Below are 57,671 nucleotides of genomic sequence, written 5' to 3'. Positions count from 1 at the left end.
CTGGGTTTATTAACGCATCATCAGCTATAGAAGCTTGAGAGATAACTAGTAGCATCAATAATTTTTTCATAATACCTCCTTAAGATGAAGGTATTATGCAGAGAAGCGCTAAATCATTTGGATGGATTTAGAATGACAATATGCTAGCAGCTTAGCATTGATAGGAGCTCAAGCTCTCTTAGAGCCTTTCGATTTAAAGCCATTGTGAGGAAAAACGTTACGAATGCGTTGTTGGGTGCTTTTAGGCACCTGCTTCGAAAACTTTAAGTTATAACCTGAGCGCTTTGCATATACCTTAAGCTCTCCATCAAAGCTCTGTTTACGGCCGATCTCTTGTAAATTATGTTTGAAGCTTGGCGGCATATGCCCCTTGAATTGAGCAATCTGTCCTTTTTCAAACGTCACTTTGAGTACAGGCCTATCAATTGCAACGAGCCAGAATACGAGTACTGCCCCGATAAGAATCACATACATCATAACAGCCGCCTTAAATCACTATTTATCGTCAGATAATAACGCGCTCAAATCTTCTTTGAGGCTGGTTACCGTTTTACTTGCTTGTTCACTTCTTGATGCTTCACTGACTAAGTATTCAATTGCATCAGACAGAGTACAGCCTAGCTCGTTTGCTCTTTGTGATAGCTTTTCCCAAACGCGATAATCTAAATCAATCGATTTTTTCTTGGTATGAACTTGTTCAGCATTGAAATGACGCTTACGTTTCGCGCGAATAGCCTGCTTTAGCTTGTTGTCGAGCTCCAAAGACATGTGATCTTCTATCCACTCAAGAACGCCTGTAGGTTGATGTTCTAGCTTCAGCAGATTCTGTACAGCAACATCTGCTTCACTTGAATCAATATGACGGGTAATGGATTCACCTTCCTTCCATTTTTTTACCAGATAGTTCCATTTCCAACCACATTCCAAATTCTCAAGCTGCTGATATTTCATGTCAAATCCCAAACGTTAAACCTAGTGACAGCGTAACCCAAATTACCTAAATAGACAATTGAACAATTAAAAGAATAGACCAAGATCATACTTATATTGCTTGGTTTCTTGCGTTTAAACAGATACTTCTATTAGGCATTGTCGTTTTTCTATATACTCCCAGTCTCTTTACCATATTTAGTAGATTCAATGACTCAAGTAGACTGGCGACATGTAACGCCACAATATGATGAATACACACATCAGTTAGAGCAATACCCTAACCTATCGCCTTTTTCATTTATGCAGATTCAGCATAGATTCCGTGATGCCTTAACTCGCTTTGTACGCTTGTCTAGTCTATCTCGTGTGTTACTTGTCAATGCGCCTGATAATGCCATTTATCGCCAACTCATCATTGAATCGCTCAACCACTCCATTTCTGAAGACAATCACCCTGTAGTCAAAACTGAGTCATTAAATGCAGCAGCGTTATTTGACCAAATTGAATCAAAAGATGGACAAGTGATAGCGACCACACAAGGCTTGCTTTCTAAAGCAGACAATGGATTTCTCATTGTCTCTGCAAATCTCATCCTTGCGAACCCGGGAAGCTGGCTACTACTCAAATCAGCTTTACTCGGTGATGAGATTGAGCCAATCAGAAGTAACCCGGATCACCTATGTGCGCCGCAATCACCTCGCACATATAACATTAAGCTCATTATTGTTGGTGACCGTGGCCAAATGGGTGATCTTGATTATTTGGACAGCGATATCCGTAATGGCTTTTGTCTATTTAGTGAGATTGAACAAGATCTAAAATTAGACCAAGTGAGTCTGGTTGAATATTTAGGCTATCTAAAATGGCTACAACAACGCTATCAGTTACCAGAGCTTAATGTAGAAGCCGTTACAGCCTTACTTTGCGCAGGTGCAAGAGAAGCTGAAGACCAAACTTACACGCCTCTATGCCCTATCTGGCACAACACATTACTGAGCGAAGCAGCAATAGAGTCCAATAACACCGATATCGATAGCGTTCATATTGAACAAGCGCTATCACACAAATATCAACGTGAGTCGTACCTTCCTGAGCGTGCTTTAGATGACATCCTCGATGGACAAGTCATCATCGAAACTCGAGGTGAACAAGTTGGTCAAGTTAATGGTTTAACCGTTATTGATGTCCCTGGACATCCTATCTCTTACGGTGAACCCGCTCGTATTTCCTGTGTGATTCACTTTGGCGATGGTGATATCTCCGATGTAGAGAGAAAAGCTGAACTTGGCGGTAATTTACACGCCAAAGGCATGATGATCATGCAAGCTTTTGTGAGTGCGTCATTGAACCTTGAAGATCCTCTACCATACTCAGCTTCGGTTGTATTCGAACAGTCTTATTGTGAAGTAGATGGCGATAGTGCATCGTTAGCAGAGCTATGTTCATTAGTAAGTGCCCTTTCTGAATATCCGATCAATCAGCAGATTGCTGTAACAGGTGCCGTTGATCAATTCGGCCAAGTACAAGCTGTCGGTGGACTGAATGAAAAGATCGAAGGTTTTTACCATGTATGCAAACATCAGGGTCTCACAGGTGAACAAGGCGTAATCCTACCTCATACAAATTTAAAGCATTTGGCGCTTCAGCCAGATGTAGTCGAAAGCATTAAAAATGGGCAATTTCATATCTGGTCTGTATCGAATGTAGATGAAGCCATTCCTCTTATTATGAACAAACCATTTAGAGACGAAGAGCAAGAAAGCGTTCTCAGCAAAATCGCGGAACGTATTGAAAACTTTGAAAGACATGAACATCCGCCAGGAATTGTGGAACGCATCAAAAACTGGTTTGTCTAGTACTGATCGGACTTGTTTAGCGTACACCTGTTCACTAATATGCACCTATCAAAAATTGGAGTAAATTGATAATGCAAAACAAACGTGATTCTTACACTCGCGAAGAGCTTCTAGCATCAAGCCAAGGCGAACTATGGCCACAAGGCCCTCAACTTCCAGCACCAAACATGTTGATGATGGATCGCATCACTAAGATGTCAGAAACTGAGGGTGATTTTGGTAAAGGTCTAATCCTTGCTGAGTTAGATATTACTCCAGACCTATGGTTCTTTGATTGTCACTTCCCAGGTGACCCTGTAATGCCTGGTTGTCTAGGTCTAGACGCTATGTGGCAACTTGTTGGTTTCTTCCTAGGTTGGGTTGGCGGCGAAGGTAAAGGCCGTGCTCTAGGTGTTGGTGAAGTGAAATTTACTGGTCAAATTCTACCAACAGCGAAAAAAGTAACGTACGAGATCCACATGAAACGCGTTGTAAACCGCAAGCTAGTAATGGGCTTAGCTGATGGTCGCGTTCTTGTAGATGGCAAAGAAATCTACGTAGCAAAAGACCTTAAAGTTGGCCTTTTCCAAGATACGTCTTCTTTCTAAAAGAATTCTAAAGATAAAGCTGCTTATTGCAGCTTTTCTTTTGTGGTAAAATATTTAGTTATAGTGCACTATATGACCAATTGTATGTTGTAACAAAGTAATCAATCCCCTCCACCAGCTTCTAGTTCTATAAAATAACAAGGCCCCGAAATCGGAGCCTTTGAAATCCTTGACATTTGTCCTATTACTTATAGAGACCTGCTTGTTTGTCATCTTTGGCATCACGCCAACCACCTAACCAATACGACCGAGAATCCATTTGGCTATATGGGCAAGCTTCTTGCGACCTTCCATTTAAACCAGCCTTGTAGCCTTGGGATTGTGCTCGTTCTAGGCGATCACGCTTTTGTCTCTTCATAGTGCAGTCCTCATACGGGTGTCCATTTCTAAACATATAATGATTACAACATCGTGGAGTTTTTGTAACTCCAACTTTAAGAATTAACCAAGATCCTACTTTTCTCAAGACGAAAAAAAGCCCAAGTTCAGAATTGTGAACTTGGGCTCAAGAGCTAAAATTATTTAAATTTTCTGCGGAACCCGAGGAAACCAAGCAGTGTCAAAGCGAAAACACCGAGGCCAGCACCTTGACGTTCAACATTTTGAGAGTCGGTACCACGAGCTTGAATATCATCCGTTGTTGCACCAGAGATTGGAACTAGCTTAACCGCTACGACTTCCTCTACAGCATCTGATGAAGCGTTTCCACAGTAAGAGTTGTGTGAGGTAGTATCATACTGTTGAGGTACACCACTAACTGTACACTTGATTGCAGTTGCAGAGATCACACCAGCATCATTAATATCTGATGCATCGATAATACGGAAGAAGTTATTTTGTGCTGAGAAATCTTGCCCATCTGCATTGGCACCATTCGTAAGATCGTCTAACCACCAAGCCTTACTATCAAATAATGCAATTCTTGAAGCATCAGTACCATCTGCTTGATACGGATAAATGAAGCCGCGATGACGACGTTCACTACCATCTACTTCACGAGTTGTGTCAGCATCAACTTGACCTACAAATTCATTGTACTTATTAACCGACTTAGCTTCGCTTCCTGCACCGGTAAAGAAAATGCCACCAGTTAAAAACGTAGCGGTAGGAGTTGCATTTGAGGCATTTTCTACGACAAATGCTTTGTTCGCTGCACTACCATTTTCTGGTACATAACCATTACGCTTAGCATGTCCAACCGCAAATAGGTTCTTATTGATATCAGACACAACTGAGTTACTAAATATAGCATCATCACTCGATGAGCCTGACTTAACTTCAGCTCCAGACACCGATGTTGTTGTCCAAGTTACAGCAGAAAGATCGATTGACGTTGAGAAATCTAGATCATTACTTACAAAAACACTTGCGTTTAAATCTTGAAGATCGCCGCTCCCATCAACGGAATCATACCCAACACCGTAAAGCTTGTTACCAACCTCAACTAAACCACGCATACTACCCTGAGCAAAGTAATCACCGGTTTGTGATGGGTAACTATCGTTGTTACTCCATGGAATTTGATTATTGCTCGAAGCATTCCATAGCGCAGCCTTGGAGCTAAAAGTAGTACTTGATGTACTTGTGCCTGCACCTTTTTCAGAAATACTACCAAAGTTCAATATAGTACCTTCTGAAAGAGTTAATGCTCCCCAAGCTCGCGACTCAGAGTCTGATGTCAACGCAACAGTCGTGATGGCTTTATTTCGAACACTATCATCACCGTTGCTGTCACCTTCAGAAGCAACGCCAAGGGGCTGAGCTGTAGTATCTAAAGCGTTGATCACTGAATTGTATTGATTAATACTTGACGCTGCACCCTCAATAAACGCTTGTGCATTGACCTTAGTTAGGTCATTGATTTCCTTACTCCAAGTATTCCAACGTTGTACCGCCCAACTTTCACAAGTTGAGTATCTCAATTCACGATAACAGTAGTTCTCAAAGTCATTAAACTCTTGGATATACTGAAACGCAGCATCCATTGCAAAAGGAACTTCTTCTCGATAGCTAACGCCTTCTACGGTATTACGCGTTTCACCGGCTAGCTTAAACGAATCTGTCGCACAGTTTGTCGCGTTAGAGTCAAAGCAGCCCATAGTAAGTTCCGTAGCACCGTTCATCGCACTACCAGGTTGAATAGCAACACCGAATGTTTCAGTTGCGTCTGTAATCGCTGCAGGCTTCTCTACCTCAACGACTTGGTATAAGGCAGCGTTAGCGTTGGTTGCAGCCAATACTAGGGCTGCAATTGTCGTTAACTTAAAATTCGTACTACTCATTATTACTTCTTAACTTTCCTGTTGTAGTGCCTCGAGCTCTTCCCAACGCTCAAAAGCAACTTCTAGCTCCTGCTCTGCAGCAGAAAGCTTATCTAAAACTGGTTGTGTCTGCTCTACAGGATTTGAAAAGAAGTTCGGTTCATTCACTTCTTCCTGAAGAGTTTCAATTTGGGCTTCCAATTCCTCTAAACGCATAGGTAACGCTTCAAGCTCTCGCTGTAGCTTATACGATAACTTCTTAGGTTTAGCCTTAGCTGGCGCAGTTTTGGGAGTTTCCTCAACTACTTTTGCTTTCTTTGATGGCTTTTCAACCTGACGTGACTGAAGAACTTGAGATCGTTGTTGTTGAGCATCGTGATAGCCACCCACAAATTCTTCAATAACGCCGTTACCTTCGAAGATCCAGCTCGTCATGACCGTGTTATCCACAAACTGACGGTCGTGGCTCACTAAAAGAAGCGTCCCCTGATAGTTGGCAAGCAAATCCTCTAAAAGTTCCAAAGTTTCGATATCTAAATCGTTAGTTGGTTCATCGAGAATCAACAAGTTGTTCGATTTGAGGAAAATGCGAGCAAGTAGTAATCGGTTTTTCTCACCACCAGACAAAGCTTTAACCGGCGTACGCGCACGCTTAGGCGAGAACAGGAAGTCTTGAAGATAGCTTAATGCGTGACGCTCACGACCGCCAACCATAACTTCTTGCTTACCGTCAGCTAGGTTATCAATCACCGACTTCTCTGGGTCTAGAATCTCACGGTATTGGTCAAAGTAAGCTACTTCAAGTTTAGTACCGCAATGTAAGCGACCTGAGTCCGGCTTAAGTTGATCCAATAGCAGCTTCAGAACTGTACTCTTACCACAGCCATTTGGTCCAATAAGAGCGATACGGTCACCGCGCATGATATTGAAACTAAAGTCTTTAACAATGTCTTTGCCTTCAAAGCCAAAGTTAAGGTTCTCTGCTTCGAATACAATCTTGCCAGAACGCTGTGCATCATCGATTTGAATAACCGCTTTACCCTGCACTTCACGGCGATTCTTGCGCTCTTCACGGAGCTTTTTAAGTGCACGTACGCGCCCTTCGTTACGAGTACGACGAGCCTTGATCCCTTGACGAATCCATACTTCTTCTTGAGCAAGCTTTTTATCGAACTCCGCGTTTTGCATCTCTTCAACGCGAAGCGCTTCTTCTTTCTCCACAAGGTAGTTGTCATAATCACCAGGGAACGAACTTAACTGGCCGCGATCAAGATCAACGATACGCGTCGCCATTGACTTGATGAATGCACGGTCGTGAGAGATAAAGATGATAGAACCACGGAAGTCTTTTAAGAAACCTTCTAGCCACTCAATCGTTGTTACGTCTAGGTGGTTAGTCGGCTCATCAAGAAGTAGTACATCAGGGTCACATACAAGCGCACGAGCCAAAGCCGCTTTACGCTGCCAGCCACCTGACAAATCGGTTAACTTAGTGTTTGGAGAAAGTTTAAGAGCACCAAGAACGTTATTCACTCGATCATCAAAGCGCCATGCATTCGCATGATCCAGCTCTTCTTGAACTCGAGCTAAACGGTTAATGTTCTTCTCACTTGGATCTTCCGCGATAAGATCCAATAGATCGTGGTAGATCTTTAGCTTCTTACCTATTTCCGCTAAGCCACCAGACACATACTCATAAACAGTACCCTCTTCATTACGTGGTGGATCTTGCTCTAGACGCGATACAACGACATCTTGTGTCACTTGCATCTTACCGTCATCCATAATGATCTCACCGGCAAGAACCTTCATTAAGGTCGACTTACCCGCGCCATTACGGCCTACTAAACAAACTCGTTCGTTTTCTTGCAGAGCGAAATCTGCGCGATCTAATAATGGGTGATCACCAAATGCCAGCTGACCATTATGAATTGTAAGTAATGCCATTCTTTCTTAACCAATCGTTTAATTCTAACAAGCCAAATGGCCAGTTGAGTTCTGAGCAAATTTCTTGGTCAGAACTTTCAAATTTTAGCACCGGAATAGTGACCCCGTAACGGGAAAATAGCGCATCGTCGAATGCAATATCAACAACTTGCACATGTTGGCTAATGTTTAACTGTTCCGTAAGTTCAAATGCCATCTCACACAGATGGCACCCTTCAGTACTGTATAGTGTCAGCACTTATCTGTCCTTATTCGTGCACTATCCGTTACTTATGAGTAATAACCCAGCAGTTATGGATATGCTTATTGCGAGCGAAATCTAGTGGCAGTGTTTTACCAGAGATGTTCTGAGCTTTAAGCCCTAGCGCCTCTAAGCCTTCTAGATCCATTTTGAAGTGACGCTTGTTGTTTGAGAACACAATTGTACCTTCTTCACGCAGGATACGTTTCAGGTTCTCCATTAACTGAATATGGTCACGTTGTACGTCAAATGTCTGTTCCATACGCTTAGAGTTAGAGAATGTCGGTGGATCGATAAAGATAAGATCGTAGTTACCGTTCTCTTTCGCTAGCCACTGTAGGCAGTCAGCTTGAACAAATTGATGCTGGCGACCTACTCGGCCGTTAAGCTCCATGTTCTCTTTCGCCCACTCTAAGTAGGTGTTAGACATGTCAACCGTCTTCGTCGTACGAGCACCACCTACTGCAGCATGAACCGTTGCAGAACCCGTGTAAGCAAACAGGTTCAAGAAATCTTTTCCTGCCGCCATTTCACCGATACGACGACGTGTTAGTTTGTGATCCAAGAAAAGACCAGTATCTAAGTAGTCGTGAAGGTTGACGATAAGCTTCACACCGTATTCATTCACTTCTAAGTTTGACGAATCTTGAGATAGCTTTTGATACTGAGAAGAGCCCTTTTGCTTCTGACGAACTTTAAGCACCACATTGTTTGCTTCTACGCCAGTCACTTGAATCGCAGCACGGATGATGTCCGTTAGGCGACGTTTCGCTTTCTCTTCTGGAACATTCTTAGGCGCTGCGTATTCCTGAATGACTAAATGACCTGGGTATACATCAATCGCCACATTATATTCAGGAAGGTCTGCGTCGTAGATACGGTAACAATCAAGCTGTTCTTTCTTGGCCCATTTACCAATCTTGCCAATGTTCTTTTTCAAACGGTTAGCAAAGTCTGGGGCAATTTGCTGTTCTTGCTGCTCAGAAGGACGTTCTGACATTGGACGATCAGAGATTGAGTAATTCTTTTGGTGACACGGTAACGCACCATTGTTCAATTTGAACTGTTTATCAGCACGCATGCGAAGGCAACTTAGTAGCTCATCTGAACTAGAGAAGATTGACGCGTTACAGCCACCAAACTCTGATTTCAGTTGAGCGCCGAATGCTGTATAAAGTGCGATTAGGCCTGGTTCTGTGCCAAGACGTTCTCCATAAGGTGGGTTGGATACAATAACACCATTATCAAACTCTGCAGGACGCTTCACTAGTGCTGCATCACCTAGCTCAAACTCAATCAAATCTTCAACGCCAGCGCGACGCGCATTATCACGAGCTGTTTTCAGTACACGGGCATCATTGTCGTAACCATAGAACTTACACTCTACCTTTTTTAGACCTCGACGAGCTTGAACATTCGCTTCTGATTTGATTTCCGCCCATAGCTCAGCATCAAAGTCTTCAAGAGCTTGAAAGCCCCACTTCTGACGTTTAACGCCTGGTGCCATGTTTGCCGCCATCATTGCCGCTTCAATGACTAACGTACCCGAACCACACATTGGATCTAAGAATGGTTTTGTCGCATCCCAACCACTACGTAGCAGGATCGCGGCAGCTAGTGTTTCACGTAAAGGTGCGCGACCAGATTCTGGACGATAGCCACGTTGGTGAAGACCGCTGCCGACCATATCAACACCCAAGATCGCTTTATCACGATGCAGACGAACGTGAATGCGGATATCTGGATTTTCTTTGCTGATATTCGGACGAGGTAGAGATTTCTTTTCAAAGCAATCAACAACCGCATCTTTAACCTTCATCGCACCATATTGGCTATTGCGAATCTCGCGGTTTGTACCGTTAAAATCCACCACAAAACGCTTAGAGCTATGGAATTGATTTACCCAGTTTACCGCAGTCGTAGAAAGGTACAGGTCCATGTCGTCTTGACAGGTGAACTCAGAAAGCACACGTACAAATCTTGAAGCCAAGCGACTCCACAAACAACAACGATAAATCTGCTCATTCGTCGCTTTGAATTTAACACCTGCCTGAACAGGTTTTGCGTTTGTAATCCCTAGTTGGGTTAGTTCTTCAACTAATAAATTCTCAAGGCCGTTTGAGGTAACCGCTAGATATTGATTCATAGTGTTCTTTTATTGATAAAAATGAGCTCGATTATACCTTATTTGAGTCAATAAGCGTCACTCTAAACACATCTTTTCATTGATTCTACCTCCTAATTGCTCAGCAATTGCTCGTAAAGCTAAGCACTCGCTAACTCGCAAGAGCAATCTGTGCCGAACGTTCAAAAAACAACCCAAAAGAAAAGTTTATGCAGCGAATATTCAATCCATCATAAGGTTTTGAATTTTTATTCCCCTAGAAATTGGTATATACCAATAACGATTACCCAGTGAAATTGAGTTACAAAATAACTTAAACAGGGAACTTTACACCCCTATTTAGGGAAAATGCCCCAGAGGCATGTTGAAATTAAGTTGAAAAAACAGGCTTTGGTTGTGCAAAAAAGCAGCTCATAGACAAATTATCTATGAGTGGTTTGATGGGAACTGTGAATTTTGGGTATAAAAAAATCGACCCTAAGGCCGATTTTCTTGAGTGTGAGAGTGTTATTTTTGACTAACCTACCATCGCTATATGACGGTGGTGATGCAATATAGCGTTTGCGTCCACCATTCTATCGTGCATCACTTTGATGGAATCACCAAATTGAAGCGCTTTTGATGAGGTCAAGTTGAACTCGTCAAGGTCTACCGAGGCGCACAAGCTCGCGTTCTCTCCAACCTCTAGCACAATAAAGTAACCCAAACTGTACTGATTGTTCATTCGAACGATATCACCCTCTTCTGGGCATTCATGGCCTTGAATCTGTGATTCAAAAAACCAACTTTTCGGCTGAACGGGTTTATGAAAGCGCTTGGCAGCGACGCAGTAAAGCGCAAGCTCTGCTTGACGAGGTTCAGATAGGTCTAATCCGGAGATCTGTTCTTTGAAGGTCTGATAAGAAGAAGCGTCGTCAACCGTGAATTCATTCTCTTTGAATGCACAATCCACCAGCTTATTGCGGACGAGGTTAGTCTTGAAAATCATATCCTCTCCGAGGTTTAGCATTAATGAACATTGCTGTTCATCGTAGTACCAACTCCATGTATCACTAGGTTTAAGCATCATTTCGTCTCACACTGTTGAAGCATTCCATTAGGTAAAACGCAAAATTACCCTTCAATGCAGTAATTTTACTGAGCAATAGGCAAAAAAAAAGAGGAAATGAAATTCCTCTTTTCTCTAAAACTCAGCGAGTTACAGTGTATCTTTTAGTGATACGTATCAAGTTTTGTTTTTATGAGCATTATTACGATTATAAATTCTTAACAATATCACTCACAAGGCTCGGGCCTTTGTAGATAAAGCCAGAGTAAACTTGAACAAGCTTAGCGCCCGCCATCATTTTCTCTTTTGCTGCAACATAAGAATCAACGCCACCTACCCCAATGATAGGAAGCTTATCACCTAGTTCTTCATGAAGCTTGCGTACAACTTCAGTGCTGCGAGACTGAACAGGACGACCGCTCAAGCCACCCGCTTCATCAGCATGCTTCATGCCTTCAACGATTGAGCGATCCAGTGTTGTGTTGGTCGCGATCACGCCGTCGATCTTATTTTTGATCAACGATTCGCAAATCTGGCTAATTTCATCATCACTCAGATCCGGTGCGATCTTAAGTGCAAGTGGGACATACTTACCGTGTTTTTGCTCTAGTTCTGATTGCTTAGTTTTTAGCTCAGCTAGAAGCTCATCCAGCGCTTCACCATATTGAAGAGAGCGAAGTCCCGGTGTATTTGGTGAGGAGATGTTTACAGCAATGTAGCCAGCGTACTGATAAACCTTTTCCATACAGATTAGGTAATCTTCAGCGCCCTTCTCAATCGGTGTGTCTTTGTTCTTACCAATGTTGATACCAAGAATGCCATCGTAGTTAGCTCTCTTAACGTTCTCGACTAGGTTATCTACACCCAGGTTATTGAAACCCATACGGTTGATAATACCTTCCGCTTCTACAAGACGGAAAAGACGAGGTTTGTCATTACCCGCTTGAGGGCGAGGAGTAACAGTACCTACTTCAACAAAGCCAAAGCCCATTGCGCCGAATGCATCAATACACTCACCGTTCTTATCTAAACCAGCTGCAAGACCAACTGGGTTTTTGAACGTTAGCCCCATCACCTCTACAGGTCGATGCGGTAGCTGTTGACGGTAAAGCAGATCGACAGGAGTGCCAGTGAAACGCTTGAAGTTTTGAATTGCAAGATCATGTGCCTTTTCGGCATCAAGTTGGAAAAAGCCAGTTCTGGCTAGACGGTAAAGCATTGTGCCTCCGATAGAAAAAAGCCCCGTGTAAACGGGGCGATATTATTTACTTATTTACCCAACAATTCAATCTATTACTACAAGTAAGGGTAAGATAATTCGAATTCTTAACGAAGTGTATCATGAATTAAGCAAACGTTATCGTCTATCTGCTTGGAACATAAACTAATTAACAAGATTGACCTATTTCGACACAAAAAAATGGCAGCCCCACTCGGCTGCCATTTCGTATCGATATTGACGCTATCTAAACCTTATTGGTCTTTCGACATACAATTTAGATTAAGAAGCATAAGTTCACGTAGTGCTACTGAGAACTTAGCAAATTCATGAACTGAGCCAACTTTAAACTCATTCAGAATACTTTCCCAGCGATGCAGTGATACAGCATTGCTTTCCATCCAGTCGTCCAGGGCTTTGATAACATCCAAGTCTGATGCACAGCCACAAGTTAAAACCTGACCAGTTAGTTGACGCTGCTGCCAATCCAGATCTTCGCGGAATGCCGCACGAGCCAGTGCTTGCCAGTTGTTATCTACTGCTTGGCTGTTGATCTGTTTCAAGAACCAGTGCAGCGACAAACGATCACCAAGGTTAAAGTACAACTTCGAAGCTTGCTCAACCGTTTTACCCGTTTCGCGAGCTACTGTGGATATATCCAGTGCTGAGTATAGGCTAGACAGACGCGCTACCGAGTTCGCAAGTTCTTCTTCAACACCTTGTTCAATCCAAACCTTAGCAACAGAGTTATGCTCTTCTACCTCTGCAGCCACTAGAGTTTCATCCAGAACCTTCGTAATTGCATTTACATCTTCGCGGTAGAGCTCAATCAATGCTGTCACAGACTGTTTGCCTGGGCGATTTCTTAATAACCAGCGGCTAATACGACGCATCGCTCGACGTACATTGAAGATTAGATCGTATTGAGCATCAGACGAGGCAACGTTATCTAGCGCACGAATACGCTTAAGTACATCACCAAAGCCGTAGATCTCGCGTGATGCAGTGTAAGCATTCGCGATGTCAACGATGTCTGCGCCCGTCTCTTCTTGTAAACGAGTCACGAAGTTACAACCCATTTCGTTAACCATTTGGTTAGCTAGTGCTGTTGCAATGATCTCAGCACGTAGAGGATGGTTATCCATGTGCTGTACATAGTTACGGCGTAACTCTGTTGGGAAGTACTGGATCAGTTGCTGAGCATGGAACTCATCGTTCGCAATCTCATCACAAACAAGATCTTCTTTCAGTACCATCTTCGCATACGCAATCAGAACTGATAGCTCTGGACGCGTTAGTGCATTGCCCTGCTTCTCACGCTCAAGTAGTGTCTCATCATCTGGGATGTACTCTAGACCACGATCGAGGTAACCCGCTTTCTCCATAGTGTGAATAAAGCGAATCTGCTCTTTCACTAGGCTTACACCTTGGTGCTCGGTTACAGAGATAGATTCAGCTTGGCAGTATGCGTCATCAAGTACAATCTCGCCGACTTCGTCTTCCATCGACTCAAGTACTTGGTTACGTTGCTTAACCGTTAGATCGCCGTTTGATACTAGGCCGTTCAGGAAGATCTTAATGTTTACTTCGTTATCCGAACAGTCAACACCACCAACGTTATCAACAAAGTCAGTATTTACACGACCACCAGCTAGACCATATTCGATACGACCCAGTTGTGTCATACCTAAGTTACCACCTTCACCAACAACTTTTGCTTGTAGGTCACAACCATCGATACGTAATACATCGTTTGCGCGGTCACCAACATCAGTGTGAGTCTCATTTGAAGACTTCACATAAGTACCGATACCACCGTTCCAAAGTAGATCGACCTTCATAGATAGGATCATCTTGATCAAATCATTTGGTGCTAGCGATGCTTTCTTGGTGCCAAGCATCTTTTGGATTTCAGGTGTAAGAGTGATTGACTTGGAACGGCGCGAGAAAATACCACCACCCTTAGAAATCAAATCTTTATTATAATCTTCCCAGCTAGAACGAGGCAGATTGAACAGGCGATTACGCTCTTCCCAGCTGCTAGCAGATTCTGGATTCGGGTCGATGAAGATGTGCATGTGGTTAAACGCAGCTTGCAGACGAATGTGCTTAGATAGCAGCATACCGTTACCAAATACGTCACCCGCCATATCACCCACACCAATTGCTGTGAAGTCTGTGGTTTGACAGTCGATGCCCATTTCACGGAAGTGACGCTTAACCGATTCCCAACCGCCTTTCGCGGTGATACCCATCGCTTTGTGGTCATAACCATTAGAACCACCAGAAGCAAATGCATCGCCTAGCCAGAAGTTGTATTCAGCAGATACTGAGTTTGCGAGATCCGAGAATGTCGCAGTACCTTTATCCGCTGCTACAACTAAGTACGGATCATCTTCGTCATGACGAACAACATTCTTAGGTGGGATAACTTCACCTTCAATGATGTTATCGGATACATCCAGTAGTGCACGAATGAAACGTTTGTAACAGCGTTGACCTTCAGCAAAGATCTCATCGCGGCCAGTCATCGTGTGCTGACGCTTACATACGAAACCACCTTTCGCGCCAACTGGAACGATTACGGTGTTCTTAACTTGTTGCGCTTTAACTAGGCCAAGAATCTCTGTACGGAAATCTTCTTGACGATCTGACCAACGAAGACCACCACGAGCCACCTTGCCACCACGTAGGTGAACACCTTCAATGTCTGGTGCGTAAACGAAGATCTCAAATGCCGGTACTGGTGCCGGGATATCAGGGATCTCGCTTGGCTTCATCTTAAGTGCTAGCCATGGTTTTGCTTGCTTGTTCTCGTCTACTTGGTAGTAGTTAGTACGAAGCGTTGCACTGATCATTTCCATGTAGCGACGAATGATACGATCGTCATCCAAGCTCTCTACATGATCTAACTGCTCAGTGATTGTGTTGATAAGATCTTGTTGACCTTTCGCGCTGCCCTTGTGTTTAGGATCAAAACGCTTAGCAAACAGCTTAACCAGACCTTTTGCCAGTTCAGGGTAATGCGACAGAGTTTCTTCAATGTACTGCTGACTGAATGGGAAGCCAACCTGACGCATGTAACGAGCATATGCACGCAGGATTGAGATTTCACGACCTGATAGACCCGCACCCAGTACTAGACGGTTAAAGCCATCACTTTCTAGCTCACCCGCCCAAATGGCAGCGAACGCTTGTTGGAAAAGATCACGCGCTTCACGAAGATCAATGGTCTCTTCGCTCTTATGTAGCATTGAGAAATCAAGGATCCAGTAAGTAACACCGTTAGTCTTACGAACTTCATAAGGAGATTCACCAATGACTCGAAGACCTAGGTTTTCCAACATAGGCATAACGTCTGAAAGGTGAATTGGCTCATCACTGTGGTAGAAAAGCTTTAGTCGAACTGCTTTCGAGTCCGCAGCCTCTTCTTGTGGACGGTAGAACAACATGCCCAGTTTGTTTTCTTCAGTCAGAGCTTCCAAGCGCTCAATGTCTGCAACCGCAGAACCAGGCATCATGTCTTCTTTGTATGAACGTGGGAATGCGCGCATGTACTCTTTCGACAGAGGAAGTCCTTTGCTCTCACCAAAGTTCGCAATGATTGACTCCGATAGGCGGTCATCCCAAGTCGATGATACTTCCATTAAATTCTGCTCGATTGTCTTAACGTCAACGTCCATGTTGTTATTATCAACACGAACAATGTAATGCGTTCTAGCCAGTGGGCTTTCAGAGAAATAAGTCGTGAACTCCACTTCTTGCTCACAGCCAAAGTACTGCTTAAGAATACGTTGAGTTTGACGACGTAATTCAGTGTTGTATCTGTCTTTAGTCACATACACCATACAGCTGAAGAAACGGCCAAACGGGTCTTTACGAACAAACAGACGCAGCAGATCGCGATCTTGCATCTGTACTACACCCGTGCCTACTTCTAACAGTTCTTCTTCACGAGCCTGAAGAAGTTCGTCGCGTGGGTAGTTTTCAAGAATATTGTGCAGAGCCTTGTAAGAGTATGAACCTTCACGGTAACCACTTGCTTCCAGAATACGCTCTACCTTCTCGCGCACGAGTGGGATCGTTTCTACTGTGTGGTTATAAACTGCAGATGTGTATAGACCTGTGAAACGATGCTCACCGATCACTTTACCATTCTCATCAAACTTCTTAATGCCGATGTAATCGGTATATGCCGGACGGTGGATGCGTGACGCTGTATTACCTTTCGTTAAAATAAGAACATAAGGCTTCTTCGCTTCTAGTCTTGCTGAATCAGAGAATTCAGACAGTTTTACATCACGAACACGATTTGAGTTCGCGAATAAACCAAGGCCTTGCTCTTCCGTTGGTTTTAAAACTGTATCACCATCAACAGATACTAAGTCGTACTCTTTATACCCCATGAAAGTGAAGTTGTGCTCACCTAGCCAACGCAAAAACGCAACCGTCTCTTCGAAACGTTTTTCGTCAACTGGAATAGAATCTTTTTGCGCTTCAACTTGGTCTGTGACGGTTTGTAGTCGCTCAACCATTTTCATCCAGTCGTTAACAACCAGACCAGTATCGCGGAAGATCGCCAGTAACTCTTCCTTAAGTTGAGTCATCTCAGCTTTACTGCTTAAACGGTCAACCTCAATGTGGAATAGCGACTGGAAAACACCTTCGTTAGCGCTAACACCGACGACACCGCCTTTGTCTGAACGAAGAATTTGAGTTGGGTTGTGGAGCATTAAGTGAGAAGAGAGATCAAGGCGTGTTAGTGCCATTTTTACCGAGTCGACAAGAAATGGGCTATCTGGCACCACTATTTCAACAATCGTATGCGTTGATTGCCAACCCTGACGACTTACCGTCGGGTTGAATACTCGCACAGAGATATCGTCGGCTTTCTTCTCATTGATGTGATGCCATAAGCTAACTACAGCACCATATAAATCGGATTCGTTTCTCTGGATTAGGTCGTCGTGAGAAACATTACTAAACATGTGTTGAGCAAGTTGAGTTACTAGAGGTCGATGAGCAAGGTCTAGTTTGTCTTGAATCAGTTTGTACACTTTTTCAAGCAAAACTGGAACCACAGTTTCACGTGCGGTCATAGTCACACTCCACAATTAGAATTGTATTTTATTATTAGGGGGATCACTCAGCTCACTCAAAAACAGGGCCCTAAACCTCTGGTTTCACAAGCGAGTTAAGCAAAGGTAATGCATCCATTTATTGTAAAAGCATTATTGAAAAATAGTTAATAATTTTCGGGCTGGTAGGAGGTGAAATGTTTGATTATGTGATTAAGATTCCTTTTAACTCTCTAGTTATGGCGAGGCTTACAGAGCTTCTAACTTAATAAACTTATTATTTTGGTCAGTTGTTAGTCTAAACAGCCCTTTCACCCCCATTTGTGTAAGAAACGGTCTGAATCGAGTTGCAGGTAATTGAAGCCTTAAACCTGTCGTTGTAACAACATGTACGTTACTTGCGGCGCCGGAATAATTCGCCAAAAACTGCTGGTAAGTAATATTAAGTCTGAAATGGTAGCTGTTCACATAGCACCTGTACAAAAAAACAGTATCCCGAAAAATCGGCACTTTTGATGAAAAAGCCAGCAACACACTAGCATTACTGGCTTAAATTTAAACATTATCTGACTATATCGCTTATCGCTGTATAGTTAGAAGATAATCTCGCTAAAGTTAGAAGAGAATAATAACTTTGATTACGCCTCAAGCGCTTTCGTCACTTTCTCAAACAGGTCTTTCGCAAGGTTGTCCATTGATTTCAACGTCTCTAGTTGCGCTTTGATCAACGCTTGACGCTCTTCGTCGTACTTACGGAACTTAAGTAGTGGGTCAATCAGTCGAGAGGCCACTTGCGGGTTGGTGCTGTTTAGCTCACGCAGGATCTCACCTGCAAACTCATAGCCTTTACCTGACTTGTCATGGAACTGAACTGGGTTCATGTTCAGAAATGAACCAACCAAGTTACGTGTGCGATTCGGGTTCTTCAAACTAAATGCTTGATGAGACATCGATTCCTTGATCACTTCTAGAGCATCACTGCTTGGGTTGGTACCTTGTAGTGCAAACCATTTGTCCATGACCAAACCATCGTGTTTCCACTTATCACTGTAATCAGCCATTAGCGTTTCACGACATGCAAGTTGAGCATTGTTTGCTGCACCCATTGCTGCCATCGTATCGGTCATATTGTTTGCAGATTCGTACATCTCAACAGCAAGATCGTTACCAAGCTCTGTATGTGCTAGATAGCTCAAGCAGACTTTACGCAACGTACGCTTACCGATTGAATCATGATCGATGGTGTACTCTTTCAGCGCATGACTATGGTATACCGCTGCTAATTCATCTTGCAGTTCAGCAGCCAGTGTCACTTTCATTGATTTAAGTACAGCCGCGATTGCATCGATATCAACACGCTCATACCAACCTGACACTTCATTGTGGCTTGGTAGAGAAAGCATCTCTGCAATAAATGCTGGCTCTAGTGTTTCGCTTAGTAATACCCCACGGAACGCATCAATCACCGATGAAGCAAGCTCGAACTCTTTACCCTGTTGTACATTAGCTACATTGTTACGGATGTACTTCGCTAGTAGCATCTGACCTGCATCCCAACGAGAGAATTCATTGCGAGCATAAACCATCAAGAAGATAAGTTCTTCATCTGAATAATCATACTCCAGTTTCACAGGCGCAGAGAACTCACGCAGTAGTGATGGAATTGGTTGTTCTTGAACGTTATCGAAAACGAAGGTTTGCTCCGCCTCTTTTACATCTAACACATTACCGACTTGCTCACCGTTACATTGTAACTCAATCACATCACCGTTTGATGTGTAGAGTTCGATGTCGAAAGGAATATGTAGCGCTTGTTTTTCAGATTGCTCATGTGTTGGTTCAGTGCGTTGACGTGTCGTCAGCGTATATTGTTTGGCTTCTGCATCGTAGTGACTTTCTACAGATAAAGTCGGCGTACCCGATTGACTGTACCATAAGCGGAACTGAGTCAGATCAACACCAGATGCATCTTCCATAGCTGCCACAAAATCTTCACAAGTCGCTGCTGTGCCGTCATGACGCTCAAAGTAAAGCTTCATACCTTTTTGGAAACCTTCTTCACCCAGCAGAGTATGAATCATACGAATCACTTCGCTACCCTTTTCGTAAACCGTCAAAGTGTAGAAGTTATTCATTTCAATCACTTTCTCAGGACGAATTGGGTGAGACATTGGGCTCGCATCTTCTGCAAACTGAGGGCCACGAATAATACGAACGTTGTTGATACGATTGACAGCTCTTGAACCTAGATCAGAAGAGAACTCTTGGTCGCGGAATACGGTTAGACCTTCTTTCAGACTTAATTGAAACCAGTCGCGACAAGTAACGCGGTTACCAGTCCAGTTGTGGAAGTACTCATGGCCAATTACCGCTTCGATACCTAGGTAATCGCTATCCGTTGCTGTCTGGTCATTAGCCAAAACAAACTTAGAATTAAATACATTGAGGCCTTTGTTCTCCATCGCGCCCATGTTGAAGAAATCAACCGCTACGATCATGTAGATATCTAGGTCGTATTCTAAGTCGAAACGCTCTTCATCCCACTTCATAGAGTTAACTAACGACACCATCGCGTGATTTGCGCGATCTAGATTGCCTTTATCAACAAAAATTTCTAAATCAACGTTGCGACCAGATTGAGTGGTGTATTTGTCACGCAGTACATCAAAGTCACCGGCAACCAATGCGAACAGGTATGCTGGTTTTGGATGTGGGTCTTCCCACTTAACCCAATGACGACCATTGTCTGCATCGCCTTCGTCGATACGATTACCATTACTTAATAGGAATGGATTCTCAGCTTTATCAGCAATCACTGTCGTTGTGAACTTTGCCAGGACATCAGGACGGTCCATGTAATAAGTAATACGACGGAAACCTTCCGCTTCACACTGAGTACAGAATGCGCCGCCCGACTTATATAAGCCCTCTAGTGCACTATTACCTTCAGGGTTCACTTCCGTCACGATCGTTAATTCGAACTCTTGAGGGAGTTGTGTCAGTGATAGCTGTGTTTCTGTTTGCTCGTAATGAGTCCACTCCGCGCCATTGACCGAAACTGATACCAACTTCAAGCCTTCACCATCCAGTACCAGAGTCGAGCTTTCCTTTTCTTGCTTTACCTTAGAAACAGCTGTCACGATAGAAGCTGTGTCATATAGGTCAAATGTTAGGTCTATCTCAGAGATACTATGAGAAGGTGATTGATAATCTTTACGATACTTGGCTTGAGGGGTATGTGCCATGACTTGTTCCTTTTGATCGTTATGCGTAAATTTGAAATAACTGTATATATCTAAAGGCAGTTTGGTCAGAACTCAAGGGCTAGATGAACAAAAAGAGGCATTTGGTATAAATGCCTCTTATATTTGCTAGTTTTTTAACCAGATTTGTTATTTAACACTGGTAAAGGGGGCTGGATTACTATTTTCCATCAAACGGAAATAACTCCACATTTTAACAATTTCTTTAGAAACAGAGCGTTAACGAATTCTGTTGAGCACAGCGTACATATCACTCTCTTCACCTTCGAGTGTTAAAACGTCACTATTGAGGGTATAGCGTGTACCGTGCTCACCATCTTCATAAAGCAGAACTAATTGGTCGCCTTCTGTGTAATAAACACCGCGCTGCACGATCTCATCACCTGTTTCATCAGAGACTCTGAACATGAAAACGAAATCCGGTTGTAGAACTAAATCCATCTTCTGAATATTACTTGCTCTCAAATCACTACCTGATAATTCAGCACTCGACCAAATCCCTGCCAGTGCATTGGGTAGAGCTTTGGTAAACAAAACACCGTTGAGATTCAGCATATTGTGATTACTGCTGTATGAGTAAACCTGTGGTTCTGCCGTGTTTAGGCCGAGAATAATCGTGTCACCATTGGCGTTATACATCCCTTCCCAATGATCAACGCTAAAGTCTTTCTTTTGAATATCGATACTGAATGTGTAATTGGAATCAAGGGTAAGTTTAATTGCTCTGAAGTCTTCAGTACCGTCTTCAGGGTTTGGGTTAAGTAGGTACCAATCACCCAGCAAAAGTGGAAGATCGAAGTGCGACAGATTACTGTCACTCTTAGCTGGTTGAGTTGGCTCAGTAGGTGTCGGTGCAGCACCTTCTCCGGCTGTAGCGATAAATGATAGACAAGATAGTGTCAGAAGTATCCATTTCATACGCGCCCCCTTATGTTTCTTTAAGCTTAGGCACGTTATTCATATAAAGCGAAAAATATGATCCAAATCACTAAATTTTACTTACGAAGTAACATTTTTGTCATCCCAAAGGGAAAAGATGCATGTTTGTGGCAACCATAGATAATAAAAAAGCGAGCACAAGGCTCGCTTTTTTTCGCTCAACAAGAGTTACTTATTGATCATATCTAGCATGATCGCAACTGACTCATCCAAGTAAGCGTCAGGGGCTTCGTAGTCTTTAGGCACATCATCCAATGTCTTAAAGGGTTCTTCACCGTTAGCTTTTTGACGCAGGTTGATACGTTCTAAACGAAGTGCTTCTGCTGTGTCAGTCTCTTCTTGTCGCATTTTCTCGTTTAGAGAAAGCGTATTATCGTCTTTATCGGCTTTATATTTTTCAATATCTTGAGCGATAAATCCGAACTCCATATCTTTAGCAATACGAGCTTGGTGTTGTGTTGTCAACTTTGCAATTTGTTCATCGTTACGCTGTAACACAGAGTATTTTGCTTTGTCGATACTATCCCAAGGCAGCGCATTGTCCTCTACACTCTCACCTGTTTCTGCAGGATCGACTGGCGTTGGATAAGCAATATCTGGAACTACACCTTTATTTTGTGTACTACCGCCATTGATTCGATAGAACTTCTGAATGGTGTACTGAACATAACCTAGCTCTTTATCGAATAAATCGTAGATATGATTCAGTGAACGGTGCTGTTGTACCGTGCCTTTACCAAATGAATTCTCACCTAAGATGATCGCGCGTCCGTAATCTTGCATTGCCGCCGCAAAGATTTCCGAAGCTGAAGCACTGTATCGGTTGATCAAAACCGTCAACGGACCTTGATAGCTGATTTCGCCATCAGTATCGCTGTTCACTTTGACACGACCATAGCTGTCACGAACTTGAACTACTGGACCTTCTTTAATAAACAGGCCAGAAAGTGCCGTTGCCTCAGTCAGTGCACCACCACCGTTGTTACGAAGGTCAACAATGATGCCGTCAACATCTTGTTTCTTAAGCTCAGTAATCAGCTTATCAGTATCTTTTGAAAGGCCAACATAGAAACTCGGTACTTCAAGTACACCAATCTTCTTGCCGTCTTTCTCAATCACTTCAGACTTAACAGCCCTGTCTTCGAGACGAATCTTATCGCGTACAATTGTGACAACGTGACTTTTTGCATCTTTACCGTCAGGCAAGATCTGAAGCTTAACCTTAGTCCCTTTTGGACCTTTGATTAATTGAACAACGTCATCAAGTCGCCAGCCAATAACATCTACGATCTCTTCGCCATCTTGCCCGACACCAACTATACGGTCACCCTCACCTAACTGCTTGCTGTTAGATGCAGGACCACCAGCCACTAATGAACGAATAACCGTGTAGTCATCCGTCATTTGCAATACTGCTCCAATTCCTTCCAATGAAAGATTCATTTCAGATTGGAACTGCTCTGCATTACGTGGTGATAAGTAGCTAGTATGCGGATCAACTTCACGAGCAAATGCATTCATGTAGATCTGGAAAGCATCTTCGTTATGCGATTGCGTGATTCGCTTCATCGCATTGTTATAACGCTTTTCCAAAACTTCTTGAATTTCAGGCCACTCTTTTCCAGTCAGCTTAAGATTTAACGCATCGTATTTAACACGTTTGCGCCAAAGTTCATTCACTTCTGCGGTATCTCTAGGCCAAGCTGCTTCACTGCGGTCGAGTTCAATGCTTTCATCTACATCAAACTTAATCTCTTCATCAAGCAAAGACAGCGCATATTGAAAACGCTCAAAACGCTTTTGCATTGATAGATTGTAAACATCAAAAGCAATCTGGTTATTACCGGCTTTTAGTTGATCATCAAGCTGAATGGCTTTTGAAGTAAAAGAGTCGATATCCGCCTGAGTGAAGATATTGCGGTTGTAATCGAGCATCTCTAGGTAACGATTAAAAATAGCTTGAGAGAAATCGTCGTTGAGATTGAAGTGTTTATAGTGAGAACGTGTGAAACGAGAAGTGACACGTTTACTCGCGGTTTCATGTTGGACTTCAGGAGCGAGTAGAGGTAAATCATCCTGATCGAGTTTGGCTTCGAGAGCCTGAGCTGAAGCTGCTAGCCAAAAGCTAGCAGCAATCAGTGTCAATTTTGAACGGCATTTCATGCGTAGGAGTATCTCCTTTAAGCGCGCAAGTGCTCCGCTTTAACAACCATTTGTAGGCCGTTTGCTAACTGAACACGTACATCTTCCTTATTGATTTCAACAATGGTCGCAGCCATGTTTCCTTTACCCATGTTCACATTCACTTCTTTGCCAGTAACGAATTCGTCAGCATTTAGAGCGCGTGTTTCAACAGGCTTTTCTACTTTTGGAGCTTTTGGTGCTTGACGACGAGGCTGTTGAGCTTTCTTCGCCTTTGGTTTTGCTTTGTTCTCTTCGCGAGCTTTTTGCGCTTGCTCTTTACGACGAGCTTGTACTTTCGCTTTGCTTTCTGCAAGAGTCGCTTTAGCGTGCTCTACGTGCTCTTCTTCTAGAACACCACATGCGTTGCCATCTAGGTCAACACGCTCTGCACCAGCTTTTACGCCGTGCAGGTAACGCCATGATGAAGTGTACTGTCTTAACGCTGCACGTAGCTGAGTCTTGCTTACTTTCTCGTCTTCATTTAGACGTTCAGCAAGATCTTGAAAAATACCAATTTTAAGTGGTTTAGCTTCACCTTCTAAAGTAAAGCATTTAGGGAAACATTCAGCAATATATGCGATAACTTCTTTGCTGTTTTTTAACTTTTCAGTGTTTTCCATGAGGGTTCCTGGTTTTTGCGGTTTTTCCGCGAGCATTAAGAAAATATTTTTACGTATTATAGAGAGATGCTTGGGAAAAACCACAGTAAGAGAATAATTTATGCCTTGTTCGTATGCGAATTAAGCAGCTTTTCCACTTCTGCCATGAAAAATGTCAGTCCTTCCTCGTCAATTTCACTAAATCGACCAACATTTGGGCTATCGATATCAAGTACACCAGCAATTTCACCATTAATAGAGAATGGGATTACGATCTCTGAGTTACTAGCGGCATCACAAGCAATGTGACCTTCGAACTCATGTACGTCGTATATACGTTGTACAGAGTTTGTTGCTACTGCCGTTCCACATACTCCGCGGCCAATTGGAATACGAACACACGCAGGCTTACCTTGAAATGGGCCAAGAACCAACTCATCGCCTTTCATTAAGTAAAAGCCAGCCCAGTTAAGATCGTCAAGTTCCATCGCCAGTAATGCACTGATATTTGACAAATTTGCGATCATATCGGTTTCTGATTCGATTAAAGCGACGGCTTGTTTGGTTAAGCGATGGTAATGTTCTATTTTCATATTAACTTCCAATTAAATTGAGACTTCCATTATTAAGAGAACGCAGTAGAATGCGGCCACCAACCCAAATAGGACTTATTCTCATTAAAATGACCAATTCAGATGACACTATTAGCCGCGCTTGGCTTATAACTCAAGTAAAAAAACACAAGTCCAAACTGGTGTTTGCCAACATTATTGCCATTATCGCCACACTTATCAGCGTCCCTATCCCACTCTTAATGCCTTTAATGGTTGATGAAGTCTTACTCGACAAGCCTGCATCTGGCCTAGATATGATGAATCATCTATTGCCAGCTTCAATGCAAACGCCTACCGGTTACATTGCACTGACACTCCTATTGGTCATTGTGATGCGCACAGTTAGTCAAGGACTGAACATTCTTCAAGGTCGACAATTTACTCTTGTATCCAAAACGATCACTTATCAGATGCGCAGTAAGATGATCGACAAGCTTGGTCGCATCAGTATCAGACAATACGAAACCAAAGGCAGCGGTGGCATCAATGCTCACTTAATCACTGACATAGAGACCATCGATAAATTTATTGGTTCAACACTGTCTAAATTCCTTATTAGTTTTCTCACCGTCCTAGGCACATCCATTGTCTTACTGTGGTTGGAATGGCGCTTAGGCCTGTTCATTTTATTGGTTAACCCTGTTGTTATCTATTTCTCGCGAAAGCTTGGTAGTAAGGTCAAACACCTTAAGAAACATGAAAACCAGTCATTTGAGCGCTTCCAGAACCGTTTGGTCGAAACTCTCGATGGCATTTATCAATTAAGAGCGGCCAATAAGGAACGTATTTTCCTCGACGAACTAAAGCAGCAAGCTGATCAAGTTCGAATTGATGCCGACAAATACGCTTGGCAATCGGAAGCAGCAGGTCGATTATCGTTCCTTCTGTTTTTGCTCGGCTTTGAACTGTTTAGAGCTGTCGCGATGTTGATGGTCTTGTTTAGCGATCTGACCATCGGCCAAATCTTTGCGGTATTTGGTTACCTATGGTTTATGTTAGGCCCTGTACAAGAACTACTTGGTATTCAGTTCTCTTGGTACAGCGCTAAGGCCGCACTGAAGCGTATTAATGACTTACTGACACTTGAAGAAGAGCACCGCCCTGTCAGTAAAGTGAACCCATTTTCTGAAAATAAAGAAGTGTCTGTTGATATTGAAAATGTTACATTCTCTTACACTTTAGAAAACACTGTTTTAAACCGGCTTTCACTCTCAATTCCAGCGGGTAAGAAAGTCGCACTGGTAGGTGCCAGTGGCGGTGGTAAATCTACACTCATCCAACTGCTGATTGGGGTTTATCGCGCAGATTCAGGCCATATAAAATACAATGGCGAGACGACGGATGACATCAGCTTTGATGTAATTCGAAATCAAATAGCCGTTGTTTTACAACAGCCTATACTCTTCAACGATACATTAAGGCATAATCTGACCCTTGGAGCAGATTACGACGAAATGTCGTTATGGCGTGCGCTAGATATCGCCCAGATGCAAGACGTTATTGCGCAATTAAGTGATGGGCTAGATACACAAATCGGCAAGAATGGGGTTCGCCTATCCGGTGGACAAAGACAGCGCTTGGCAATTGCTCGAATGGTGTTGAGTAATCCTAAGTTTGTTATTCTCGACGAAGCGACGTCTGCGCTCGATACTGCAACCGAAGCCGCTCTGCATAAAGCGTTAAGTGAATTTTTGAAAGATCGCACAACATTGATTGTTGCGCACCGACTTTCAGCGGTAAAACAAGCTGATCTCATCTATGTATTAGAAGATGGGCAGGTAACACAAACGGGTACACATGGTGAATTGGTTGAACAACAAGGACTGTATCAAACACTCTATGGGAGTGTGCAATCTCACGCCTAATATTTGTTCACCAACAGATAAGGGCAAGTTCACAGCTTGCCCAATACACCATCACTCGTTTTTAACCCACAGCAATCAAATTAATGAATGGAGGTCTTATGGCCTCCACTTCTAAAACACCAACTCAAACCGTTCCATTATCCGAACGTCATCAGAACGAACCACAAAATGTGCGCCTTTGCCAAGGGTGCGAGTTACCGGTAGACAAAACCGATGTTCCTAGCGGCAAATCAGCATACTGCCCTCGTTGCGGCACTCAGCTTTATCGAGGCGGATCCCCGAGCTTATCAGGCAATCTAGCGATAGCTGTCACCTGTCTACTGTTGTTCATTCCATCGCACTTTTTCGATTACATTAGTATTCGTCTGATTGGTGTGATGATCCCCGCGACGCTCCCTTCTGGTGTATTTACGTTGATGGCGGAAGGTTTCCCGCTCCTTGGGCTATTAATTCTATTTTGTAGTTCAATTGCGCCATTTCTTGTATGTAGCTCAGTATTGCTCGCTCACCTTGCTTTAGACATGAAGTGGTTTACGCCATTTCGTTATTCACTAGCCATCGTCCAAACTCTCAAACATTGGATGATGCTAGATGTATTCTTGGTCAGTGTTGCGGTCTCTTGTTTTAAGCTCCAAGACTATTCCGATATTTTTGTCGGTCCGGGGCTTATCGGCCTGCTGCTTCTACAGCTGTTTAGTGTCCTTCTAGTGAGCCGAATTAGTGTTCGCCGATATTGGGAAGCATGGAAAGCAGAGGCTACATTTAATTTTGATACTTCTAAAAGTGTCCATTGTCATAATTGTCACCTCTCTCAACCAGAGGGAGAAAATTGTGTGCGTTGTCATCACCAGCTTTATCATCGCAAACCCTATTCGATTCAAAAGACATGGTGTCTACTGATTGCTGCATCTGTTGCAATCATACCTGCCAACGTCATCCCTATTTCAATACTGATTACCAACGGCCAACGCCTCGAAGATACAATAATCTCTGGTGTCGCCTCATTGGTAAACAGCGAAATGTACGGCATTGCCGCGATCATTTTTATCGCCAGTATCGTCGTGCCTGTCGCTAAGATTTTAGGGCTTGCCTACATTCTTATATGTATTCAAGTGAAAAGGACGCTCTACCGCCGTCAGCGTATGACGATCTATTTCATCGTAAAGTGGATTGGCAAATGGTCTGTAATGGATCTATTTGTTATCTCAATCATGATGACATTAGTCGACCGCGGTCAAATTCTTAATTTTACACCAGGATATGGTGCTGTGGCTTTTGGCGTTGTAGTGGTACTTACCATGCTCGCCGCTGAAAGCTTAGATCCTAGGCTTATTTGGGATAACCACACCTCTAATGATGGGTCAGTGAATGAACAACAATAACCAATCACAAACGTCGTACTCACCTGATATCAGGAAAAACAAAGGTATTTCACCTCTGTGGATTCTTCCGATACTGACCGTCGCACTAGCCGGCTGGTTGGTGATGAAGTCAATTCATGATGCAGGGCAGCGTGTACAGATCTACTTCTCAGATGCGGCAGGTTTAATCGCTGGTAGAACTACCATTCGATACCAAGGCCTCGAAGTCGGTATGGTACGAGATATTACACTCTCTGAAGATCTTGAGAGCATCTACGTTGACGCAGACATCTACCCAGAGGCGAAAAAACTCCTTAGTAAAGGCACGCGATTTTGGTTAGTAAAACCAACCGCGAGCCTGTCTGGAATATCAGGGCTGGATGCCTTGGTGTCTGGTAATTACATTGCGATTCATCCAAGTGAAACCGAGCAAGAGCCAGAAACAGTATTCACCGCTTTAGAGTCTTCACCTTCAGACCTGCTCGCTTCGCAAGGCTTAAACATCATGTTGACCGCGAAAGACCTCGGTGGTGTGTCGGTGGGCTCTCAAATCGTTTACCGCAAAATCCCAATTGGTGAGGTTTACAACTATCAACTTAATGAAAGCGGTAAATCGGTAACGATTCAAGCAGCAATTAAAGATGAATACAGCCACATCATCACCGACCAAAGCCGCTTCTGGAACGTTAGTGGCTTAGGAGCAAGTATTGGTTTTTCTGGCGTCGACGTGCGTTTAGAGAGTCTCAGTGCCCTACTTGGAGGTTCAATTGCGGTTGATTCACCAGGGGAAGGTCAGCCTGTCGAAATGAATACCAAGTTCAAGCTCTACCCAGATCTAAAGACGGCTGGACGTGGTATCTCGGTCAAGATTGCCGTGCCTGATGACAACAACATCAGCGCAACGGGTGCGCCAATTATGTACCGCGGTATCGAAATTGGTCAGGTTACCGACCTTTCACTGAGTAAAGGTCGCGAAAATGTGGTTGCCTCTGCTGCAATTCAACCTGCGTTCAGCGATTTCTTAAACTCAGGCAGTAAATTCATCTTAGAAGAAGCCAAGCTATCTTTAACGGGTGTAGAGAACATTGGCAACTTGGTCACGGGGAATTTCCTTACACTAGTACCGGGAGAAGGTGACAAAGCGCGTCAATTTACCGCGATTCGTAAACACGAATACAACCAACAACAAGAAAAGTCTGTTGCAATTCGCCTGACATCAAACAACTCATTTGGTCTAGATGTTGGGACGAACCTGCTCTACAAAGGCATTGCAGTTGGCTCGATCATTGAAGTGGGTCTTGTTGACGGAGTCGGTACTGGAAGTGATAGGCACGAAGTTTACATGGACGCGCTAATCGACAACCAATACGCGCATCTTATCAAGAGCAATAACCGTTTCTTCGTGACGGGCAGCGCCACTGCAGAGCTCACGGAATCCGGCTTGAGTGTCACAGTTCCACCAGCCAAACAACTGTTGACTGGCTCTATCAGCTTTGTAAGTGAAGGCCAAGCTAAAGTACAACCAAACTATCAACTGTTCCAAAGCAAATCATTGGCTGAATTGGCAAAGCTTAATCACAGTGGTTCTAAGTCGATCACTTTGTTTGCCAATGAGCTACCGCCTATCTCGAAAGGCAGCCCAATTCTTTATAGAAATCTTGAGGTGGGTACCGTTTCCGACTTCCAACTATCTGACGGCGGCGTGAAGATCAAAGCCAAGGTTGAAAATCGCTACACGCATTTAATTACAGCTCAAACAGTCTTTTGGAATCGTTCAGGTGTTGAAGTCGATGCCTCTTTAGCCGGTGTGAATATCACTGCAGCTCCAATGAAAACTCTGATTCAAGGTGGTATTGCCTTTGACTCTTTGCCTGGCATCGATAATAAGGTTGGTTCTTCTTGGAAGCTCTATGAAAATGCTAAGACAGCTCGTAAGTTTGGCCGTGCGATTCAGTTAGTCGCTGGTGGTGATATCGAGGTGGCAAAAGGAACACCGATTAAATACCAAGGTGTGACCGTTGGTGAAGTGACGCTCGTCGTTCCTAACTTCAACCGCAAGGGTATTGAGATCACCGCTCGAATCCTGCCGGAGTATGTCGACAAAATTGCGGTACAGAGTAGTCATTTCTGGTTGGCGAGCCCTGAGATTGGGCTGAGCGGTATTAAAAACGTTTCGGCGCTGCTGTCTAAGCACATTAGTGTTGAGCCTGGCTCAGGCAAGCACACTAATCAGTTTGTGTTAGACGATGCACCGATTGCATCTCAAGGAAAAGTGTTTGTGCTTCAGAGCGAATCTCGTGGCTCTGTGACCAAAGGCACCCCTATTCTATTCCGCGAATTAGAGATTGGCTCTGTGATTGATGTTCGCCTGGGTGAATTCGCTGATCGTATTATCTCAACGATTCGCATTGACTCTGAATATGCCTACTTAGTTCGCGCCAATAGCGTGTTCTGGAACGTATCAGGTGTCGACGTCTCTATTGGCCTGTCTGGTGCGAATATCAAAGCTGGTACGGTTGAAAGCTTACTGCGCGGTGGTATCACTTTTGCTACACCTCCAACAGATAAACTCCAACCACAAGCAGCAGAAGATCAATCTTTCTACCTTTACCCGCAAGCGGAAGATGACTGGAAAATGTGGCGTACCGCTATTCCGAAGCCTTAGTCAACCAAAAGGTTCAAAGCGAACAATAATTAAACGTAAATGCAGCCAATTGGCTGCATTTTTATTATCTGGGTCAATTGTGGTTTAGCACTCAACCTTTTTGCTTTAAACTTGTCGCATTCAAGTCACAGCCGAGATAAACCCTTGCACGCTAACGTCTATATCCCCAAAGAGTTTCTTACTCACATCGAAACCTTTATGCCGAGTCATCTGGACATGGCTTCATTTATCGAGTCATGCCAAAAACCACTACGCAAAAGCATTCGAGTCAACACACTCAAGATCAGTGTTGAAGACTTCTTAGCGCGTGCAAAAGACAAAGGCTGGGAACTAGAAGCGGTGCCATGGTGTGACACTGGATTTTGGATCACAGCAGATGAGAGTGTAGTCCCACTTGGAAATACATCTGAGCATATGTCTGGTCTTTTCTACATTCAAGAAGCCAGCTCTATGATGCCGCCTTCAGCACTGTTCTTTGGAAATGAAGAATATAGTGCTGTTCTGGATACCGCGGCGGCGCCAGGCTCTAAAACAACACAGATCGCTGCTTTAATGAATAACGAAGGCGTTCTGGTTGCCAACGAATACGCAGCAAGTCGTGTAAAAGTCCTTCATGCTAACATCGAACGCTGTGGTGTTCGCAACGCGGCGTTGAGTAACTTTGATGGCCGTGTATTTGGTGGCTGGTTACCAGAGACCTTTGATGCAGTTTTGCTCGACACGCCATGCTCTGGAGAAGGTACTGTACGCAAAGATGCAGACGCGATGAAAAACTGGACCTACGACTCAGTAGTCGATATCGCGAACACACAAAAAGATTTGATTGAGAGTGCTTTCCATGCACTTAAAACCGATGGGGTTCTGGTTTATTCAACATGTACTCTGAGTACAGAAGAGAACCAACAAGTTTGTCACCACTTAAAAGAAACCTTTGGTGATGCCGTGGAGTTCGAGTCTCTTGAAGGTTTATTCGAGGATGCCAAAGCGGCCCTAACTGAAGAAGGATTCCTACATATCTTCCCACAAGTATACGATTCAGAAGGTTTCTTCGTGGCTCGTATACGCAAGGTGGCTTCTGTAACACCACCCCAAGTGAAAAAGCGCATGGGTAAATTCCCATTTGAAAAAGCGTCGAAAAAAATACAACAAGAAGTTGAGGATCACCTCAATACTGCTTTAGATATCTCACTACCAACAGACGCTCAGGTTTGGCTACGCGACAAGGATGTGTGGTTATTCCCGGCTGCACTTGAGCCTATGATTGGCGAGCTACGATTCTCGCGCATGGGCATCAAGATCGCCGAGACACATAAGAAAGGCTATCGCTGGCAGCATCAAGTCGCAACATCCTTGGCTAAAGGAAACGAATCGAATGTCGTTGAGCTAACCGTTGAAGATGCTCGTGAGTGGTTCATGGGACGCGACGTTCGCCCTGAAGGTTTATCAGGTAAAGGTGAAGTTCTTGTTAAATTTGAAGGGGCAATTATTGGCCTTGGGAAGTGGGTCGGTAACCGAATTAAAAACGGCCTCCCTCGAGAATTAGTTCGAGATAAAAACTTGTTCTAACTCCTACGCATAAAACCATAAAAGCCCGATATTGCACTCTTGTGTTGATGTGATATCGGGCTTTTTTGTTTCTATCGGAGCGAGATAAGGTGATTCAAAAGTAACTCTGATGCATATCGTCAAATGCTACTGTTATTAAAACTATTAATAAATATATCTGCTTTTAAAGGGAATAAATCGCCATTTGGTAAAAATCGACTAAACTTGACCTATCAGACAGATAAATAGCGCTGTAAGCGTCGGCTCCTCGGAGCCCTTTCCCCTAAGCCCGGACAGGAACGTTTGGGCTTTTTTTTGTTTTGTGACAAACAAAAGGAGCCCATAAAGAGCTCCTTCACAAACACGAACTTAAATAAGTCCTATCTAAACAAAGTGCGTTACTTAACTAAAGTAATGCCTTCTTTATCAATCGAGATTTTACCCGCTTTGTATAAGCCGCCGATCGTTTTCTTGAATGTACCCTTACTGGTACGGAAAGCAGAGAAGATAGCATCTGGTGAAGACTTATCATTCAGCGGTAAGAAACCGCCTTTTTTCTCTAATAGATCGAGAATCTTAACACTCAAATCGTCCATCTTCGCCACACCCACTTTCTGCAAAGACAGATCGATCTTGCCGTCTTCTTCGCGGATGTTCTTGATGTACCCTTTCAGTGTTTTACCGATGAAAAGTTTGCCAATCACATCTGATGGGAAAATCATCCCCCAGTGTTCGCCGTTTACGATTGCTTTGTAACCCAGTTGGCTGCGCTCAGCAATGATCAAATCTACCTGTTGGTTACGCTTGTAGTTTGCCGGTGTGTTATCTAGCAGCTTGTTAAATTTCGTTGTGCCTACAATACGGCTAGACGCTTTATCAATATAAACATAAACAAGAATAGATTGACCTTCATGCAGTCGACCACGCTGTTCACTAAATGGTACCAACAGGTCTTTGCCTTTGATGCCCCAGTTAACGAAAGCACCCGTACTGTTCACGCCTTCTACTTGCATCAAACCCCACTCGCCCACTTGTGCAATTGGAGTTTCTGTAGTCGCTGCAATCTGATTATCTGAATCGATGTAAAGCAGCACATCTAATTTTTGACCAATTTCAACGCCTTCAGGAGTAAATTTCTTTGGTAGCAACACGGTTCCATAGTCGCTTGCGTCAAGGAATACACCGAAATCTGCCTGTTTTACTACTTCTAAGTTGTTTATTTGACCAATATTAATCATCAAAATTGTCTCTACATTAAATTTGGCAGAGATTATACGTGATCTCTGTTATGCTTTCGCTAGTTTCATTCATATTTTTACACTAGAGGAACTTTCGTTGATCACCGTTGATAAACAAGACGCGATTACACTAAAAATAAACCATGCAATGGCCAAGACCAAAAAACTCGACATGGACGTGTATCTCTTTGTTCCCGGTGAACTCGGACTGACTCCAGAAGTCCTCTCTGAGAGCGCATTTTTCTATAGCTCTATTACGCAGAAACGCGCTTACTACAGTGATAAAACACTATTGCCTCTTGTTCACAGTCGCCTCGCAAAACGTGGGCGCCTCTCAACGACTCAATACCGTGTTAGTCTAAGTTTGTTCGCCTATCAGTATGTGATTGCTCTAGATAAGGCGGTGTCTAGCCTAAACAAGAATGATAGTGACACGGTCACGTCAGATGAAGTAGATGAGGTGATCGAGCTTGCGCTTGATATCCTTAAAAAGCTTCGTCGAAGCATTCCATATGAAGAAAACTTAAAGCGCTACTACGCCAACATCGATAACTACCTCTCTTGGTATACTGAACAAAAGTTCTTATCGCTGATCTCTCATATGCCTAGAGGCAGTGAATACTCAACGATTAAAGAACGCTTGATCGCTCTGTGTGAAAAAGAGACCGCACACCGAAAACTCAATCGATACAATTCGGCTAAAGTTCGTGAAGATGTGACTCGATTGAGTAACAAAATGCGTTTATTACGCCGTCTTATCGAACACCCGATTGTACTTCAAGAAAAAGCCGTTTCGATGGGCAACAACGTCAAGCGTGCCGTTAAAGGCATTGCTACTGGCTTAGTGATGGTATTTGTAACCACCACGGTTATTCTAGCTCGAGATTTCCTCGGAGAAATTACCGCCTCGTTTATTGTTGCTATGTCATTCATTTATGCATTACGTGAGATCTTCAAAGATGACTTGCGTGACATACTTTGGCGTTGGATTCGCAAAGGGAAACCAAAATGGAAACGCCGCTACCTTGATCCGACAACGAAGAAAGTCGTTGGACACAAACTTGAATGGCTGGATTACACGAACTTTTCAAAACTCGCAGACCGTATTCAAGCAATCCGCAAAAAACGTGTTGTGCAACGTGAGGAGCAGATCCTCCACTATCGTTCGCATACAGAGATGTCGACATCAACTTTTATGAGTGGTTACGAAGAGACGCGTGAGACACTCTCAATCAGCTTAAGGGCACTAACGCGTTTAATGGATAAAGGTTCAAACAAGGTTTATCGCTTGAATGACGGACAGGTCAGTCGTGAATCGGTCGAAAAACGTCACCTACTGAACCTAATCATCAAAGAGAACAATCATGATAGCGAACCAACCTATTATCGTTGGAAAATCGTTATGAACCGATCAAAGATCGTCGATATTGAAGAGATCACTCAAGCCTAGCAGTCACCTCTATGTGACCAAGTCACTTGGAGAAAGTTATACCTAAGTGTGAAGCATAAAGGTCAGCTTAACGGCTGACCTTTTTAATCGAGAGCGTTAAAATAAACTCTGCCATCGGCTCATCGCCATGCAGTGATGGGCAAGTAGCAATAATCGTTACGGGCTGATTGACTCTTTCTCCGGTTTTCATTGTCTCGGCCAACATATCGTTAATCAGACCACCATCACGACATGTAAAATGCACGTCACCTTCTGGCCTTTTTAAAAACTGACCACTCACTTCCTTAAAAGCCAATGAGATCTTCTCTCCTTGCTGCTGAGACTTACTCATTGCTAGAAAGCCACCGGCGACATCAGCCCCTACAGCAAGGACGCCAAAATACATACTATTGAGATGATTTTTGGTTCTTCTCTTTAAAGGGATTTTTACTTCTACATGAGAGTCATCTAACGCCAACAGTTTTGGTCTACATAGCCAAATTAAAGGCACTTTGAAAAAACCAAACATATTGAGATAAAAGTTAGCTTTCTGAAGTGGGGATAACATTACTGCGTCCTTGCTTTTTAGTTGTCAGACCAGTTAACCCAACACGCGTTTGAATGTCAAAAAAATGTTACAAAAAAGAGACCTAACGTTTCTTACTCTCTGATTCGCTTTGTTTCAGTGTATGTCTGCCCTACACAATGCCTCCAAGCAAACTGATAAATCTAAGAATATTACCAATATCCGAGATAACTTTGACCTAAGGGAGTTTATTCCTCCGGTTAATTCCGTTATCTTTACTGCTTCGCAATAGAATAAAAAGCTATCACATGCCATTAAAAACTGATGAGTTGAGAACCCAAGCACTTGGGCCAATGCCAACTCCTGCCGAATTAGGCAACGCACACCCAATCACTGACGACGTTGCTGAGCGCATTGCAAACTCTCGCCGCCAAATCGAAGACATTCTCACTGGACGCGACGATCGTCTGCTCGTCATCGTTGGCCCTTGTTCTGTGCACGACACTGACGCTGCATTAGATTACGCTGAGCGTTTAAGCAAAATTCAAGAACAATACAAAGACGAGCTATTCGTCGTAATGAGAACCTACTTTGAAAAGCCACGTACTGTCGTTGGCTGGAAAGGTCTGATTACCGATCCAAACCTGGATGGTTCTTATGCACTAGAAGCTGGTCTAAACAAAGCTCGTAAACTTCTGCTAGATATCAATAAGCTTGGCCTCGCTACAGCGACTGAGTTTTTGGATATGATCACTGGCCAATACATCGCAGACCTGATCACTTGGGGCGCGATTGGTGCTCGTACTACTGAGTCACAGATTCACCGTGAGATGGCTTCAGCTCTTTCTTGCCCTGTTGGTTTCAAGAACGCAACTAACGGCAACATTAAGATTGCTATCGACGCGATCCGTGCTTCACAAGCTTCTCACTACTTCTATTCACCAGATAAAAATGGTCGTATGACTGTTTACCGTACTTCAGGTAACCCATACGGTCACGTTATTCTACGTGGTGGTGACAAAGGTCCTAACTTCGACGCTGAATCTGTTGATCAAGCATGCCAACAACTGGCTGAGTTTGACCTACCACAACGTCTTGTTGTCGACTTTAGTCACGCTAACTGTCAGAAACAGCACCGAAAACAACTTGATGTTGCTAAAGACATCTGTGAGCAAATCAAGTCTGGTAAGAATCAAATCGCAGGTATCATGGCTGAAAGCTTCATTGAAGAAGGCAATCAGTCGATGAAAGACATCAACAACTTAGAGTATGGTAAGTCAATCACTGACCCATGCCTAAGCTGGGACGATACTGCGAGCATGCTTGGCCTGCTTGCAACTGCAATTAAAGATAGAAACTTAGCTTAAGGAACTAACCATGCCTTCATTTGATATTATCTCTGAGATCGAAACTGTTGAACTGCGCCACGCGGTGGACAACGCAAACCGCGAACTAGCGACGCGTTTCGACTTCCGTGGTGTTGAAGCAAGCTTTGAATTCAAAGATGAAACTGTAAAGCTGTCTGCAGAGCACGATTTTCAACTAAAACAGCTTCGTGACATCCTTCGTGGCAACCTAACGAAACGTGGCGTTGATGTATCAGCGATGGAATCTCAAAAAGCTGACCAATCAGGTAAATACTGGCACCAAACCGTTATCTTTAAGCAAGGTATCGAGACTCCAGTTGCTAAAAAAATCGTTAAGCTAATTAAAGACAACAAGATCAAAGTTCAAGCTGCTATCCAAGGCGAAAAAGTTCGTGTAACAGGTAAAAAGCGTGACGATCTTCAAGCAGTAATGGCACTTGTTCGTAACGGTGAACTCGGTCAACCATTCCAGTTTGATAACTTCCGCGACTAATGTTTGCTTAGCCGTATAAAAAAGCCTCAATGTTTACTAGCATTGAGGCTTTTGTATTTTTAAGTGCCTGTAGTTTCAGTTACTACAGCCCGTCATCAGTTTAAATACTGCGACCCGAAGCCAACTTAACGTCAGTGCCGATCAGTAAATTAAACTCGACGCTGCTTGGCGGTACAAAAACACACACTCGCAAGTTTTCACTGCGTGCCTTCATCAGCTTTGTAGATAATTCGCCACTGTCTTTAAATTGCTCGCGTTCCGCGTCACGACGACACAAGTCGATAAACTCAAATGGGCAGTCAACAGGATATAAAACAAGTTCTGTTTCCTGCATAAGGCGCAGCGCTTTAATTGAAAGAAGCTCAACGTCTGACTCAAACTCAATCCAAGTCACTTGCCCTAGTGAATCCACCTCTTCTTTTAGTGACTCTTGGTAGAACTTCTCTAGTTCATCACGTTCCGTGATGCGTTCTATACGAGGTGAAGATAAGAAACGCTCCCAAAACTTACGACGTTCATCAACTGTAGGGAACGTATCTTTGATCGAGTTGCGCTTTGATGCGCCAAAGTCGGCAAGTAGACCCAAATTCTGCGGTAGTAAACTCTCAAATTTTTCACGAATATTGCGAACTAAGACCGGAGAAGCACCGCCACTCGAAATAGCGATTTGAATTCTTCCTCGGTTAATCATTGAAGGGGTAATAAAGTCACAGTATGGTTGATCGTCGACCACGTTTACCAAAATACCCATTTTTTTTGCATCACTATGCACTTGATGATTAAGCTCAGGATTGTCCGTTGTAGCCCACACTTGTAAATATCGACTCGACAACATTTGTGACGAGTAGAAGTTTTGTACCCAGTGCAGTTTATTTTCATCTATTAACTGCTTTAAATAAGGTTCAACCTTCGGCGATATAAGGGTTACATCGCCGCCGGCTCGAAGCAAACTATCGACTTTTCGACAAGCAACTTCGCCACCACCAACAACCAGAATCGGTTTGTTTTCGATGTCTAAAAACATTGGAAAGTAACGCATTTTCTTCCTTGAGACCTCTTTAATAACTATTCATGCATGCTACCAAATTTGGGGCATAATCCTAGGTGCATTTGCATAATTAAAATAATATTTCACCAAATTTAAGATTTTCTTAAGGTTAAAATTTCGACAGAAAATCACATAAACAAGATAATCAGCTAGACTATTAAGAATTTAGAAACCTAAATCTCGTTGCACCAACAGTGTGAGCCCTTGCACTATTTACATTCACGTAACATTTGGTCATTCTAAATGTGTCCGGATTTGTGATTTCACTCAAAAATCTTTTTAAATTATACATTTGAGAAACTGCAAATCCTTTCCTAACCTTATAAACAGTTGTTCAAATCGCACACAATGTTATTTGCAAAATGCAAACCATGATTTGAGTAACCGCGCTTAAAGGTAACAAAAACAAGCAACACAGCAAGCACAACACAAATCGAGCACGTGTATCAGGTGTCACCTGGTTTAACAAGGAAGGATACAAATGACAAATAAACTAACACTTCTTGCTTCAGTAGTAGCTGCATCAACTGCAATGATGGCAACATCTGCATCAGCGGCAGAAAGCACTCTGGACAAAGTCACATCTCAAGGCTTTCTAACTTGTGGTGTAAGTACAGGTCTTCCAGGGTTCTCTAACCCTAACTCAAAAGGTGAATGGGAAGGAATTGATGTTGAGTATTGTCAAGCTCTTGCAGCGGCTGTACTCGGTGATAAAACTAAAGTTAAATACGTACCTCTAACGGCTAAAGAGCGTTTTACGGCTCTACAATCGGGTGAGATCGATGTTCTGTCGCGCAACACGACATGGACGCTGCACCGTGATACGGCACTTGGTCTGAACTTCGTAGGCGTTAACTACTACGATGGTCAAGGCTTTATGGTTAAGAAAGATCTTGGCCTAACGAGTGCTAAAGAACTAGACGGCGCATCTGTATGTGTTCAGTCTGGTACAACAACAGAGCTTAACCTTGCTGACTACTTCCGTAACAACGGTATGTCTTATAAGCCAGTGGTATTTGATACGGCTGCGCAAACATCTAAAGGTTTCGACGCAGGTCGTTGTGACGTTCTTACAACAGACCAGTCTGGCCTTTACGCACTTCGTCTAAATCTTGCAGACCCTAAGTCTGCTGAAGTACTTCCAGAAATCATTTCTAAAGAGCCACTAGGCCCTGTAGTTCGTCAAGACGATGACAAATGGTTCAACGTTGCTAAGTGGACACTGTCTGCAATGGTTAACGCAGAAGAGTACGGCATTACATCTAAGAATGCAGACGAAATGCTTAAGTCTAAAGATCCAAACATCAAGCGTATCCTTGGTGTTGACGGACCAAAAGGTAAAGGCCTAGGTATCCGTGATGACTGGGGTTACCAAGTTATCAAGCAAGTGGGTAACTACGGTGAGAGCTTCGAACGTACTGTAGGTACAGGTTCTCCACTTCAGATCTCTCGTGGTGTAAACGCGCTATGGAATGCGGGCGGCTTCATGTACGCTCCACCAATCCGTTAATAGCCACTACGTGATTACTTTACACAGCGGCTTCTAGCCAATCCTTTATATAGTTGATTGACCTAGAGTCGCTGAATTTACAACTGAGTAACACGAAATTAGGGCGGATTTCCGCCCTAACTGTTAAATGGATTTGAGGTTATTGCAGTATGAAACCTAATAACACTTCTATTCCTTCCCAGGAAAAGCCCCAAGCTAAAAGCGCCAACCTTCTTTATAACCCAACTTTCCGATCGGTCATTTTTCAGATCATCGCTCTTGGTGCACTCGCCGCTTTCTTCTATACCATTGTCAACAATGCGTTAACGAACTTGGATGCTCGCGGCATCGCTACCGGTTTCGATTTCCTTAGCCAAGAAGCTGGCTTTGGTATCGGTTTAACACTCGTCGAGTATGACGAAACCTTTTCTTACGGTCGAACATTCATTGTTGGCCTACTTAATACCGCACTCGTTTCTGTTCTAGGTATCATCCTAGCGACGGTTCTTGGTTTTACCATGGGTATTGCGCGTCTTTCATCGAACTGGCTAGTTAGCCGATTCGCAGCGGTTTATATCGAAATTTTCCGTAATGTCCCGCTTCTACTACAAATTTTCTTCTGGTATTTCGCTGTTCTTCAAGCGCTACCGTCCGCTCGTCAAAGCTTAAGCCTTGGTGAAGCTATCTTCCTGAATGTTCGTGGTCTTTACTTCCCTGCGCCTGTTTTTGAAGCCGGCAGTAGTATCGTTATCGCCGCTTTCATCGCGGGTATTGTAGCGACTATCATCATCAACATTTGGGCAAACAACAAACAACGCCTTACTGGCCAACAGACTCCAATGGGACGTATTGCTCTGGGTTTAATTGTTGTCCTGCCTGTCATTGTTTACTTCATTATGGGTATGCCAATTTCAGCTGAATATCCAGCGCTTAAAGGCTTTAACTTCAAAGGTGGTATCAGCATCATCCCAGAACTTGCCGCTCTTATGCTTGCGCTAAGTATCTATACTGCGTCATTCATCGCGGAGATCGTTCGTTCTGGTATTAATGCTGTAAGTCACGGTCAAACTGAAGCAGCCATGTCTTTAGGTTTGCCACGTTCTCGTACTTTGAAGCTGGTGATCATTCCTCAAGCATTGAGAATTATCATCCCACCGCTAACAAGCCAATACTTAAACCTAACTAAAAACTCATCTCTAGCAATGGCGATTGGTTATCCTGATTTGGTTTCAGTTTTCGCAGGTACAACTCTTAACCAAACCGGTCAAGCGATTGAGATTATCGCGATGACGATGGCCGTTTACCTCACATTGAGCTTATTAACCTCTGCGTTAATGAATATCTATAACCGTAAAGTAGCATTGGTGGAGAGATAAAATGAGCACACATCAATTTCAGCCTGATCTACCACCTCCAGCAAACACGGTTGGTGTCGTAGGTTGGCTTAGAAAAAACCTATTTAACGGTCCCGTGAATAGTGTTGTTACCGTAATTCTCGGTTACTTCGCATTCTCATTAATTTGGACTGTCTTTGACTGGGCCATCTTAAACGCAGACTGGGTAGGCACAACACGTGACGCTTGTACAAGCGATGGCGCATGTTGGGTATTCATCAGTGTACGTTGGGAACAGTTCATGTACGGCTTCTACCCTGAAGCAGAGCTGTGGCGTCCTCGCCTATTCTACTTCACGCTTGCTGTCTTCGTTGGTTTACTAGCCTACGAAGGAACACCAAAGCGTACATGGATTTGGCTATTCTTCGTTAACATCTATCCATTCCTAATCGCGGCTCTACTTTATGGCGGTGTGTTTGGGTTAGAGGTTGTAGAGACACACAAATGGGGCGGATTGCTGGTTACGTTAATCATCGCACTCGTGGGTATCGTGGTTTCCCTGCCTATTGGTGTTGCACTCGCGCTTGGACGACGCTCAGAAATGCCGATTATTCGTAGTATCTGTACTGTGTATATCGAAATCTGGCGTGGTGTGCCTCTTATTACTGTTCTGTTCATGGCATCTGTAATGCTCCCACTGTTCCTATCAGCTGGTTCAGAAACAGACAAACTGCTTCGTGCTCTTGTCGGTGTGGTGCTGTTCAGTGCAGCTTACATGGCGGAGGTTATCCGTGGTGGCTTACAGGCAATTCCTAAGGGTCAATATGAAGCAGCAGATGCACTTGGCCTAACCTACTGGAAGAAAATGGGGCTTATCATTCTTCCTCAAGCCCTAAAGATTACGATCCCATCGATCGTAAACACCTTTATCGGCCTGTTTAAAGATACCAGTCTGGTTCTTATCATCGGTATGTTCGATGTATTGGGTATCGGCCAAGCTGCTAACACCGACCCTGAGTGGCTAGGCTTTGCAACAGAAAGTTATGTATTTGTCGCGTTAGTGTTCTGGGTATTCTGTTTTGGTATGTCGAGATATTCGATATGGCTAGAAAACAGACTTCACACCGGTCACAAACGATAGTTAAAGAGATCAAGGACGTATTATGACGCAACAACAAAACAACGAATCTCAAGAATTGATGATTGAACTGAAAGACATGAATAAGTGGTACGGTGAGTTCCACGTTCTTAAGAACATCAATCTAGAAGTTAAGAAAGGTGAGAAAATCGTAATCTGTGGCCCTTCTGGTTCTGGTAAATCGACCATGATTCGATGCATCAACCGTTTAGAGGAGCATCAAAAAGGCCATATTTTTGTTTCTGGTAATGAACTAACCGAAGACTTAAAGAATATCGAAGCGGTGCGTAGAGAAGTTGGTATGTGTTTCCAACACTTTAACCTCTTCCCTCACCTAACGGTTTTGGAGAACTGTACCCTTGCTCCAATTTGGGTGAAAAAGATGCCTAAAGAGGAAGCAGAAGCGATCGCGATGAAATACCTAGAGCGTGTTAAGATCCCAGATCAAGCAGACAAGTTCCCAGGTCAGCTCTCTGGTGGTCAACAGCAACGTGTAGCGATTGCACGCTCTCTGTGTATGAACCCACAAGTTATGTTATTTGATGAACCGACTTCCGCACTCGATCCTGAGATGGTTCGTGAGGTTCTAGACGTTATGGTTGAGCTTGCTGAAGAAGGCATGACCATGCTGTGTGTAACGCACGAAATGGGTTTTGCGAAAGAAGTTGCCGACCGAGTGATATTTATGGATGCCGGAGAGATCATCGAAGAAAACAATCCTGTCGACTTCTTTGAGAATCCACAATCTGATCGAACTCAAAACTTCTTGAGCCAGATTCTTCACCACTAGAATCGGTATCTACCTAACAGGGCAGCTATTTTTGCTGCCCTTTCTATTTTAGAGGATATGATACCGTCGCACAGTTACATTGTGTTACACCTTGAAAAACACTTAACTCTCTATTTTGATTATCATTTTAAGTAGACAAATTTAATGAAAGGCTTGATTTTTCGAACTTTCAGCCCCATAAATGTACTAATAACTATTGATATCACCTTACGAGGAAGATTATGAACAGCCCTATGTTTTCTCGCACAGCTTCTCAAGAGAGCGCTCTGCAAACAAATAAAGTACTGCGTAACACCTACGCGCTACTTTCAATGACACTACTTTGGTCTGCTGTGGTAGCAGGTATTTCGATGGCAATGAACCTGCCTCGTCCTGGTCTAATTATTATGCTGGTTGGTTTCTACGGTCTACTTTTCCTAACAGAGAAGAACCGTGATAACAGCATGGGTCTAGTATTCACATTCCTGTTTACAGGTTTCCTAGGTTACACCATTGGCCCTCTTCTTAACGCGTACATCGGTGCGGGCATGGGCGACGTGGTACTGACTGCTCTGGGCGGTACTGCACTATCATTTATGGCAGCATCAGCTTATGCACTAACTACGAAGCGCGACCTATCGATGATGGGTGGCCTAATGCTTTCACTATTCGTAGTGCTAGTTGTTGGTATGATTGCGAGCATTTTCATCCAATCAACAGTTCTACATCTAGCGCTTAGCAGCCTATTTATTGTGTTCTCTACAATGGCTATCTTGATGACAACTCAAGGTATCATCCGTGGCGGTGAAACTAACTACATTTCAGCGACAGTGACGCTGTATGTATCTATCTACAACATCTTCATCAGCCTACTGAGCATTCTAGGTATTATGGGTAACGACGACTAATAACATCGTCAACTTATTAATCCCGCAAAGCCCAAGATTCGTCTTGGGCTTTTTGTTTTCTATTGGCTATTATTTGTTGGGAAATATTGCTGAGTAATGTACCCTACGCCGCTGATTGATATGACTCTGGATTAAACATGTTTGAATATAACGGAAAAAAAATCGAAACTGACGCTCAAGGCTATCTTTTAGACCACACGCAATGGGAAGAAGGTATGATCGAGATTCTGGCCGATGATGAAGGAATTGAACTCACCGAAGCTCACCTAGAAGTCGTTCATTTCGTCCGTGATTTCTATGAAGAGTTCAATACATCTCCCGCTGTCCGCATGCTTGTTAAAGCAATGGAGAAAGCTCACGGCCCTGAAAAAGGCAACAGTAAGTACCTGTTTAAGCTGTTTAAAAAGGGGCCGGCAAAGCAAGCAACTAAGCTAGCTGGCCTTCCTAAACCTGCAAAATGCTTATAAAGCGCTTCAGTCATCACTCACTGAATAACAACTTCACGTTTCAAAGAACTTGAAAGTATTTGCTGTTGGTATCATCAATCTTTATACCAGCAGCATCCTGCTCCTCTACACGATCTACGTTAGCCGTATCTGGTCCTTTATGAAGCCATGTGTGCAGCTCCTCAATTTTAGTGTTATTGCCGATTGCAAGCACCTCAACATCACCATTATTTAGGTTCTTTGCATAGCCTGTTAGCCCTAAGTCCAATGCTCTTATGCGTGTTGAGTATCTGAAACCAACACATTGAACACGACCTGTTACCAGAAATATACGATGGGAACGATCCATAACATTGCCTCATAATTTACTTGGGTGATATAGTTGATAAATCTATTCATCCGCCCTAGTTGGGTGGAATTATTTGAGCACCATTAATATGAAAGAAATCCCTTTCCGTTGGATTGACAAATATCTCATCCACCTAAAGATTCAAGAAAAGTTCTACCTTCTTTTTCTACTCCCTGTATTAGCTCTCGTTATCTTAACTCTCGTTCTAGATAGTGCTGCAGACGCGCTTTTGGTCCACCTTTACCAAGACGAACTGATGCTAATGAAAGGTCTTATTGAAGCAGGCCAACTGTCTCGTGAGCAGGTAGCACAACTTATCAGTCAGTCTGATACTATCTCTTTAGGCTTCGGCGAAGGTGCTGTATCAGTAATGAATGGTGCATTTAGCTTAGTTGCAACGCACGACCAAAACCTATGGTCTGCACTGTCAACGACTCAAATCACCATTATCGGTATTACCCTGACTCTCATCGGTCTCTGTGTCTACTACATCATGACCTTTATCGGCGGTGCGATGTTCTCAATGAACAAAGCTCTTAACACGCTTGCAGACGGCGATCTAACGGGACGTATGAACTACTTTCTAGTTCGTGACGAATTCAGTGAAATTGCCATCACTATTGATAAGGTAGCAGAGCGTGAGCAAAAGATGGTGCTTTCGATTCAAGAGTCTGTTGCTTTAATGCAGCAAATTAGCTCTGATCTTAACCAATCTACTCAACAAAGTTCAGATATTTCAGGCGTTCAACAAGAGCATCTAAATAGCTTAGCAAGCGCGACTGAAGAGATGGCGTCAACCATTCGCGAGGTTGCAAACTTAGCGCATGAGTCCAGCACTCAAACAATGGATGCGCATGGAGTTGCTGAAAGCGGTCAACACAAAGTATCAAACACTCTCGCCTCTATCTCTAATTTGTCTCAAGAAATTCAATCTGCTTCGCAAGCGGTTGAAGAGCTAGACGCCAATGCTGCGCAAATCGACGAAGTAGTAACTACCATCAATGCTATTTCAGAACAGACTAACCTGCTTGCATTGAATGCTGCGATTGAAGCAGCCCGTGCTGGTGAGCAAGGCCGTGGCTTTGCTGTCGTTGCAGACGAAGTTCGTGCCCTTGCCGGCCGTACACAGCAAGCGACGGTTGAAATCCAAAGTATGATTGAAGCGCTACAACGTAACAGCCAGTCTCTGACTAAACTAATGGAAGTGACGGTAAACAACGCGAACGAAGGACAAACACTGATGTCTGAAGTGAACGTTGAAATTGGATCATTGGCAGAGAAAAACCAATCTATTTCAGACAGCAGCACTCAAATTGCTACGGCTGCTGAAGAACAAGGTGTCGTTGCAGACAACATTGCACAAAGTGTTGAAGAGATTCGTAACCAATCAAACAACATCTGCGAGATGATCAGCAAGAGTAACGCTAACGTTGACCAACTCCGTCAACAAAGTGATTCAATGGAAGGATTACTTACTGGTCTTAAAGCCTAAAAGTACCAATCTTGACGATTAGGGCCGCAGTTGCGGCCCTTTTTTGTATCTAACGTCTTTGTCGTTTGATTTTGCTAGTCTCTTCCCTGACAATACACCACCTTCGAATTCAAACAATCAGAGTAAACTATGACTCCATCGATTCAACTAGCAAAAGGCCGTGATAAGTCGCTACGCCGCAAACACCCATGGGTATTCTCTCGTGGTATCGACAAAGTAACAGGTGAACCGCAACTTGGTGAAACCGTCGACGTTTTCGCAAGCAACGGTCAATGGCTAGCAAAAGCAGCCTACTCTCCTGCTTCTCAAATTCGAGCTCGTGTTTGGACGTTTGAAAAAGAAGACATCGATAAAGCATTTTTTGTTAGACGCATCAAAGACGCACAAATGCTTCGCGAAGACATCATTGTTCGTGACGGTCTTACTGGCTATCGATTAATCGCAGCTGAATCTGATGGATTGCCGGGCATCACTATCGATAAATATCAGAACTTCCTAGTATGCCAACTACTCAGTGCTGGTGCTGAATATCACAAATCTGAACTTGTGGCCGCTCTCGTGGAGTGCTTCCCTGACTGCAATGTATACGAGCGTTCGGATGTTGCGGTACGTAAAAAAGAAGGCCTTGAACAAATTGTCGGCGTTCTTCATGGTGAAGAACCACCTAAGTCTGTTGTAATCGAAGAGAATGGCGTAAAAATCAGCGTTAATATCGTTGAGGGCCACAAAACTGGTTTCTATCTAGACCAACGTGACAGCCGCAAAGAATCAATGAAGTACGTAAAAGACAAAGAAGTCTTGAACTGCTTTTCCTACACCGGTGGTTTTGGTCTATACGCGCTTAAAGGTGACGCAAAGCGCGTTATCAACGCTGACGTTTCACAGCTTGCTTTAGACACGGCTAAACACAATGCTGAATTAAACGAATTCGATATTTCAAAAAAACGTGCGGTGTTCTTGAATGCTGATGTATTTAAGCTTCTGCGCGAATACCGTGACCAAGGCACGAAGTTCGATGTTGTGATCATGGATCCGCCAAAGTTCGTTTCGAGCAAAAACAACCTAACTTCAGGTGCAAACGGCTACAAAGACGTAAACATGTTAGCGATGCAGATCCTGAAACCTGGTGGCACTCTGCTTACTTACTCATGCTCTGGACTAATGGGCACAGACCTATTCCAGAAAATCATCGCTGATGCTGCAATTGACGCTGGTCGCACGGTTAAGTTTGTCGAGCGCTTTGAACAAGCTGCAGACCACCTAACAGATACCGCTTATCCAGAAGGTTTCTACCTGAAAGGTTTTGCGTGTAAGGTTCTTTAAACAACGTCTGATCTAATTAAAGATTACGCATTAAAAAGGGTCACCGTTTGGTGACCCTTTTGTTATCAATTAACTTTAATTGAGGTTAACTATCTGTGTACTTCAAACCATCCTGATTAAACAGATAATCCGTTAACTCTGAAGAAGTGACATTATTAAACTCAATCGTCATCGACTCTCCACCTTTATCAATGGTTAGCGCTGAGCCACCATTGCCGTTATCAGTGATCGAGTCTTCGATGTTATTTAGCAGAGCGTTTATATCATCCGTCTCAAGATCTGCCAGCAACTCAGATAAATCAAGCTTATCTCCATCAGCAACACTGAAATCAGTAATGGTGTCTGACGAGCCATCATCCATGTCGACCCAACTAAAGATATCCTCTCCTTCACCACCGGTTAGGATGTCGTCACCCAAGCCACCAATCAATGTATCGTCACCGCCTTGGCCATATAGAATGTCATCACCTAATCCACCGGCAACGGTATCATCCCCTCCGCGCGTATCACTATCAGCGTTAAACAGCTCGTGGTTACCTTTTACATATTCGTAGACTTCCATGTCTGTAGGTTCTTCGCCATTCAACATCTGCAAGAACGTCGTTAACGCTTGCATACCGGAACCATCAGGTAAGTCATCAGGACGAACAAGCCCTTTCTCCCCCCATGGTAAGTTGTCAGTGTTAATCGCATCACCAAACAAGATGTCGTTACCCGCACCGCCGCTCAAATCATCATTACCTACAGGAAGAAGCGTGATTTCGTTACTACCTTCCTCAAGTGCAGCATCTAAGCCTTGGCTTGATTGAACGATTTCAACGTCGCCTGTCGTACTTGTTAACGTCTTAATAGCAAAGTTGTCTAAGTATACATCTGCAGTATATCCGCTTTGGTCTTCATAAACAGAGAGTACTAACTGGTATTTACCTTCATGAAGTAGATCTGTTTCAATCGAGCCCGTATTGCTTCCAGATGAGACACTTACCCATGACTGAGTTTGTTCGTCAAATTTCTGAACACTCCAGCTAAACACATCGCCGCCACCGAAATAGCTACCCTGTGACGCATCAAATGTCAGTACTGACGCTTCGCCATTAGCAACGGTAAACTCAGGACTAGTCATCGAAGCTGAGCCACTAGCATTGCCCGTATCGGTTAGCAAGATGCGTGAGTTGTTCAGTACTGCTGTACCGCCTGAAACCGTAAAGTTATCAAGGCTCCAAGCCTCACCCGTACTAGAACTAAAGTTTGCAAGTTGCGTTGTAGTTGACGAATACGTGTACGAGGAGCCATTGTCACTAACAAAATGTTCTAGTATTTCTGAATCAATCCCATCCCCGATACCAATAGTTCTAACTTTCGACACGTCCGCTAACTCGTCAAAAGCAGTAACAGAGTCAGCAAACTCATCAAACTGAGTCGTAGAGCCGCTGCTGTTAGAACTATTCGATACAGTTGGTTTCCCATCCGTTAAGAAGAACGTTAAGTTTTCGTAGCTTGATGGTTGTGAACCAGATTCAAACCAATCTTTTGCTGCGTCAAATGCTGCTTCGTAGTTAGTTGCACCGTCCGCGGTTAAAGCATTAATCGCAGAGTTAACTGTCTGATCCAAGTCTGACTCTTCTAAGTCCTGCAAGTTAATCTCTATGCTAGCACTCGCTTCGAAGCCAATTAACGCCAAGTTGATAATTCCTGGATGAGATGCGATGTCTGCTAACATAGCAATAAGTGACGCTTTAACCACATCTAACTTAGACTCGCTACTGTTACTATTGAGTGCATCTTTCATACTGCCTGAAGTATCAACCACTAAAGCAATATTGTAATTCGTTGGTGCAACAGAATTATCCACGACACCGCCAGTATCTCCAAACAGCACGTCGTCACCATCAAAGCCAACGATGGTGTTGTCACCATTTTCATTACCTAAGCTAGGCGCTATGACAATACCTGTTTGAGTATTGGCAAATACTTCTGAATCGACAGGTTGACCTTGACCATCGACCTCATAAGCTCCAGCAGTAACAGTGAGAACTGGTGCCGTATCAACTGGTGCTTCTACGATAACCGTGAGCTTCCCGTCACTGTCTAGCTCAGTAGGGTCAATAACCCAAGTTCCGTCAGCTTGTTTAGTGCCTGTCGATAGTGTCACATCAGACGGCACATCACTGACCACCAATGAACTTACTTGCTCACTACCATCGTTGTCATTTAAGTCTATATCGATGTTGAGCTCGTAAACCTCTGCAACCTTAACCAAGTTACCACTTTGAACTTCAAACTTACCATCAGCGAAATACAAAGATTCAATACTGTAGAAATCGTGGTTTGCATTCCCTGTTCCAGTATGAACTAGTGTGTAATCGGAAGCCCCAGCAGTGGTGAATGTGTAATCAGAACTTTGACCGGTTAGGTATGCTTTATCCGCACCATCGCCACCGTAATAGGCCGTAGATGAAGTCGGACTGCGAGATATGAGAATATCTTGTCCTGAATCCCCGGCACCGTCACCACGTAGATCGATACTACTTGATGCGTCAACGCCGCCGATCAAAATATCATCTCCATCATTGCCTTGAAGGTCTTCAGAAACAACGCCAAGATCGCCGCCATTACCGACAATAATGTCATTGCCTTCACCACCGAGTACTTGCATCTGATCACCGCTGCCATAAACAACCGTATCATTACCATCGTAGCCATAAACCCAAGCACCACTTGTAGTCTGAAGATGGTTATCACCACCGTCAGCGACTGAATCTACCACCTTGCCCGTCAAACTAGATTCAATACTTGTAACAATAGAGTCTGCAACATTCCCACTTACACTGGTTAAGTCCGCAGATACCGCCAATCCGTTACTGATTGGTGTCACCATTGTAGTTACCGTTGCTGTATTAGTAAGACCAGAGCTATCTACAATGGTATAAGTGAATGAGGCAGTGCCCGATACACTGCTATTTGGTGTGAATGAAACTTCTCCACTATTTTGATCGAATGAAACGGTTCCGTCAGTTGAGCTAAATCCATCCGCAACGATAGTGAATGTATCACCGGTGTTTGGATCGTAGTCGTTAGCGAGAAGAAGTGACGAATCGACGGTTAAAGATCCACCCTCTCGCACTGACAGCACGTCGCCAATCAATGGGAAGTCATTTAAGTCATGTTCTCCATTGTTGTAGTTACCATTGCTATCAACCGTGCCCAAATTGATATCTAGGTTAGCAGCGCCACCTTGATCCCAATACACGATTTCAATGGAATGGTAACCATCACTGTCAATCGTAAATGCATCATGCAAAGTCGTAGTTGATGACTGATTCTGATCCACAGTCGCAACGGCCACCCCATCGATTAATATCGTGTAGCCATCATCAGCAGTAACTTTAAACGCATAATCACCGGCTGCGAGATAGACTGAACCACTCATTTGGACCACGCCATCAGTATGGGCGCCAACAGTGCCTTCAACAGAGCCAGCATCACTATTTAAGAAATCTTCAAACTGACTTTGAGAGCTTAAACCACTACTATTTCCGTCTAGCGTGTAGTTAATGTCTTTAGCATCAAATGTTAGGTCGGCATCTTTGCTAGCAATAACATCGAGAGCATCTTGAACAGAATCAATGTTGCCATTAACACTGTCGTTAGAACTGTAATAGTAACCAGATAGACCACCGAACACAGAAACAGTATCGTTCTGTGCAACAGGCGCCAGGTCAGTATCATTTGGCACAATAGTTAACTGCGCTATCTCATCACTCACCAAATCGCTGGAGTCGACCGATTGATAATCAATCTCTTCAGAAAGCTCGGCACTTACTACATCAACACCTTTAAGGGTAATGTTAGAGTTTATGTTCGGATCATCTGAGCCATCCTGAGTAGTGAAGATGCGTAGTTCACTAAACCCACCATCTACTTCAATGTTAACTGTCGCATTGCCATTGCTATCAATCGTAAGTCCGCTTTCACCAGATTCATCACCATCGAAGTAGAACGTTCCAACAACGTTGCCACTTTCGTCAAGTGCAATAACTTCAATACGACCACCGGCATTATTTCCAGCGAAATAATTGCCATAGACACTACCAAACTCAATGTTAGCTTCAGTAATCGATGCGCCAGTCGCAGAGTAATCAATTGAAATGTACTCTTGAGACCCGGCAGTTATAACGTCAAGTTCACCTTGCGTAGAATTCGCGTTTTTAGAAACACCGAAGCCATCTTCGTCATTCTTGTCGTCATAAACTAAGTAGCCAGGTTCGCTACTAATATTATCTCCAAGTGGAGACGCACCGTTGTAAAGCCCCGCGCTAATAACAACACTACTTTGTAAGTAGCTAACGCTAGAGGTGCCATTACCTACTTGACTTTGGAAAGTACTAGCAACGAAATCCAAGCTATCTACGGCATTCTGGTCTTGCTCATACTCGATTTGAGCGTCGCTACTGATGATATCCCCAGCTTTAATCAGTACTTTGCCTCCACCACTAACGTCATAGAGGTTACCAAATAGCGGTTCTTCAAGAATCTTCACACCAACAGCTGTGCCAGAAGCATCATCTTCAATGTCACCAACGTTATCTTGAGAACCAGACTGACCACCATCAAACGTAAAGAACGCTTCATCTTGGTTGTCTAGAGTTACTGAGAAGTTGTTGGCAGTTGGTTTATCGTCCACTGGCGTGACGCCTACATTCACGGTGATTGGGTCAGACTCGTTGCCTTCCGCGTCTTTGATTGTGTACGTGAACGTGTCGGACGTGGTGTCGCTGCCGTCGTGCTGGTAGCTCACTGTACCGTCACCATTTACCACAACGGTATCGTCCACTGGCGTGACGCCTACATTCACGGTGATTGGGTCAGACTCGTTGCCTTCCGCGTCTTTGATTGTGTACGTGAACGTGTCGGACGTGGTGTCGCTGCCGTCGTGCTGGTAGCTCACTGTACCGTCACCATTTACCACAACGCTGCCGTTCGCCGGCTGCGTCTCGATAACGATGCTGGTCAGATCAAGCGCACTTTCACTGTCTGTATCATTGTCCGCTACGTCGATGGTCACGCTGCCGCCTTCCAGCACCGTGTCGCTGTCGGCCACACCGATTGGTGCGGTATCGTCCACTGGCGTGACGCCTACATTCACGATAACGATGCTGGTCAGATCAAGCGCACTTTCACTGTCTGTATCATTGTCCGCTACGTCGATGGTCACGCTGCCGCCTTCCAGCACCGTGTCGCTGTCGGCCACACCGATTGGTGCGGTATCGTCCACTGGCGTGACGCCTACATTCACCGTCAGTGTATCTGTGCCACCTTGGCCGTCAGAGACGATAACCGTGAAACTGTCACTGCCGTTGTAGTTGTCGTTTGGCGTGTAGGTCCAATTGCCTTGTTCATCGACAGTTACAGAACCGTTAGATGGATCACTGCCTTTCGAGAAGCTTAAAGAATCGTTGTCACCATCTGATGCAGATAGCGAGCCGCTGACTGGCGTATCTTCATCTGTCGTTACAGCAACGCTGTCACCTAATGGATCACCGTTGCTATCAACAAGTGTTGGGGTATCGTTAACTGGAGTAACACCCACATTCACCGTCAGCGCATCTGTGCCACCTTGGCCGTCAGAAACGATTACCGTGAAGCTATCGCTACCGTTGTAGTTGTCGTTTGGCGTGTAGGTCCAGTTGCCGTTTTCATCGACAGTTACAGAGCCGTTAGATGGATCACTGCCTCTTGAGAAACTTAGAGAGTCGTTGTCACCGTCTGATGCAGAAAGTGAGCCGCTGACTGGTGTATCTTCGTCTGTTGTTACAGCAACGCTGTCGCCCAGTGGGTCGCCATTGCTATCAACAAGTGTTGGGGTATCGTTAACTGGAGTCACACCCACATTCACCGTCAGTGTATCAGTACCGCCTTGGCCATCAGAAACAATTACCGTGAAGCTGTCACTACCGTTGTAGTTATCGTTCGGCGTGTAGGTCCAGTTACCGTTCTCATCCACGGTTACAGAGCCATTAGATGGATCGCTGCCTTTTGAAAAGCTTAGAGAGTCTTTGTCACCATCGGATGCAGAAAGTGAGCCGCTGACTGGCGTATCTTCGTCTGTCGTTACAGCAACGCTGTCGCCCAATGGGTCGCCATTGCTATCAACAAGAGTTGGGGTATCGTTAACTGGAGTCACACCAACATTCACTGTTAGTGTATCTGTTCCGCCTTGGCCGTCAGAAACGATCACCGTGAAGCTGTCACTACCGTTGTAGTTGTCGTTTGGCGTGTAGGTCCAATTGCCTTGTTCATCGACAGTCACAGATCCGTTAGATGGATCGCTGCCTTTTGAGAAGCTTAGAGAGTCGTTGTCGCCATCCGATGCAGATAGCGAACCGCTGACTGGCGTATCTTCGTCTGTTGTTACTGCAACACTGTCACCTAATGGATCACCGTTACTATCAACAAGTGTTGGCGTGTCATTAACTGGAGTCACACCAACATTCACAGTAAGAGTATCAGTGCCGCCTTGGCCGTCAGAAACAATTACCGTGAAGCTGTCGCTACCGTTGTAGTTGTCGTTTGGAGTGTAGGTCCAGTTACCGTTCTCATCCACGGTCACAGAGCCGTTAGACGGATCGCTACCTTTTGAAAAGCTTAAAGAATCATTGTCGTCATCTGATGCAGAAAGTGAGCCGCTAACCGCAGTATCTTCATCCGTTGTTACAGATACACTTTCGCCTAAAGGGTCGCCATTCTCATCGATAAGAGTTGGGGTATCGTTGACAGGGGTAACGTCAACGTTGATCGTGATGGTGTCTGTGCCACCTTGTCCATCAGAGACAATAACGGTGAAACTATCGCTTCCGTTATAATCAGCATTAGGCGTGTATGTCCAACTTCCATCTTCATCGATAACAAGCTGTCCATTTTGTGGAGCCTGCCCCATAGAGAAAGTGACCGCGTCACCGTCAGCATCTGTTGCTTCAAACTGACCGCTGAGTGCGGTGTCTTCGTTCGTAGAAACGGTAAGCGTATCGCTAACTGAAGATCCGTTAAAACTAACGATATCTGGCGCACTGTTTTCGGAAGCAAAAGCACGGAATGAGTCTAGCAATGTAAGACTTTGAGTTTCTGACAGGCCTAGAGACTCAAATCCAGAAGTGACAAATTCCGTTTCAGGGATAGTTTCTTCGCCATCACGTTCAATGGTGCCGCTGTTTGTTAAGCTCGAACCAGTTACGCCGGCTGCAGTTGCGAATTCTTCACCGAGCTGCGTTGGGTCCGCGCCTTCTTCTAACGCAGAAAAAATATTTTCGATATCAGAATCGAGTTCGACTTCAACGTCGTCTTCAACACGTTTAACAGATAAGTTGGGTTGGGATGATTCATTTTGACTTTCTAAAATCAAATCACCTGGTTGCAAAGCTTCACCAGCTTCCAACACACGAACTTTGCCGTCTAGGCCTATAACAATACGTTGTCCAGCACCTAGTGCGCCTACTAGGCTTAAAATTGTCATATCCATATTTACCCCTAAAGCCACTTTTGAAGTGGTGTGTCAAAAATGCGACACATAAAAAATGCTAATTAGATAAAATATAACACCTATACCCCATCAATTCATAGCCACTAGTCATTTATTTAACAAAAGCAGATACAGACTAATGACAAAGATCACATCAAATGGTAGTCTGAATGCTCTAAACATCGATATAAGTTATTGTGTTATCTGATATTAAAGAAGATGGCAACTGGTAAGATTTGTTTAACCTTGAAGCATCCATATTGATGCTAAAACTAAATCCAAACCTTCTGGTTTTTGCCAAAACACACAACTAGATCGTTATTTTTTTGGCGCTCTATTGAGCCACAAAATTCAGCATTATTTGTTTATGGTATGAACAATACGGAGATGTCAGTGAATAAGATTAAAACTGCAACATGTGGGCTTGCTGTCCTCTTAAGTTTACCTTCATATGGTCAAACTCTAGAGCAGGCGGTTGCATTTACTCTTGAGAACAATCCTGAGATCAAAAGTGCTTACAATGAGTACATCAGTAAGCGTTATCTCAGCGATGCTTCTGGAGGCGCTTACCGACCAAGTATCGACCTAGACGCTGGTATTGGATATGAGCATACCGATCTTGCATCAAACTCCAACACCACTGACTTTACCCGCAAAGAGGCAACCCTTACGCTGACACAGTTGATTTGGGATGGCTCCAATACACTTAATGATATTGATCGTACTGCAGCAGATGCAGAATCAGTGCGCTATCAACTGCTGGCAACAGCACAAGATACAGCGTTGGAAGTCACGAAGATTTATCTCGATGCAGTAAAGGCGTATGAAGTTCTTTCTCTTTCAGAAAGCAATCTAGCGACCCACAAAGAGATCTATCGAGATATCAGAAAGCGTGTAGAGTCTGGTATTGGTTCAACTGCAGACATGTCTCAAGTGGAAGCTCGTATCGCAAAAGCGCACGGTAATTTACTCGCTGCTCAAAACAATCTGTTTGACACGCATACGCAATTCAAACGACTCACTGGGCAAAAGCCTCTTGGATTGACTTTCCCAAGAGCTGATTCTGCTGCGATTCCTTACACTATTGACAGTGCACTTGAACTGGCATTCCAAACTCACCCGGTCATTAAAATTGCTCGTGCAGATGTCGACTCCGCTAAATTTCAGTATCAACAATCAAAGAGTACTAATTACCCAACACTATCGGTAGAAGCTGCTCAAACTTGGCGCGATGATGCAGGTGGTACAGAAGGCAGTAGCGACGAATTTTCGGCAATGCTCCGCCTGAAATACAACCTATACAATGGTGGGGCAGATCAAGATAGAGCAGAAAGTGCGGCTTACCAGCTTAATAAAGCGAAAGATCTTAGAGAAAGAAGTTACCGAAACGTTGAAGAGAGCTTACGACTTTCATGGAGCGCACTTGACTTAACGGTTCAACAAAAAGAGTTCTTATCTGACCATGTAGATTCAGCATCCGACACTGTCATCTCTTATGAAAAACAATACCGTATAGGCAAGCGTACTCTCCTTGACTTGCTCAATACCGAAAACGAACTGTTCGAAGCACGAAAAGATTACCTCGATGCGAAATATGATGAGCAGTACGCAAAATACAGAGTCATGAACGCCGCCGGTAACCTGCTAGCAGCACTCCGAGTACAAACGCCTGAAGAGTGGCACGAAGAAGTGGAATACTAAGCAATGAAGAAATCTAGCATTTTCTCTGCTTTATTGATGGTGATGTCTTCGTCAGCCATCGCTCAGCAGTTCGATGACGAATATACCTATATACCAACACCAAAGTCAGACCAAATCTATGACTTACAGGATGATGACAACGACGGCGTTATTAACGCTCGTGACCTTTGTCCTGGAACGCCTACTGGAGCTGAAATTGATAATGATGGCTGTGGTTCATACTTCGAATCCTCAGAACAAAAACAACTCCACATCTTATTTGCGAATAATTCGACAGAGATAAACCCAGCATTCTTGAACCAGATCCGTCAAATGGCAGCATTTTTAAAACGCTATGAGACTACTACGATTCAGCTGCAAGGTTATGCGAGTAAAACAGGCAACGCAGAGCATAACTTGATGCTTTCAAAAGAACGCGCCGCTAACGTGCGTCGAGCCTTGATCAGCAATGGCATTGCTCCATCAAGAATTAATATTGTGGGTTACGGCGATTCAGCGTCTGGCGGAATCAATCAAGATACGATTAGTCATGCTCTCAACCGTAAAGTGGTTGCGTCTGTTGCCGGATTTAAGGGCCATATTAAAGAAGAATGGCATATCTTTACTAAGATAGAAAAGTAACCGTCATACCCAAGTAACTTAGTGGTCCAATACTCTGAAATAAACCATCAAAGGCATAGGTTATCCCATTTAAGCCATGTACCTAAGGCGGCGTTAATGGTAACCTTGCCACGTTATCAATATAGAGAACTATTTCATGAGCAAACTAACAGC

42 protein-coding genes (2 of these 42 only partly in view) are annotated in these 57,671 nt (G+C 43.8%); 20 read left to right on the top strand and 22 right to left on the bottom strand.

Annotated elements, in window-relative coordinates:
* The 3 genes from L1D60_RS09345 to matP all read right to left on the bottom strand — a co-directional run.
* Window positions 1-70: the 5' end (the start) of a hypothetical protein gene (locus L1D60_RS09345; protein ID WP_239840833.1), read on the bottom strand. It extends 239 nt beyond the left edge of the window; only the first 70 of its 309 coding nucleotides appear in the window; its start codon is at window positions 68-70; the stop codon falls past the left edge of the window.
* A 98-nt stretch (window positions 71-168) separates the two neighbouring features.
* Window positions 169-477 carry a DUF3634 family protein gene (locus L1D60_RS09340; RefSeq protein ID WP_239840832.1) on the bottom strand — a complete coding sequence of 103 codons (309 nt, stop codon included), beginning with the start codon at window positions 475-477 and terminating at the stop codon, window positions 169-171.
* Window positions 478-495: 18 nt separating this feature from the next.
* Entirely contained in the window at window positions 496-951 is a 456-nt protein-coding gene (matP, locus tag L1D60_RS09335; protein ID WP_239840831.1) for a macrodomain Ter protein MatP, read from the bottom strand.
* Between the two features lie 189 nt (window positions 952-1,140).
* On the opposite strand from matP, the gene L1D60_RS09330 reads away from it, so the two are divergent.
* Window positions 1,141-2,790: a Lon protease family protein gene (locus L1D60_RS09330; RefSeq protein ID WP_239840830.1), complete on the top strand. Its 1,650-nt coding sequence runs from the start codon at window positions 1,141-1,143 to the stop codon at window positions 2,788-2,790.
* A 71-nt stretch (window positions 2,791-2,861) separates the two neighbouring features.
* A complete protein-coding gene (gene fabA, locus L1D60_RS09325) occupies window positions 2,862-3,377 on the top strand; it encodes a bifunctional 3-hydroxydecanoyl-ACP dehydratase/trans-2-decenoyl-ACP isomerase (protein WP_032549106.1) in 516 nt (171 codons plus the stop codon).
* 184 nt (window positions 3,378-3,561) lie between these two features.
* Here the strand turns inward: fabA and rmf are convergent, their stop codons facing one another.
* From rmf to L1D60_RS09255, 14 genes are all read right to left on the bottom strand, one after another.
* On the bottom strand, window positions 3,562-3,735 hold the full coding sequence (gene rmf, locus L1D60_RS09320) for a ribosome modulation factor (RefSeq protein WP_084181794.1): 174 nt from the start codon (window positions 3,733-3,735) through the stop codon (window positions 3,562-3,564).
* 160 nt (window positions 3,736-3,895) lie between these two features.
* Complete coding sequence (locus L1D60_RS09315) at window positions 3,896-5,659, bottom strand: DUF3466 family protein (RefSeq protein WP_239840829.1); 1,764 nt, start codon at window positions 5,657-5,659, stop codon at window positions 3,896-3,898.
* A 9-nt stretch (window positions 5,660-5,668) separates the two neighbouring features.
* Complete coding sequence (locus L1D60_RS09310) at window positions 5,669-7,585, bottom strand: ABC transporter ATP-binding protein (protein WP_239840828.1); 1,917 nt, start codon at window positions 7,583-7,585, stop codon at window positions 5,669-5,671.
* Window positions 7,563-7,823, bottom strand: a complete 261-nt coding sequence (locus L1D60_RS09305; protein ID WP_345772866.1) for a glutaredoxin family protein — start codon at window positions 7,821-7,823, stop codon at window positions 7,563-7,565. The genes L1D60_RS09310 and L1D60_RS09305 overlap by 23 nt, the downstream gene beginning before the upstream one ends.
* A gap of 28 nt (window positions 7,824-7,851) precedes the next feature.
* Window positions 7,852-9,972 carry a bifunctional 23S rRNA (guanine(2069)-N(7))-methyltransferase RlmK/23S rRNA (guanine(2445)-N(2))-methyltransferase RlmL gene (gene rlmKL / locus L1D60_RS09300; protein WP_239840827.1) on the bottom strand — a complete coding sequence of 707 codons (2,121 nt, stop codon included), beginning with the start codon at window positions 9,970-9,972 and terminating at the stop codon, window positions 7,852-7,854.
* A gap of 496 nt (window positions 9,973-10,468) precedes the next feature.
* On the bottom strand, window positions 10,469-11,020 hold the full coding sequence (locus tag L1D60_RS09295) for a cell division protein ZapC (RefSeq protein ID WP_239840826.1): 552 nt from the start codon (window positions 11,018-11,020) through the stop codon (window positions 10,469-10,471).
* Between the two features lie 187 nt (window positions 11,021-11,207).
* Window positions 11,208-12,218 carry a quinone-dependent dihydroorotate dehydrogenase gene (gene pyrD / locus L1D60_RS09290; RefSeq protein ID WP_239840825.1) on the bottom strand — a complete coding sequence of 337 codons (1,011 nt, stop codon included), beginning with the start codon at window positions 12,216-12,218 and terminating at the stop codon, window positions 11,208-11,210.
* A 254-nt stretch (window positions 12,219-12,472) separates the two neighbouring features.
* Complete coding sequence (locus L1D60_RS09285) at window positions 12,473-17,317, bottom strand: NAD-glutamate dehydrogenase (RefSeq protein ID WP_239840824.1); 4,845 nt, start codon at window positions 17,315-17,317, stop codon at window positions 12,473-12,475.
* A gap of 228 nt (window positions 17,318-17,545) precedes the next feature.
* Window positions 17,546-17,764 (bottom strand): DUF2835 domain-containing protein, encoded by a 219-nt coding sequence (locus L1D60_RS09280; protein WP_239840823.1) that lies wholly within the window; start codon window positions 17,762-17,764, stop codon window positions 17,546-17,548.
* A gap of 170 nt (window positions 17,765-17,934) precedes the next feature.
* Window positions 17,935-20,541 carry an aminopeptidase N gene (gene pepN / locus L1D60_RS09275; protein ID WP_239840822.1) on the bottom strand — a complete coding sequence of 869 codons (2,607 nt, stop codon included), beginning with the start codon at window positions 20,539-20,541 and terminating at the stop codon, window positions 17,935-17,937.
* Window positions 20,542-20,778: 237 nt separating this feature from the next.
* On the bottom strand, window positions 20,779-21,477 hold the full coding sequence (locus L1D60_RS09270) for a hypothetical protein (protein WP_239840821.1): 699 nt from the start codon (window positions 21,475-21,477) through the stop codon (window positions 20,779-20,781).
* Between the two features lie 189 nt (window positions 21,478-21,666).
* On the bottom strand, window positions 21,667-23,661 hold the full coding sequence (prc, locus tag L1D60_RS09265; RefSeq protein WP_239840820.1) for a carboxy terminal-processing peptidase: 1,995 nt from the start codon (window positions 23,659-23,661) through the stop codon (window positions 21,667-21,669).
* Between the two features lie 17 nt (window positions 23,662-23,678).
* The gene (gene proQ / locus L1D60_RS09260; RefSeq protein WP_239840819.1) at window positions 23,679-24,302 is read right to left on the bottom strand and encodes an RNA chaperone ProQ; all 624 of its coding nucleotides are present in this window, start codon (window positions 24,300-24,302) and stop codon (window positions 23,679-23,681) included.
* Between the two features lie 98 nt (window positions 24,303-24,400).
* Window positions 24,401-24,874 carry a GAF domain-containing protein gene (locus L1D60_RS09255; protein ID WP_239840818.1) on the bottom strand — a complete coding sequence of 158 codons (474 nt, stop codon included), beginning with the start codon at window positions 24,872-24,874 and terminating at the stop codon, window positions 24,401-24,403.
* Between the two features lie 89 nt (window positions 24,875-24,963).
* On the opposite strand from L1D60_RS09255, the gene L1D60_RS09250 reads away from it, so the two are divergent.
* From L1D60_RS09250 to rsmF, 4 genes are all read left to right on the top strand, one after another.
* Window positions 24,964-26,760, top strand: coding sequence for an ABC transporter ATP-binding protein (locus L1D60_RS09250; protein WP_239840817.1), 1,797 nt, complete (start codon window positions 24,964-24,966; stop codon window positions 26,758-26,760).
* Window positions 26,761-26,858: 98 nt separating this feature from the next.
* Entirely contained in the window at window positions 26,859-28,142 is a 1,284-nt protein-coding gene (locus L1D60_RS09245; protein ID WP_239840816.1) for a paraquat-inducible protein A, read from the top strand.
* Window positions 28,129-30,786, top strand: a complete 2,658-nt coding sequence (locus L1D60_RS09240; protein WP_239840815.1) for an MlaD family protein — start codon at window positions 28,129-28,131, stop codon at window positions 30,784-30,786. The genes L1D60_RS09245 and L1D60_RS09240 overlap by 14 nt, the downstream gene beginning before the upstream one ends.
* A 144-nt stretch (window positions 30,787-30,930) precedes the next feature.
* Window positions 30,931-32,352: a 16S rRNA (cytosine(1407)-C(5))-methyltransferase RsmF gene (gene rsmF, locus L1D60_RS09235; protein WP_239840814.1), complete on the top strand. Its 1,422-nt coding sequence runs from the start codon at window positions 30,931-30,933 to the stop codon at window positions 32,350-32,352.
* A 377-nt stretch (window positions 32,353-32,729) separates the two neighbouring features.
* On the opposite strand, the gene L1D60_RS09230 is transcribed toward rsmF, so the two are convergent.
* Window positions 32,730-33,569: a S1-like domain-containing RNA-binding protein gene (locus L1D60_RS09230; protein ID WP_275665633.1), complete on the bottom strand. Its 840-nt coding sequence runs from the start codon at window positions 33,567-33,569 to the stop codon at window positions 32,730-32,732.
* 97 nt (window positions 33,570-33,666) lie between these two features.
* Between L1D60_RS09230 and L1D60_RS09225 the strand changes: the two genes are divergently transcribed.
* Window positions 33,667-35,019, top strand: a complete 1,353-nt coding sequence (locus L1D60_RS09225) for a hypothetical protein (protein ID WP_239840813.1) — start codon at window positions 33,667-33,669, stop codon at window positions 35,017-35,019.
* Between the two features lie 67 nt (window positions 35,020-35,086).
* On the opposite strand, the gene L1D60_RS09220 is transcribed toward L1D60_RS09225, so the two are convergent.
* Complete coding sequence (locus L1D60_RS09220) at window positions 35,087-35,566, bottom strand: DUF4442 domain-containing protein (protein WP_239840812.1); 480 nt, start codon at window positions 35,564-35,566, stop codon at window positions 35,087-35,089.
* Window positions 35,567-35,832: 266 nt separating this feature from the next.
* Between L1D60_RS09220 and L1D60_RS09215 the strand changes: the two genes are divergently transcribed.
* Together L1D60_RS09215 and L1D60_RS09210 are read left to right on the top strand one after the other, a co-directional pair.
* Window positions 35,833-36,891, top strand: coding sequence for a 3-deoxy-7-phosphoheptulonate synthase (locus L1D60_RS09215; protein WP_239840811.1), 1,059 nt, complete (start codon window positions 35,833-35,835; stop codon window positions 36,889-36,891).
* Between the two features lie 10 nt (window positions 36,892-36,901).
* Window positions 36,902-37,384, top strand: coding sequence for a YajQ family cyclic di-GMP-binding protein (locus tag L1D60_RS09210; protein WP_150872333.1), 483 nt, complete (start codon window positions 36,902-36,904; stop codon window positions 37,382-37,384).
* A gap of 100 nt (window positions 37,385-37,484) precedes the next feature.
* On the opposite strand, the gene L1D60_RS09205 is transcribed toward L1D60_RS09210, so the two are convergent.
* Window positions 37,485-38,423 carry a bifunctional precorrin-2 dehydrogenase/sirohydrochlorin ferrochelatase gene (locus L1D60_RS09205; RefSeq protein ID WP_239840810.1) on the bottom strand — a complete coding sequence of 313 codons (939 nt, stop codon included), beginning with the start codon at window positions 38,421-38,423 and terminating at the stop codon, window positions 37,485-37,487.
* Between the two features lie 490 nt (window positions 38,424-38,913).
* On the opposite strand from L1D60_RS09205, the gene L1D60_RS09200 reads away from it, so the two are divergent.
* The 6 genes from L1D60_RS09200 to L1D60_RS09175 all read left to right on the top strand — a co-directional run bounded on the left by L1D60_RS09200 (window position 38,914) and on the right by L1D60_RS09175 (window position 44,537).
* Complete coding sequence (locus tag L1D60_RS09200; RefSeq protein WP_150872329.1) at window positions 38,914-39,942, top strand: amino acid ABC transporter substrate-binding protein; 1,029 nt, start codon at window positions 38,914-38,916, stop codon at window positions 39,940-39,942.
* A 149-nt stretch (window positions 39,943-40,091) separates the two neighbouring features.
* The gene (locus tag L1D60_RS09195) at window positions 40,092-41,297 is read left to right on the top strand and encodes an amino acid ABC transporter permease (protein ID WP_239840809.1); all 1,206 of its coding nucleotides are present in this window, start codon (window positions 40,092-40,094) and stop codon (window positions 41,295-41,297) included.
* A gap of 1 nt (window position 41,298) precedes the next feature.
* Entirely contained in the window at window positions 41,299-42,396 is a 1,098-nt protein-coding gene (locus L1D60_RS09190; RefSeq protein ID WP_239840808.1) for an amino acid ABC transporter permease, read from the top strand.
* 22 nt (window positions 42,397-42,418) lie between these two features.
* Window positions 42,419-43,183 carry an amino acid ABC transporter ATP-binding protein gene (locus L1D60_RS09185; RefSeq protein WP_239840807.1) on the top strand — a complete coding sequence of 255 codons (765 nt, stop codon included), beginning with the start codon at window positions 42,419-42,421 and terminating at the stop codon, window positions 43,181-43,183.
* Window positions 43,184-43,404: 221 nt separating this feature from the next.
* Window positions 43,405-44,070, top strand: a complete 666-nt coding sequence (locus tag L1D60_RS09180) for a Bax inhibitor-1/YccA family protein (protein ID WP_239840806.1) — start codon at window positions 43,405-43,407, stop codon at window positions 44,068-44,070.
* Window positions 44,071-44,207: 137 nt separating this feature from the next.
* On the top strand, window positions 44,208-44,537 hold the full coding sequence (locus L1D60_RS09175) for a TusE/DsrC/DsvC family sulfur relay protein (RefSeq protein WP_239840805.1): 330 nt from the start codon (window positions 44,208-44,210) through the stop codon (window positions 44,535-44,537).
* A gap of 40 nt (window positions 44,538-44,577) precedes the next feature.
* Here the strand turns inward: L1D60_RS09175 and yccX are convergent, their stop codons facing one another.
* Window positions 44,578-44,865: an acylphosphatase gene (gene yccX, locus L1D60_RS09170; protein WP_239840804.1), complete on the bottom strand. Its 288-nt coding sequence runs from the start codon at window positions 44,863-44,865 to the stop codon at window positions 44,578-44,580.
* Between the two features lie 88 nt (window positions 44,866-44,953).
* Here yccX and L1D60_RS09165 point away from each other — a divergent pair, with 88 nt between their 5' ends.
* Both L1D60_RS09165 and L1D60_RS09160 read left to right on the top strand, forming a co-directional pair.
* Window positions 44,954-46,357 carry a methyl-accepting chemotaxis protein gene (locus L1D60_RS09165; protein ID WP_239840991.1) on the top strand — a complete coding sequence of 468 codons (1,404 nt, stop codon included), beginning with the start codon at window positions 44,954-44,956 and terminating at the stop codon, window positions 46,355-46,357.
* A gap of 129 nt (window positions 46,358-46,486) precedes the next feature.
* Window positions 46,487-47,680, top strand: a complete 1,194-nt coding sequence (locus L1D60_RS09160) for a class I SAM-dependent methyltransferase (RefSeq protein WP_239840803.1) — start codon at window positions 46,487-46,489, stop codon at window positions 47,678-47,680.
* Window positions 47,681-47,765: 85 nt separating this feature from the next.
* On the opposite strand, the gene L1D60_RS09155 is transcribed toward L1D60_RS09160, so the two are convergent.
* Complete coding sequence (locus tag L1D60_RS09155) at window positions 47,766-55,196, bottom strand: Ig-like domain-containing protein (RefSeq protein WP_239840802.1); 7,431 nt, start codon at window positions 55,194-55,196, stop codon at window positions 47,766-47,768.
* A gap of 387 nt (window positions 55,197-55,583) precedes the next feature.
* Between L1D60_RS09155 and L1D60_RS09150 the strand changes: the two genes are divergently transcribed.
* The 3 genes from L1D60_RS09150 to L1D60_RS09140 form a co-directional block, all read left to right on the top strand.
* Window positions 55,584-56,897, top strand: coding sequence for a TolC family outer membrane protein (locus L1D60_RS09150; protein ID WP_239840990.1), 1,314 nt, complete (start codon window positions 55,584-55,586; stop codon window positions 56,895-56,897).
* Between the two features lie 3 nt (window positions 56,898-56,900).
* Window positions 56,901-57,518: an OmpA family protein gene (locus tag L1D60_RS09145; RefSeq protein WP_239840801.1), complete on the top strand. Its 618-nt coding sequence runs from the start codon at window positions 56,901-56,903 to the stop codon at window positions 57,516-57,518.
* 136 nt (window positions 57,519-57,654) lie between these two features.
* A protein-coding gene (locus L1D60_RS09140; RefSeq protein ID WP_032549144.1) for a DUF2750 domain-containing protein crosses the window boundary here: on the top strand, window positions 57,655-57,671 show its start. 334 nt of this gene lie beyond the right edge of the window; 17 of the gene's 351 nt are visible here — the first part of the coding sequence; it begins with the start codon at window positions 57,655-57,657; its stop codon lies off the right edge, out of view.

The sequence above is a fragment of the Vibrio sp. Isolate30 genome (assembly GCF_022397975.1).
Taxonomy (GTDB): Bacteria; Pseudomonadota; Gammaproteobacteria; order Enterobacterales; family Vibrionaceae; genus Vibrio; species Vibrio fortis.
Note: the sequence above shows the minus strand (reverse complement) of the source record. Positions and strands in the feature narration are given on the sequence as shown.

Bases quoted from the DNA above. Each gene is read 5' to 3' on its own strand.
- L1D60_RS09340 (WP_239840832.1), bottom strand. From the start codon at position 477: ATGATGTATGTGATTCTTATCGGGGCAGTACTCGTATTCTGGCTCGTT.
- L1D60_RS09180 (WP_239840806.1), top strand. From the start codon at position 43,405: ATGAACAGCCCTATGTTTTCTCGCACAGCTTCTCAAGAGAGCGCTCTG.
- prc (WP_239840820.1), bottom strand. From the start codon at position 23,661: ATGAAATGCCGTTCAAAATTGACACTGATTGCTGCTAGCTTTTGGCTA.
- L1D60_RS09205 (WP_239840810.1), bottom strand. From the start codon at position 38,423: ATGCGTTACTTTCCAATGTTTTTAGACATCGAAAACAAACCGATTCTG.
- L1D60_RS09330 (WP_239840830.1), top strand. From the start codon at position 1,141: ATGACTCAAGTAGACTGGCGACATGTAACGCCACAATATGATGAATAC.
- yccX (WP_239840804.1), bottom strand. From the start codon at position 44,865: ATGGATCGTTCCCATCGTATATTTCTGGTAACAGGTCGTGTTCAATGT.
- matP (WP_239840831.1), bottom strand. From the start codon at position 951: ATGAAATATCAGCAGCTTGAGAATTTGGAATGTGGTTGGAAATGGAAC.
- L1D60_RS09190 (WP_239840808.1), top strand. From the start codon at position 41,299: ATGAGCACACATCAATTTCAGCCTGATCTACCACCTCCAGCAAACACG.
- L1D60_RS09175 (WP_239840805.1), top strand. From the start codon at position 44,208: ATGTTTGAATATAACGGAAAAAAAATCGAAACTGACGCTCAAGGCTAT.
- L1D60_RS09220 (WP_239840812.1), bottom strand. From the start codon at position 35,566: ATGTTATCCCCACTTCAGAAAGCTAACTTTTATCTCAATATGTTTGGT.
- fabA (WP_032549106.1), top strand. From the start codon at position 2,862: ATGCAAAACAAACGTGATTCTTACACTCGCGAAGAGCTTCTAGCATCA.
- L1D60_RS09250 (WP_239840817.1), top strand. From the start codon at position 24,964: ATGACCAATTCAGATGACACTATTAGCCGCGCTTGGCTTATAACTCAA.
- L1D60_RS09160 (WP_239840803.1), top strand. From the start codon at position 46,487: ATGACTCCATCGATTCAACTAGCAAAAGGCCGTGATAAGTCGCTACGC.
- rlmKL (WP_239840827.1), bottom strand. From the start codon at position 9,972: ATGAATCAATATCTAGCGGTTACCTCAAACGGCCTTGAGAATTTATTA.
- L1D60_RS09145 (WP_239840801.1), top strand. From the start codon at position 56,901: ATGAAGAAATCTAGCATTTTCTCTGCTTTATTGATGGTGATGTCTTCG.
- pyrD (WP_239840825.1), bottom strand. From the start codon at position 12,218: ATGCTTTACCGTCTAGCCAGAACTGGCTTTTTCCAACTTGATGCCGAA.
- L1D60_RS09245 (WP_239840816.1), top strand. From the start codon at position 26,859: ATGGCCTCCACTTCTAAAACACCAACTCAAACCGTTCCATTATCCGAA.
- L1D60_RS09185 (WP_239840807.1), top strand. From the start codon at position 42,419: ATGACGCAACAACAAAACAACGAATCTCAAGAATTGATGATTGAACTG.
- L1D60_RS09155 (WP_239840802.1), bottom strand. From the start codon at position 55,196: ATGGATATGACAATTTTAAGCCTAGTAGGCGCACTAGGTGCTGGACAA.
- L1D60_RS09240 (WP_239840815.1), top strand. From the start codon at position 28,129: ATGAACAACAATAACCAATCACAAACGTCGTACTCACCTGATATCAGG.
- proQ (WP_239840819.1), bottom strand. From the start codon at position 24,302: ATGGAAAACACTGAAAAGTTAAAAAACAGCAAAGAAGTTATCGCATAT.
- L1D60_RS09210 (WP_150872333.1), top strand. From the start codon at position 36,902: ATGCCTTCATTTGATATTATCTCTGAGATCGAAACTGTTGAACTGCGC.
- L1D60_RS09165 (WP_239840991.1), top strand. From the start codon at position 44,954: ATGAAAGAAATCCCTTTCCGTTGGATTGACAAATATCTCATCCACCTA.
- L1D60_RS09285 (WP_239840824.1), bottom strand. From the start codon at position 17,317: ATGACCGCACGTGAAACTGTGGTTCCAGTTTTGCTTGAAAAAGTGTAC.
- L1D60_RS09270 (WP_239840821.1), bottom strand. From the start codon at position 21,477: ATGAAATGGATACTTCTGACACTATCTTGTCTATCATTTATCGCTACA.
- rmf (WP_084181794.1), bottom strand. From the start codon at position 3,735: ATGAAGAGACAAAAGCGTGATCGCCTAGAACGAGCACAATCCCAAGGC.
- L1D60_RS09295 (WP_239840826.1), bottom strand. From the start codon at position 11,020: ATGATGCTTAAACCTAGTGATACATGGAGTTGGTACTACGATGAACAG.
- L1D60_RS09200 (WP_150872329.1), top strand. From the start codon at position 38,914: ATGACAAATAAACTAACACTTCTTGCTTCAGTAGTAGCTGCATCAACT.
- L1D60_RS09315 (WP_239840829.1), bottom strand. From the start codon at position 5,659: ATGAGTAGTACGAATTTTAAGTTAACGACAATTGCAGCCCTAGTATTG.
- L1D60_RS09195 (WP_239840809.1), top strand. From the start codon at position 40,092: ATGAAACCTAATAACACTTCTATTCCTTCCCAGGAAAAGCCCCAAGCT.
- L1D60_RS09230 (WP_275665633.1), bottom strand. From the start codon at position 33,569: ATGATTAATATTGGTCAAATAAACAACTTAGAAGTAGTAAAACAGGCA.
- pepN (WP_239840822.1), bottom strand. From the start codon at position 20,541: ATGGCACATACCCCTCAAGCCAAGTATCGTAAAGATTATCAATCACCT.
- L1D60_RS09150 (WP_239840990.1), top strand. From the start codon at position 55,584: ATGTCAGTGAATAAGATTAAAACTGCAACATGTGGGCTTGCTGTCCTC.
- L1D60_RS09255 (WP_239840818.1), bottom strand. From the start codon at position 24,874: ATGAAAATAGAACATTACCATCGCTTAACCAAACAAGCCGTCGCTTTA.
- L1D60_RS09310 (WP_239840828.1), bottom strand. From the start codon at position 7,585: ATGGCATTACTTACAATTCATAATGGTCAGCTGGCATTTGGTGATCAC.
- L1D60_RS09215 (WP_239840811.1), top strand. From the start codon at position 35,833: ATGCCATTAAAAACTGATGAGTTGAGAACCCAAGCACTTGGGCCAATG.